57 protein-coding genes (1 of these 57 cut by a window edge) are annotated in these 56387 nt (G+C 65.7%); 31 read left to right on the top strand and 26 right to left on the bottom strand.

What is annotated here, in order from left to right; translation table 11 throughout:
- Window positions 1-208: 208 nt before the first annotated feature.
- From modA to MKK62_RS22320, 4 genes are all read left to right on the top strand, one after another.
- Window positions 209-988 (top strand): molybdate ABC transporter substrate-binding protein, encoded by a 780-nt coding sequence (gene modA / locus MKK62_RS22335; protein ID WP_434085111.1) that lies wholly within the window; start codon window positions 209-211, stop codon window positions 986-988.
- 189 nt (window positions 989-1177) lie between these two features.
- A complete protein-coding gene (locus tag MKK62_RS22330) occupies window positions 1178-2290 on the top strand; it encodes an alanine and proline-rich secreted protein Apa (RefSeq protein ID WP_240263661.1) in 1113 nt (370 codons plus the stop codon).
- A gap of 85 nt (window positions 2291-2375) precedes the next feature.
- Window positions 2376-2672, top strand: a complete 297-nt coding sequence (locus MKK62_RS22325) for a GlsB/YeaQ/YmgE family stress response membrane protein (RefSeq protein WP_240263662.1) — start codon at window positions 2376-2378, stop codon at window positions 2670-2672.
- A gap of 16 nt (window positions 2673-2688) precedes the next feature.
- A complete protein-coding gene (locus MKK62_RS22320) occupies window positions 2689-3690 on the top strand; it encodes a zinc-binding alcohol dehydrogenase family protein (RefSeq protein ID WP_240263663.1) in 1002 nt (333 codons plus the stop codon).
- A gap of 1 nt (window position 3691) precedes the next feature.
- Here the strand turns inward: MKK62_RS22320 and MKK62_RS22315 are convergent, their stop codons facing one another.
- Together MKK62_RS22315 and MKK62_RS22310 are read right to left on the bottom strand one after the other, a co-directional pair.
- Complete coding sequence (locus MKK62_RS22315) at window positions 3692-4456, bottom strand: CPBP family intramembrane glutamic endopeptidase (RefSeq protein ID WP_240263664.1); 765 nt, start codon at window positions 4454-4456, stop codon at window positions 3692-3694.
- A 202-nt stretch (window positions 4457-4658) separates the two neighbouring features.
- The gene (locus tag MKK62_RS22310; RefSeq protein ID WP_240263665.1) at window positions 4659-7022 is read right to left on the bottom strand and encodes a phosphoketolase family protein; all 2364 of its coding nucleotides are present in this window, start codon (window positions 7020-7022) and stop codon (window positions 4659-4661) included.
- Window positions 7023-7108: 86 nt separating this feature from the next.
- Between MKK62_RS22310 and MKK62_RS22305 the strand changes: the two genes are divergently transcribed.
- The 3 genes from MKK62_RS22305 (at window position 7109) to MKK62_RS22295 (ending at window position 13173) form a co-directional block, all read left to right on the top strand.
- Window positions 7109-9514 (top strand): CaiB/BaiF CoA-transferase family protein, encoded by a 2406-nt coding sequence (locus MKK62_RS22305; RefSeq protein ID WP_240263666.1) that lies wholly within the window; start codon window positions 7109-7111, stop codon window positions 9512-9514.
- Window positions 9514-10995, top strand: a complete 1482-nt coding sequence (locus MKK62_RS22300) for an acetyl-CoA acetyltransferase (protein WP_240263667.1) — start codon at window positions 9514-9516, stop codon at window positions 10993-10995. Before MKK62_RS22305 ends, MKK62_RS22300 begins: the two co-directional genes overlap by 1 nt.
- Window positions 10996-11082: 87 nt before the next feature.
- Window positions 11083-13173 (top strand): NAD-dependent epimerase/dehydratase family protein, encoded by a 2091-nt coding sequence (locus MKK62_RS22295; RefSeq protein ID WP_240263668.1) that lies wholly within the window; start codon window positions 11083-11085, stop codon window positions 13171-13173.
- On the opposite strand, the gene MKK62_RS22290 is transcribed toward MKK62_RS22295, so the two are convergent.
- From MKK62_RS22290 to MKK62_RS22275, 4 genes are read right to left on the bottom strand one after another with little or no spacing between them, the layout of a single operon-like run.
- Window positions 13166-14398 carry an NAD(P)/FAD-dependent oxidoreductase gene (locus MKK62_RS22290; protein WP_240263669.1) on the bottom strand — a complete coding sequence of 411 codons (1233 nt, stop codon included), beginning with the start codon at window positions 14396-14398 and terminating at the stop codon, window positions 13166-13168. The two genes, MKK62_RS22295 and MKK62_RS22290, sit on opposite strands and share 8 nt — an antisense overlap.
- The gene (locus tag MKK62_RS22285; protein ID WP_240263670.1) at window positions 14391-15164 is read right to left on the bottom strand and encodes a DUF72 domain-containing protein; all 774 of its coding nucleotides are present in this window, start codon (window positions 15162-15164) and stop codon (window positions 14391-14393) included. Before MKK62_RS22285 ends, MKK62_RS22290 begins: the two co-directional genes overlap by 8 nt.
- A gap of 8 nt (window positions 15165-15172) precedes the next feature.
- Window positions 15173-15808, bottom strand: a complete 636-nt coding sequence (locus MKK62_RS22280; protein WP_240263671.1) for an HhH-GDP family DNA glycosylase — start codon at window positions 15806-15808, stop codon at window positions 15173-15175.
- 42 nt (window positions 15809-15850) lie between these two features.
- Complete coding sequence (locus MKK62_RS22275) at window positions 15851-16183, bottom strand: TfoX/Sxy family protein (RefSeq protein WP_240263672.1); 333 nt, start codon at window positions 16181-16183, stop codon at window positions 15851-15853.
- A gap of 236 nt (window positions 16184-16419) precedes the next feature.
- Here MKK62_RS22275 and MKK62_RS22270 point away from each other — a divergent pair, with 236 nt between their 5' ends.
- A complete protein-coding gene (locus MKK62_RS22270; RefSeq protein WP_240263673.1) occupies window positions 16420-16731 on the top strand; it encodes a hypothetical protein in 312 nt (103 codons plus the stop codon).
- A 22-nt stretch (window positions 16732-16753) separates the two neighbouring features.
- On the opposite strand, the gene lon is transcribed toward MKK62_RS22270, so the two are convergent.
- The 6 genes from lon to MKK62_RS22240 are packed head-to-tail and all read right to left on the bottom strand — an operon-like array spanning window position 16754 to window position 24274.
- Window positions 16754-19087 carry an endopeptidase La gene (gene lon / locus MKK62_RS22265; RefSeq protein WP_240263992.1) on the bottom strand — a complete coding sequence of 778 codons (2334 nt, stop codon included), beginning with the start codon at window positions 19085-19087 and terminating at the stop codon, window positions 16754-16756.
- A gap of 49 nt (window positions 19088-19136) precedes the next feature.
- Window positions 19137-19916 (bottom strand): TauD/TfdA dioxygenase family protein, encoded by a 780-nt coding sequence (locus MKK62_RS22260; protein ID WP_240263674.1) that lies wholly within the window; start codon window positions 19914-19916, stop codon window positions 19137-19139.
- Window positions 19895-20959, bottom strand: coding sequence for a D-alanine--D-alanine ligase family protein (locus MKK62_RS22255; RefSeq protein WP_240263675.1), 1065 nt, complete (start codon window positions 20957-20959; stop codon window positions 19895-19897). Before MKK62_RS22255 ends, MKK62_RS22260 begins: the two co-directional genes overlap by 22 nt.
- On the bottom strand, window positions 20960-22339 hold the full coding sequence (locus MKK62_RS22250) for an ATP-grasp domain-containing protein (protein ID WP_240263676.1): 1380 nt from the start codon (window positions 22337-22339) through the stop codon (window positions 20960-20962). It abuts the gene before it with no gap.
- Window positions 22332-23558, bottom strand: a complete 1227-nt coding sequence (locus MKK62_RS22245; RefSeq protein WP_240263677.1) for a sedoheptulose 7-phosphate cyclase — start codon at window positions 23556-23558, stop codon at window positions 22332-22334. Before MKK62_RS22245 ends, MKK62_RS22250 begins: the two co-directional genes overlap by 8 nt.
- A 53-nt stretch (window positions 23559-23611) precedes the next feature.
- Window positions 23612-24274 carry an HAD family hydrolase gene (locus tag MKK62_RS22240; RefSeq protein ID WP_240263678.1) on the bottom strand — a complete coding sequence of 221 codons (663 nt, stop codon included), beginning with the start codon at window positions 24272-24274 and terminating at the stop codon, window positions 23612-23614.
- A 198-nt stretch (window positions 24275-24472) separates the two neighbouring features.
- Between MKK62_RS22240 and MKK62_RS22235 the strand changes: the two genes are divergently transcribed.
- Window positions 24473-25069 (top strand): TetR/AcrR family transcriptional regulator, encoded by a 597-nt coding sequence (locus MKK62_RS22235; protein WP_240263679.1) that lies wholly within the window; start codon window positions 24473-24475, stop codon window positions 25067-25069.
- A gap of 134 nt (window positions 25070-25203) precedes the next feature.
- Window positions 25204-25761 carry a hypothetical protein gene (locus MKK62_RS22230; protein ID WP_240263680.1) on the top strand — a complete coding sequence of 186 codons (558 nt, stop codon included), beginning with the start codon at window positions 25204-25206 and terminating at the stop codon, window positions 25759-25761.
- Here MKK62_RS22230 and MKK62_RS22225 read toward each other — a convergent pair.
- Entirely contained in the window at window positions 25742-26989 is a 1248-nt protein-coding gene (locus MKK62_RS22225) for an alpha-hydroxy acid oxidase (RefSeq protein ID WP_240263681.1), read from the bottom strand. The two genes, MKK62_RS22230 and MKK62_RS22225, sit on opposite strands and share 20 nt — an antisense overlap.
- Before the next feature lie 18 nt (window positions 26990-27007).
- On the opposite strand from MKK62_RS22225, the gene MKK62_RS22220 reads away from it, so the two are divergent.
- A complete protein-coding gene (locus MKK62_RS22220; RefSeq protein ID WP_240263682.1) occupies window positions 27008-27439 on the top strand; it encodes a DUF1810 domain-containing protein in 432 nt (143 codons plus the stop codon).
- Here MKK62_RS22220 and MKK62_RS22215 read toward each other — a convergent pair.
- The 4 genes from MKK62_RS22215 to MKK62_RS22200 are packed head-to-tail and all read right to left on the bottom strand — an operon-like array spanning window position 27436 to window position 30358.
- The gene (locus MKK62_RS22215) at window positions 27436-28734 is read right to left on the bottom strand and encodes an alpha-amylase family protein (RefSeq protein WP_240263683.1); all 1299 of its coding nucleotides are present in this window, start codon (window positions 28732-28734) and stop codon (window positions 27436-27438) included. The two genes, MKK62_RS22220 and MKK62_RS22215, sit on opposite strands and share 4 nt — an antisense overlap.
- Entirely contained in the window at window positions 28731-29210 is a 480-nt protein-coding gene (locus MKK62_RS22210; RefSeq protein WP_240263684.1) for a nucleoside deaminase, read from the bottom strand. Before MKK62_RS22210 ends, MKK62_RS22215 begins: the two co-directional genes overlap by 4 nt.
- 24 nt (window positions 29211-29234) lie before the next feature.
- On the bottom strand, window positions 29235-29771 hold the full coding sequence (locus tag MKK62_RS22205) for an alkyl hydroperoxide reductase (RefSeq protein WP_240263685.1): 537 nt from the start codon (window positions 29769-29771) through the stop codon (window positions 29235-29237).
- Window positions 29771-30358, bottom strand: a complete 588-nt coding sequence (locus MKK62_RS22200; RefSeq protein ID WP_240263686.1) for a peroxiredoxin — start codon at window positions 30356-30358, stop codon at window positions 29771-29773. Before MKK62_RS22200 ends, MKK62_RS22205 begins: the two co-directional genes overlap by 1 nt.
- A 106-nt stretch (window positions 30359-30464) precedes the next feature.
- Here MKK62_RS22200 and MKK62_RS22195 point away from each other — a divergent pair, with 106 nt between their 5' ends.
- The 4 genes from MKK62_RS22195 to MKK62_RS22180 are packed head-to-tail and all read left to right on the top strand — an operon-like array spanning window position 30465 to window position 33568.
- Entirely contained in the window at window positions 30465-31400 is a 936-nt protein-coding gene (locus MKK62_RS22195; protein ID WP_240263687.1) for a hydrogen peroxide-inducible genes activator, read from the top strand.
- A 52-nt stretch (window positions 31401-31452) separates the two neighbouring features.
- Window positions 31453-32085: a PaaI family thioesterase gene (locus MKK62_RS22190; RefSeq protein WP_240263688.1), complete on the top strand. Its 633-nt coding sequence runs from the start codon at window positions 31453-31455 to the stop codon at window positions 32083-32085.
- Between the two features lie 9 nt (window positions 32086-32094).
- Complete coding sequence (locus MKK62_RS22185; protein ID WP_240263689.1) at window positions 32095-32820, top strand: EthD domain-containing protein; 726 nt, start codon at window positions 32095-32097, stop codon at window positions 32818-32820.
- Window positions 32804-33568, top strand: a complete 765-nt coding sequence (locus MKK62_RS22180; protein ID WP_240263690.1) for an enoyl-CoA hydratase/isomerase family protein — start codon at window positions 32804-32806, stop codon at window positions 33566-33568. The genes MKK62_RS22185 and MKK62_RS22180 overlap by 17 nt, the downstream gene beginning before the upstream one ends.
- On the opposite strand, the gene MKK62_RS22175 is transcribed toward MKK62_RS22180, so the two are convergent.
- The gene (locus MKK62_RS22175) at window positions 33565-33747 is read right to left on the bottom strand and encodes a (2Fe-2S)-binding protein (RefSeq protein WP_240263691.1); all 183 of its coding nucleotides are present in this window, start codon (window positions 33745-33747) and stop codon (window positions 33565-33567) included. The genes MKK62_RS22180 and MKK62_RS22175 overlap by 4 nt on opposite strands.
- A gap of 354 nt (window positions 33748-34101) precedes the next feature.
- Here MKK62_RS22175 and bfr point away from each other — a divergent pair, with 354 nt between their 5' ends.
- From bfr to MKK62_RS22130, 9 genes are all read left to right on the top strand, one after another.
- Window positions 34102-34599 carry a bacterioferritin gene (gene bfr, locus MKK62_RS22170; RefSeq protein ID WP_240263993.1) on the top strand — a complete coding sequence of 166 codons (498 nt, stop codon included), beginning with the start codon at window positions 34102-34104 and terminating at the stop codon, window positions 34597-34599.
- A gap of 19 nt (window positions 34600-34618) precedes the next feature.
- Complete coding sequence (locus tag MKK62_RS22165) at window positions 34619-36760, top strand: MDR family MFS transporter (protein ID WP_240263692.1); 2142 nt, start codon at window positions 34619-34621, stop codon at window positions 36758-36760.
- A complete protein-coding gene (locus MKK62_RS22160; protein ID WP_240263693.1) occupies window positions 36732-37226 on the top strand; it encodes a carboxymuconolactone decarboxylase family protein in 495 nt (164 codons plus the stop codon). Before MKK62_RS22165 ends, MKK62_RS22160 begins: the two co-directional genes overlap by 29 nt.
- Before the next feature lie 46 nt (window positions 37227-37272).
- Window positions 37273-38625: a type I glutamate--ammonia ligase gene (locus MKK62_RS22155; RefSeq protein WP_240263694.1), complete on the top strand. Its 1353-nt coding sequence runs from the start codon at window positions 37273-37275 to the stop codon at window positions 38623-38625.
- Window positions 38622-39758: an amidohydrolase family protein gene (locus MKK62_RS22150; RefSeq protein ID WP_240263695.1), complete on the top strand. Its 1137-nt coding sequence runs from the start codon at window positions 38622-38624 to the stop codon at window positions 39756-39758. Before MKK62_RS22155 ends, MKK62_RS22150 begins: the two co-directional genes overlap by 4 nt.
- A 7-nt stretch (window positions 39759-39765) precedes the next feature.
- Entirely contained in the window at window positions 39766-40599 is an 834-nt protein-coding gene (locus MKK62_RS22145; RefSeq protein WP_240263696.1) for a lysophospholipid acyltransferase family protein, read from the top strand.
- Window positions 40599-41039 (top strand): SRPBCC family protein, encoded by a 441-nt coding sequence (locus MKK62_RS22140; RefSeq protein WP_240263697.1) that lies wholly within the window; start codon window positions 40599-40601, stop codon window positions 41037-41039. Before MKK62_RS22145 ends, MKK62_RS22140 begins: the two co-directional genes overlap by 1 nt.
- A gap of 125 nt (window positions 41040-41164) precedes the next feature.
- Entirely contained in the window at window positions 41165-42208 is a 1044-nt protein-coding gene (locus tag MKK62_RS22135; RefSeq protein ID WP_240263698.1) for a hypothetical protein, read from the top strand.
- Between the two features lie 47 nt (window positions 42209-42255).
- Window positions 42256-42486, top strand: a complete 231-nt coding sequence (locus tag MKK62_RS22130; RefSeq protein WP_240263699.1) for a hypothetical protein — start codon at window positions 42256-42258, stop codon at window positions 42484-42486.
- 35 nt (window positions 42487-42521) lie between these two features.
- Here the strand turns inward: MKK62_RS22130 and MKK62_RS22125 are convergent, their stop codons facing one another.
- Window positions 42522-42965 (bottom strand): nuclear transport factor 2 family protein, encoded by a 444-nt coding sequence (locus MKK62_RS22125; RefSeq protein WP_240263700.1) that lies wholly within the window; start codon window positions 42963-42965, stop codon window positions 42522-42524.
- Window positions 42966-43056: 91 nt separating this feature from the next.
- Between MKK62_RS22125 and MKK62_RS22120 the strand changes: the two genes are divergently transcribed.
- The 3 genes from MKK62_RS22120 to MKK62_RS22110 are packed head-to-tail and all read left to right on the top strand — an operon-like array spanning window position 43057 to window position 46780.
- Window positions 43057-44943 carry a CocE/NonD family hydrolase gene (locus MKK62_RS22120; protein ID WP_240263701.1) on the top strand — a complete coding sequence of 629 codons (1887 nt, stop codon included), beginning with the start codon at window positions 43057-43059 and terminating at the stop codon, window positions 44941-44943.
- A 58-nt stretch (window positions 44944-45001) separates the two neighbouring features.
- On the top strand, window positions 45002-45895 hold the full coding sequence (locus MKK62_RS22115) for a dienelactone hydrolase family protein (protein WP_240263702.1): 894 nt from the start codon (window positions 45002-45004) through the stop codon (window positions 45893-45895).
- A 15-nt stretch (window positions 45896-45910) separates the two neighbouring features.
- Complete coding sequence (locus MKK62_RS22110; protein ID WP_240263703.1) at window positions 45911-46780, top strand: acyl-CoA thioesterase; 870 nt, start codon at window positions 45911-45913, stop codon at window positions 46778-46780.
- On the opposite strand, the gene MKK62_RS22105 is transcribed toward MKK62_RS22110, so the two are convergent.
- From MKK62_RS22105 to MKK62_RS22095, 3 genes are all read right to left on the bottom strand, one after another.
- The gene (locus tag MKK62_RS22105) at window positions 46777-48093 is read right to left on the bottom strand and encodes a cytochrome P450 (protein ID WP_240263994.1); all 1317 of its coding nucleotides are present in this window, start codon (window positions 48091-48093) and stop codon (window positions 46777-46779) included. The two genes, MKK62_RS22110 and MKK62_RS22105, sit on opposite strands and share 4 nt — an antisense overlap.
- Window positions 48094-48229: 136 nt before the next feature.
- Complete coding sequence (locus MKK62_RS22100) at window positions 48230-48685, bottom strand: SRPBCC family protein (protein ID WP_240263704.1); 456 nt, start codon at window positions 48683-48685, stop codon at window positions 48230-48232.
- A 157-nt stretch (window positions 48686-48842) separates the two neighbouring features.
- A complete protein-coding gene (locus tag MKK62_RS22095; RefSeq protein ID WP_240263705.1) occupies window positions 48843-49823 on the bottom strand; it encodes an esterase family protein in 981 nt (326 codons plus the stop codon).
- 352 nt (window positions 49824-50175) lie between these two features.
- On the opposite strand from MKK62_RS22095, the gene MKK62_RS22090 reads away from it, so the two are divergent.
- On the top strand, window positions 50176-51357 hold the full coding sequence (locus tag MKK62_RS22090; protein ID WP_240264263.1) for a DUF7159 family protein: 1182 nt from the start codon (window positions 50176-50178) through the stop codon (window positions 51355-51357).
- Between the two features lie 21 nt (window positions 51358-51378).
- On the opposite strand, the gene MKK62_RS22085 is transcribed toward MKK62_RS22090, so the two are convergent.
- The 3 genes from MKK62_RS22085 to MKK62_RS22075 are packed head-to-tail and all read right to left on the bottom strand — an operon-like array spanning window position 51379 to window position 54215.
- Window positions 51379-51933: a YceI family protein gene (locus tag MKK62_RS22085; RefSeq protein ID WP_240263706.1), complete on the bottom strand. Its 555-nt coding sequence runs from the start codon at window positions 51931-51933 to the stop codon at window positions 51379-51381.
- Window positions 51930-52943, bottom strand: coding sequence for an alcohol dehydrogenase catalytic domain-containing protein (locus MKK62_RS22080; RefSeq protein ID WP_240263707.1), 1014 nt, complete (start codon window positions 52941-52943; stop codon window positions 51930-51932). The genes MKK62_RS22085 and MKK62_RS22080 overlap by 4 nt, the downstream gene beginning before the upstream one ends.
- A gap of 9 nt (window positions 52944-52952) precedes the next feature.
- On the bottom strand, window positions 52953-54215 hold the full coding sequence (locus MKK62_RS22075) for a cytochrome P450 (RefSeq protein ID WP_240263708.1): 1263 nt from the start codon (window positions 54213-54215) through the stop codon (window positions 52953-52955).
- Window positions 54216-54409: 194 nt separating this feature from the next.
- Here MKK62_RS22075 and MKK62_RS22070 point away from each other — a divergent pair, with 194 nt between their 5' ends.
- The 3 genes from MKK62_RS22070 (at window position 54410) to MKK62_RS22060 (ending at window position 55769) form a co-directional block, all read left to right on the top strand.
- A complete protein-coding gene (locus MKK62_RS22070; RefSeq protein WP_240263709.1) occupies window positions 54410-55003 on the top strand; it encodes a dihydrofolate reductase family protein in 594 nt (197 codons plus the stop codon).
- Window positions 55004-55095: 92 nt separating this feature from the next.
- Window positions 55096-55533 (top strand): hypothetical protein, encoded by a 438-nt coding sequence (locus tag MKK62_RS22065; protein WP_240263710.1) that lies wholly within the window; start codon window positions 55096-55098, stop codon window positions 55531-55533.
- Between the two features lie 20 nt (window positions 55534-55553).
- On the top strand, window positions 55554-55769 hold the full coding sequence (locus MKK62_RS22060) for an Rv1893 family protein (protein WP_240263711.1): 216 nt from the start codon (window positions 55554-55556) through the stop codon (window positions 55767-55769).
- On the opposite strand, the gene MKK62_RS22055 is transcribed toward MKK62_RS22060, so the two are convergent.
- Window positions 55770-56387: the 3' portion of a nitronate monooxygenase gene (locus MKK62_RS22055; protein WP_240263712.1), read on the bottom strand. It continues 513 nt past the right edge of the window; only the last 618 of its 1131 coding nucleotides appear in the window; its start codon lies off the right edge, out of view; it ends in the stop codon at window positions 55770-55772.

Raw genomic sequence — 56387 nt, 5'->3', positions numbered from 1 at the left:
CGGCATGTAGCCCGAGCAACGGTTCTGCGATGCGTCGATGGTGGCACACCGCAACGCCGGTCCCTGGGATTTCAAGGCGTGTATGGCATTAACGTTTCCTTATGTTACTGGACGGTAGCTAGATATGAAACTCCGATTCCGGCACGGCGTGGTCACCGTTTGGACAACGCTGAGCTACGTGGTTGCACGGCTCGGCAGTCGGCGGCCTATGGGCTTGGTGGTGGCGGCGGCGTTGACGCTGACGACGACTCTGGCCGGATGCAGCCGTGGGCCGACGGCGACGACAGGTGGATCGCCGTCCCCTCATCGGCAGGCCACCTCGATCATGGTATTCGCGGCTCTGCCGCTGAAGCCCGCCTTCACCTTGCTTGCCGGCAAGTTCCAGGCTGACAACCCAGGCGCCACGGTGGAATTCAATTTCGCTACTTCCGCCGAACTGGCCAACACGTTGAGCCAGGGCGCCAGCGCTGACGTGTTCGCCGCGGCTGACGCGGCCCAGATGGACACGGTGATCAAGGCGGACCTGGCCAGCGGAGAGCCGGTCAACTTCGCGTCCAACACCTTGGTGATCGTTACGGCGCCGGGCGACCCGAAACAGGTCCGGTCGTTCGCCGATCTGGCCAGGCCCGACGTGCGGGTCGCGGTTTGCCAGGCCTCGGCACCGTGTGGAGTGGCGGCGCAGCGCATCGAAGACACTGCGAATATGCACGTCAATGCGGTGAGTGAAGAACCGATCGGAGCCGGGGTGCTGGCAAAAGTCACTGGCGGAGAAGCCGACGCCGGCCTGGTCTACCTCAACGATGCGCACAAGGCCGCCGCGTTGGTAGACACCATTCGCTTCCCGGAGGCCGCCGGCGCGGTGAACGTCTACCCGATCGTGGTCCTCAAGAAGGCATCGCAATCGGAGCTGGCGGAAAAATTCGTCGACCTGGTGACGGGGCCGACCGGCCAACGGGTGCTCGGCCAAGCCGGCTTCGACGGTCCCTGAGCAGGGATTTTCGTCGCACTCGTGACGCGCCCGACCGCCGCGGTGTTAGCGAATTGTCATCTCGGCGGTTGAGGCCAGTCATGAGCTGCGCGGATGCGGCGTGGTCCGGGCGGAGGATCGACGAAAAATCGGCCGAAACGTTCGCAGTTCACACTCGCGTCACGGGTGTCACACGGTAGTTTTTGCGTCATGAACCAGGTGGACCGCTCTTCAATACGGCCCAGAAACCGCAGGATTACGCGCGTAATAGCGGCGGTAGGCGGTGCGGGGGCGATCACATTCGGCTGGCCGTCCGTCGCTGCTGCCGACCCGGTGCCGCCGCCCCCGGGCCCGGTCGCCCCTGTCCCCGGGGCGCCCGCTCCCGCGCCTGCGCCCGCCCCGGGCGTCCCCCCCGCCGCTCCGGATGCGGCGCCCAGCCCCGCCGGTCCGGCCGTGGTGCCGCCGCCCGCCGCTCCGCTCGGCGCGCCGCCGGCCGCCGACCCCAACGTTCCGCCCCCGCCCCCCGTCGACCCCAACGCCGGTCGGATCGACAACCCGGTCGGAGGCTTCAGCTACGTCCTGCCCGCCGGCTGGGTGGAGTCCGACGCGACCCACCTGGATTACGGTTCCGCCCTGCTCAGCAAGATCGCCGGTGCACCCACCCCCGGTCAGCCGCCACCCGTCGCCAACGACACCCGCGTGGTACTCGGCAAATTGGACCAAAAGCTGTATGCCAGCGCGGAAGCCGACAACGCCAAGGCCGCGGCGCGGCTGGCGTCCGACATGGGTGAATTCTTCATGCCGTATCCCGGCACCCGGCTGAACCAGGAGACGATCCCGCTGGGCGCCAATGGCGCGGCAGGGGGAGCGTCGTATTACGAGGTGAAATTCAGCGACGCCACCAAACCCAACGGTCAGATCTGGGCCGGGGTGGTCAGCCCGCCGGGCCCGGCGGGCGCGGCAAGTCAGCGCTGGTTCGTGGTGTGGCTCGGCACCAGCAACAACCCGGTAGACAAGGCCGGAGCAAAGGCTCTCGCGGAATCCGTGCGGCCGCTGGGCACCGTACCCGGTCCGGCGCCAGCGCCGGGTGCACCGGCTCCACCCGCCCCGGCCGCGCCGGGAGCGCCGCCTCCACCCGCCCCGGCCGCGCCGGGAGCGCCGCCTCCACCCGCCCCGGCCGCGCCGGCGCCCGCACCCGCCCCGGGCGCACCGGCGCCCGCGCCCGGCGCGCCCGCGCCCGCTGCTCCTGCTCCAGCCGCGCCGCCGGGACAGCCAGCCGGCGGCAACGGCGCAGCCCCCGCTCCTGGCGCTATCGCCACCTAGCGAGCGGCAACTCGAGGCGAATAGCAGCCACCGGATCGGGTAATGAATAGGCAAGCGGCCTTTGACCAGCGACAAGGAGTTTTCGATGGACGTCGTGGCAGCTACTGAATATCTCGCTCGCTCCACCACCACCACCGGCGTTGGCCTAATCGGATACATCATCATCGGCGGTCTAGCCGGTTGGATCGGCAGCAAGATCGTCAAAGGAGGCGGATCGGGCATCCTGCTCGACATCGTCATCGGAGTCGTCGGAGCATTGATCGGCGGTTTCATTCTCAGCTTCTTCGTGAACACCGCGGGCGGTGGTCTGATCTTCACCTTCTTCACCGCGTTGCTCGGGTCGGTGATCCTGCTCTGGCTCGTCGGGTTGGCGCGCCGCTAAACGCGACAACCCACGAATGCACGCATGGCGGGTGGCTCGGCCCGGCCCCATCAGCACCGGACCGCTCGAGTACGTGAGCAGCCAGGTCCCGCAGCCCGGGCCGGCCGAACTCCTGGTTGCGGTCCGCGCGTGCGGGGTCTGCCGCACCGACCTGCATGTCACCGAAGGCGATTTGCCGGTGCACCGGCAAGGCGTCACTCCGGGGCACGAAGTCGTCGGCGAGGTGATCGAGGTCGGCGCGGACGCCGGCGAGGAGTTTCGGGTCGGCGACCGGGTCGGCATCGCCTGGCTGCGCCACACCTGCGGGGTGTGTGCCTACTGTCTGCGTGGAGACGAGAACCTGTGCCCCTACTCGCGTTACACGGGATGGGACGCCGACGGGGGATACGCGGAGTTCGCCACGGTGCCAGCGGCGTTCGCGCACCGTCTGCCGGCCGGTTACAGCGACAGCGAACTCGCGCCGCTGCTGTGCGCCGGCATCATCGGTTACCGGTCGCTGCAGCGCGCCGCACTGCCGCCCGGCGGTCGGTTGGGGATATATGGATTCGGCGGCAGCGCACACCTGACCGCTCAGGTCGCGCTAGCACAAGGCGCCGAAGTCCACGTCATGACGCGGGGCGTAGCGGCTCAGGAATTGGCCATCGATCTGGGTGCGGCGTCGGCGCAAGGGGCGGCCGATCCGCCGCCGGTCAAGCTTGACGCCGCAATCCTGTTCGCACCCGTCGGCGACCTGGTATTGCCGGCGCTGGAGGCTTTAGACCGCGGGGGCACGTTGGCGATCGCGGGAATCCACCTCAGCGACATCCCGGCTTTGAACTACCAACGTCACCTGTTCCAGGAACGCCAGCTTCGGTCGGTGACCTCCAATACCCGAGCCGATGCGCGAGCATTCCTCGACTTCGTCGGCGAACATCACGTAGCGGTCACGACGCCGGAATATCCACTGGATCAAGCGGATCGGGCGCTGTCGGACCTCAGTGCTGGACGCATCTCCGGGGCCGCGGTGCTGCTCGTCTGAGTCAGCTCGACAGCTGCCACACCAGGGCGGCCGCCAGCGCGCCCAACCCATTGAGCGACCAGTGCAGCGCGATCGGGGCGAGCAGACTCCCGCTGCGCCGTCGCAGCCAGCTGAACACGAACCCGGCCGCCGCGGTCGCGAGCACCGCCATCAGCACGCCGGCCAGCAGGCCGGCCAATCCGCCGCCGAACAGCCGGGTGAAGCCGACGTTGCTGCTCGTCAACCCGAGCGAGGTGGCGATGTGCCACAGCCCGAAGGAAAGCGATCCGGCCAGCGCCACGCCGCGGAACCCCCATGCGCGATTCAGGGTGCCGTGCAGCACCCCGCGGAAGGCCAACTCCTCGGGGATGACGGTCTGCAGCGGGATGATGATCATCGAAGCCATCAACGCGCCGGACAAGGTCGCGTAGCGATGGTTCATGAACATCGGCCGCGTTACCGGCAACAGCGCGCCGACCGCGATGACCGCGAGCACCAATGCGACGGACCCGACGGCGTAGGCGGCACCGGATTTCCAGTGCTCGCGACCCAAGCCGAGTTCCGCCCAACCCAGCCCGCGGACGCGCAGCCACGCGACGAGCCCGACCGCCGCCGCAGGAACCGTGACGATGCCTGCCCATGCCGTGGTGAAGTGCGCGATCAGGTTGCTCAATGCCAGTACGACGACGACCACGGCGACGTCGACCCGAATACGGAAGTGGTGCAGCGCCGACAGTTGTGCCTGCAGCGGATGCGATTCCGCCGCGGCGATCTCGGAGCTGGGCATCTCACCAGGCTACCGGCGTGCGGAGCCCGTTAGCTTCCGCTCACTCGCCTCCCCATGTTTGATGGGTCGGCTCGTTCCCGTCGCTGCGCTCCGCTCACTCGCCTCGCTGTGTTTGATGGGTCGGCTCGTTCCCGTCGCTGCGCTCCGCTCACTCGCCTCGCTGTGTTTGATGGGTCGGCTCGTTCCCGTCGCTACGCTCCGCTCACTCGCCTCCCCATGTCCAACCCGAGATGTGGGGATCGTCCTCGCCGTGTTCGCGGGTGTACCGCCGTGCAGCCAGCCGGGCATCCGCCATCCGCTGACGCAGCACAGCTGCCCGGGCGCCCAGCCCTTCGACCCGGTCGATCACGTCCATGACCAGATGAAAGCGATCGAGGTCGTTGAGCATCACCATGTCGAACGGAGTGGTGGTAGTGCCGCGCTCCTTGAACCCACGGACGTGCAGCTCGTGGTGGTTGGCGCGGCTGTAGGCCAGCCGGTGGATCAACCAGGGATAGCCGTGGTAGGCGAAGATGATCGGCTTGTCGGTGGTGAAGATGGCATTGAATTCGTTGTCCGGCAAGCCATGTGGATGTTCGGAGTCGGGCAGTAGCCGCATGAGGTCGACGACGTTGACCACCCGCACGGCCAGGTCGGGCAGCTCACGACGCAGGATGTCGGCGGCGGCCAGCGTCTCCTGGGTCGGGATGTCGCCGGCGCAGCCCAGCACCACGTCGGGCTCGGCGGTCGCGGTGCTGGCCCACTGCCAGATGCCCAGTCCTCGGGCGCAGTGCGCGACCGCGGACTCCATGTCGAGGTAAGACAGTTGGGGCTGCTTGCCGGCGACGATGACGTTGATGTAGTCGCGGCTGCGCAAACAGTGGTCGGCCACCGACAACAACGTGTTTCCGTCCGGCGGCAAGTACACGCGGGTCATCTCCGGGCGCTTGTTGGCGACGAGGTCGATGAACCCCGGGTCCTGATGAGTGGCGCCGTTGTGGTCCTGACGCCACACGTGTGAGCTCAACAGGTAGTTGAGCGACGCGATCGGCTGACGCCAGGGCAACTCGCGGCTGGTGGCCAACCACTTGGCGTGCTGGTTGAGCATCGAGTCGACGATGTGCACGAACGCCTCGTAACAGTTGAACAACCCGTGGCGCCCGCTTAGCAGGTAGCCCTCCAACCAGCCCTGACACAGGTGCTCGGAGAGCACCTCCATCACCCGGCCCGCCGGTGCGAGGTTCTCGTCCACCGGCAATGTCGTCGACATCCATACCTTGTCGGTCGCCTCGTAGACCGCATCGAGGCGATTGGACGATGTCTCGTCTGGGCCCATCAGGCGGAAACGGTCGGGATTGCGCGCGATCACGTCACGCAGGAAGGTGCCCAGCACCCTGGTGGCCTCGTGCATCGTCGAGCCGGGCTGGGTGACGGGCACGGCGTAATCGCGGAAGTCCGGCAGATCCAAGTCCTGCAGTAGAAGGCCGCCGTTGGCGTGCGGATTGGCGCTCATCCGCCGGGTGCCCGTGGGGGTCAGCGCCCGCAACTCGGCCCGCAGCCGGCCGTCGTCGTCGAAGAGATCCTTGGGCCGATAGCTGTGCAGCCACTTCTCCAGCTGAGCACGGTGCTCGGGGTTGTCCCGGGTCTCCGACAACGGGACCTGATGGGCCCGCCAGGTGCCCTCGACCTGTCTCCCGTCGACCTTGTCCGGCCCGGTCCAGCCTTTCGGAGTGCGCAGCACCAGCATCGGCCACACCGGCCGTTCGGTGGCGCCGCGATCGCGGGCGTCGTGCTGGATCGCCGCGATCGCGTCGAAGGCTTCGTCCAGCGCGGCCGCGAGCTGTTGGTGGACGTCGGTTGGGTCGTCGCCGGCGACGGTGATCGGGCGATATCCGTAGCCGCGCAGCAGCGACTCCAGCTCTGCGTGTGGGATGCGCGCCAACACGGTCGGGTTGGCGATCTTGTAGCCGTTCAGGTGCAGTATCGGCAGCACAGCGCCGTCGGTGACGGGATCCAAGAACTTGTTGGAATGCCAGCTCGCCGCCAGCGGCCCGGTTTCGGCCTCGCCGTCGCCCACGACGCAGGCGACGACCAGATCCGGGTTGTCGAACGCCGCGCCGTAGGCGTGTACCAGGGCATAGCCGAGTTCTCCGCCCTCATGGATGGAGCCCGGTGTCTGGGCTGCCACGTGACTGGGGATTCCACCGGGAAAGGAGAACTGCCGGAAGAGTTTTCGCAGTCCCTCGGCGTCTTCTTCGATGCCGGTGTACACCTCGCTGTAAGTTCCCTCGAGGTAGGCGTTGGCTACCAGCCCGGGCCCGCCATGGCCGGGGCCGGTGATGAAGATGACGTTGGCGTCGCGATTGCGGATCACCCGGTTCAGGTGGGTGTAGATCAGATTCAGGCCTGGGGTGGTGCCCCAGTGCCCCAGCAGGCGTGGCTTGACGTGTTCGGCGCTGAGCGGCTCGCGCAGCAGCGGATTGTCCAGCAAGTAGATTTGTCCGACGGACAAGTAGTTTGCGGCCCGCCAGTAGGCGTGGATCCCGGCACATTCGTCCTTGGACAGCGTCGCCTTCGTGAAGACCATTCTTCCCACTATGCGCAGGTTGGGGGATTCGTGCAGAAGCCCATGGCAGATACGGGAACTTGACACCTGCCAACTACGCTGACGTGATGCCTGACGACCTGCTCGCGTCGCTGCGGGTGCTCGACCTGTGCGACGGCACCGGCGACGCGGTCACCCGCCTGCTCGCGGACCTGGGCGCCGATGTCCTGAAAGTAGAGCCGCCCGGTGGGAGTCCGGCCCGCTCTGATCGGCCGTCGCTGCGGGGGACCAGCATCCGCTTCGCCCTGCACAACGCGAACAAGCGCAGCGCCGTGCTCGACCCGTCCGACCATGGTGATCGCGAGCGGCTGGTCGAACTGGCCGGAAACGCCGACATCGTCGTCGACAGCGGTATGCCGGGCCAAGCCGCCGCGTACGGGACGTCGTGTGAAGAGCTGGCCGATCGATTCCCGCAACTGGTGACGTTGTCGGTCACCGACTTCGGCACGAACGGACCGCTCGCGTCGTGGCAGGCGACCGATCCCGTGCTCTACGCGCTGTCCGGAGCGCTGGCCCGCTCGGGGCCCACCAGTGGAACCCCGGTCTCGCCGCCGGACGGGATTGCATCGGCGACGGCTGCGGTCCAGGCCGCTTGGTCGGTGCTGGTCGCCTACTACAACAAATTGCGTTCTGGCACCGGCGATTACATCGACTTCTCGCGGTACGAGGCCGTGGTGATGGCGCTCGACCCGGCGTTCGGCGCCCATGGTCAAGCCGCCGCGGGTGTCCGGCATCCCGATCGGTGGCGGGGCCGCCCGAAGAATCAGGACGCTTACCCGATCTATGCCTGCCGGGACGGTTTCGTCCGGCTGTGCGTGATGTCACCGCGACAGTGGCACGGACTGCGCCGCTGGCTCGGCGAGCCGGAGGAGTTCCAGGACCCCAAATACGACGTCATCGCGGAGCGGTTCAAGGCGTGGCCGCAGATCGGCGAGCTGGTTCGGCAGCTGTTTGCCGATCAGACGATGAAAGCGCTTGTCGCCGAAGGGCAATCGCACGGCGTCGCGATATCGGCCGTGCTGGATCCCGCGCAGATACTCCGCTCGGAACACTTCGAGGCCGTCGACGCCGTCGTCGATGCCGAACTGGTCCCCGGTGTGCACAGCATCGTCCCGACTGGCTACTACTCGGTCAACGGACAGCACATCGGTTTTCGCGAGCCCGCGCCTGCGGCCGGCGCCGACAAAGCCTGCTGGCCCGCCGTGCCGGCGACCGTGGCGGCGCCCTCGAAGGCGGGCCCGCGTCCGTTCGATGGGCTGCGCATCGTCGACCTGGGCATCATCGTCGCCGGTGGTGAGCTCAGCCGGCTGTTCGGTGACATGGGCGCCGAAGTCATCAAAGTCGAAAGCGCCGCCTATCCGGATGGATTGCGCCAAGCGCGCGTTGGTGACCCGATGAGCGAGTCGTTTGCCTGGACGCACCGGAACAACTTGGCGATCGGGCTGGATCTGCGCAGCGAAGAGGGCAAGCAGGTGTTCAGCCGACTGGTGGCCGGCGCCGATGCGGTGTTCGCCAACTTCAAGCCCGGAACGCTTGCAGCGCTGGGCTTTCCGTACGACACCCTGCACTCGCTCAACCAGCGGCTGGTGCTGGCGGAGAGCAGCGCCTTCGGCGACCGTGGTCCCTGGAGCAACCGACTGGGGTATGGCCCGCTTGTGCGCGCCACCGCGGGTGTCAGCAAATTGTGGACCGATCCGCACCCGCGACCGGGCGACACTCATTCCCGGCACCGGTTCTACGACGCCACAACCGTTTTCCCCGACCATGTGGTCGGCCGGATCAGCGCAATCGGTGCCCTCGCGGCGCTCATCCATCGCGATCGGACCGGTAGCGGGGCACGCGTGCACGTCTCGCAGGCCGAAGCCGTGGTCAACCAACTCGACGTCCGCTACGTCACCGACGCGGCACGCGCCTGCAACGGGGATGTCCTCGACGACGATACCGGCATCCACGAAGTCTTTCCCTGCGCCGGCGACGACGAATGGTGCGTGATCTCTTTCCGCGTCGACGACGACTGGCGTTCAGCCACCGCGGTTTTCGGGTTACCGGTCCATGACGTTCGGTTCACGAACGCAGCGGCGAGGCTGGCACATCGCGGCGAACTCGTCGAGCTGGTCTCGGCCTGGACGCGGGAGCGCAGCCCGCAGCGGGTCGCCGCTGCGCTGCAGAAGGCGGGCGTTCCGGCCGCACCGATGCATCGGCCGCCCGACATCTTGGAAGATCCGCAATTGCGCGAACGCAAGCTGTACAGCGACATGACGCATCGGCTATTCGACCATCCGCTGCCCGCGGAGACCGGGCCGGCGCCGTTCCGGCACATCCCGCCCGCCCCGCAGCGCCCGGCGCCGCTGCCGGGGCAGGACACCCGCGAAATCTGCCTGAAAGTCCTCGGCATGAGCAGCGAGGAAACCGAACGACTCATCCACGATGGCGTGCTGTTTGCGTCCACAGACACCCCGGAAGGTCTTGCTTGATGCCGCTCAACCCCAAAACGCCGGTGCTGATCGCGCACGGTCAGGTGAACCATCGTGAGTCCGCAGATGGCAACACCCTGGAGCCGGTTGACCTGATGGCCGCGGCGGCACGCGACGCGGCCGATGCGCGGGTGCTCGAGGCGGTCGACTCGATCCGAGTGGTCAATCTGTTGTCGGTGTACTACCGCGATCCCGCCCTGCTGCTCGGCCAACGTCTCGGCCTCGACCGCTTCACCACCAAATACAGCGGCATCGGCGGCAACGTCCCGCAGACACTGGTCAACCGGGCATGCGTGGACATCCAGCAGGGTCGCGCCGACGTGGTCCTGGTGGCCGGCGCGGAGATGTGGCGCACGCGCACGCAGTTGCGCGCCGCGGGTCAGCGCCTGACCGCGACCCAGCAGGACAACACGATCCCCGAGCCCGACGGCAGCAACGAAAACGTGCCGATGGCGGGGGAGTCCGAGATCCGCATCAAGCTGGACCGTCCGGCGTTCATCTACCCGATGTTCGAGCAGGCGCTGCGCGTCGGCACCGGCGAATCGGTCGACGATCATCGACTTCGCATCGGTGAACTGTGGGCGCGTTTCAGCGAGGTTGCGAGCCGCAATCCACACGCGTGGATCCGCAAACCGGTTACTCCTCAAGAGATCTCGCAACCCGGACCGACCAACCGGATGATCAGCTGGCCCTACACCAAGCTGATGAACTCCAACAACATGGTCGATCAAGGTGCCGCGTTGATCCTGGCGTCCGTGGAGGCGGCCACCCGGATGGGCATCCCGTCCGATCGGTGGGTGTTCCCCTACGCCGGTACCGACGCGCATGACACGTACTCGATCAGCGAACGCGCCGAGCTGCACACATCGCCGTCGATTCGGATCGGCGGCGCGCGGGCGCTGGAGCTGGCCGGCTTCGGTATCGACGACATGGACTTCGTCGACCTCTACTCATGCTTCCCGTCGGCCGTGCAAGTAGCGGCGAACGAATTGGGACTGCCGACCGACGATGCCAGCCGGCCGCTGACCGTGACCGGCGGACTGACCTTCGCCGGTGGTCCGTGGAACAACTACGTCACGCACTCGATCGCGACGATGGCCCAGCTGCTCACCGAGAACCCCGGCCGGCGCGGGCTGGTCACCGCCAATGGCGGCTATTTGACCAAGCACAGCTTCGGGGTGTATGGCACCGAGCCGCCGACGACCGAATTCCGTTGGGAGGACGTACAACCCACGGTCGACCGCGAGCCGACCCGAACGGCTGCGGTCGAATGGGAGGGGGTGGGCACTGTCGAAGCCTGGACCACGCCGTTCGACCGGGACGGTCAGCCCGAAAAAGCCTTCCTGGCGGTTCGCACTCCCGACGAGCGTCGCACATTGGCGTTGATCACGGATCCGGCGGCGGCAGCGGCGACGGTGACCGAGGACATCGGTGGCGCCAAGGTCAACGTCCACGCCGACGGTTCCGCGATATTGCAATGAGTTAACAGGGTTACCTGAAAGCTTCCTGGGAGCGCCCGTAACGACTATTGTCTTTCAATCTACTAGACGCCGTGGAGGTGCTCGGGCGTGCGGATTCTGCTGACCGGCGTCACCGGTTTGCTGGGGCGCGCCGTGGCCCGGCAACTTGTCGCCGCCGGTCATGCGGTCACCGGCGTCGGGCCGCACCGGCCGGGCACGCTGCACCCTGACATCGAATTCGTCAGCGCCGCACTTGGCGACCCGGTCCTGCTGCAGCTCGCCGATTCGGCCGACGTGGTGCTGCACCTCGCCCCGGTCGAACCCGGCGTGCCGGGCAGCGCCGGCATCGACGGACTCGTCCGCGTCGCCCACGCGGCGGCGCGTGGTGGTGCACGGTTGATCTACGTGGCCGCCGCGGCGGGAGAGCCCGGGCTCCGTGAGCAGGCCGAGACGCTGGTCTCCAGTGGCTGGGCGCCGAACCTCATAGTGCGCATCGCACCGCTGCTGGGTCGGCAACTCGACTGGATGATCTGCCGCACGGTCGCCAGCCTGCGTCAGGTCAAGACGCCGGCGGAACCGCTGCGGGTATTACATTTCGACGATCTACTTCGCTTCCTGGTGCACGCCGTCACAACCAATCGCACGGGAGTGGTCGACCTGGCCAGTACTGACACCGTCGATGCGACGTCCGCGCGCGGTGCGCTGCGTTCGACCGGGCAACGCGGCCTGCGGGTGCGCCAGTCCGGCTGGGCTCAGCTCACGTCGCAGCTCGACAGTGCTGCATTGGCCGAAGCGTGGAAATTTGAATTCGGTTGGCTCGCAGAGGATGCCGTAGCAGACACCGCGCGCGGCCTGGCCGGCCGTAGGGTCACCGCCACCGGCGCGGCGGATGAGCCCGGACGATTGCCGCTGCCGGTCGAGCTCATCCCGCCCACCGAGCCCTGGGATGGGACGCCGCTACGCTCGGCGTCGGCGGACGAGCAGCAAGGCGAATTCGACGACCGGGTCGACCCGCGATTTCCGGTATTCAGTGCCACGCCACTGGCCCTTACGCTGCCCGGGCCGCTGACCCCGATGACGCTGGACGTCCAGTTGACAGGGTTGCGCGCCGCCACGCGAATGATCGGTGCGGTGACGGCGTCGGACACTGTCGTAACCGGCGAGTGGAACAGCAGAGGCATCGCTGTCTTCGGTCATCGTCCCTACGTCAACGTGTCGGTGAGCGCGATCATCGCGGAACAGTTACCAGGTTGGGACGTCGACGAACTCGTGCAGGCGTCACTGCGCGACTCGACGGCCGACCTGTTCCCGCACGGTCGGCCACCGCAGAGTGGACGGCTGGGGTCAGCCGCGGCCAAGGCGGTGGTGGTGAAACGCGCCCTCGCATTACTGCGGCACCTCAAGACGGATACCCAGGCATTCGTCGCTTCCGCGACGGCGGAGCATCTGTCTGCGGCACAACTGGATTCGTTGACGGATGCGCAGCTGCAGGCACGGGTCCGATTGCTCCGCGACCGAATTCATCAGGGCTGGGCACTGACCGGCATGTGGTTGGTCGACAGCGGCGTCACCGCGGCGACGGTGGAACGCCGCGGTGTCCATGTTCCCGTCAACGGTCTCGGTACCCTTCTCGACAGCGATGTGGTTGCGGCCGAGACCTCCGCGCTCGCGGCGTCGATCGGCGGCGATTTGTCGCTGTGTGCGTTGGCCATCGACGGAGAACTCGAAGCCATCACCGCGCAGTCGCCGACGATCGGTGCGGCTTTCAGCGCGGCGATCAGCCGGTTGGGGCACCGCGGCCCTGGAGAGATCGAACTGGCCAACCTGATGATCGGTGACGATCCGGCCATCCTGCTCGCTGCGGCGGGGCGTGCCGCCACCGAGCTTTCCCCCCGAACGCCGTCGACTGCATCCGATGCGAAGCTGCCCGAACGGCTGGCCGCCAGCGCCCGCGCCTCCCGTGAACTGGCTTACGACGCGACAATCCGATTCACGCATGAATTGCGAATGACGCTGCGCGAACTGGGATCCCGGATTGTCGATGCCGAACTCATCAGTGTGGCGGGGGAGATCTTCTATCTCACCTGTGACGAGGTGGTGACTGTGCCGTCGGATGCGCGGTTGCGCATCAAGCGTCGGCGCGCCGAGCGGGAGCGGTTCCAAGGTCAGCAACTGCCCGACGTCATCGTCGTCAGCTGAGCGCGTCGGGCAGCGGCACCTCAGGGTCGGCCAGTTTGTCCGGATCGACCGGAGCTTTCTTACGGATCAGATTCTTGATGTCGTCGAGGGCATCCCAAATGTTGACCTGCATGCCGGCCAGCAGATGGTTGTCGGTGTCGAGCCAGAACGCCACGAATTCCCTGGCGTCCTTGTCGCCGCGAAACACGACCCGCTGATAGTTCGGCGCGTGGCCGGCGTATTCCATGCCCAGGTCGTATTGGTCGGTGAAAAAGTAAGGCAGTTCTTGGTATTCACCAGGCTCGCCGAGCATGCCCGCCACCGCGACCTCGGGTTGCTTGAGCGCATTGGCCCAGTGTTCGGTGCGGATCCGCTCCTCGAACAACGGGTGCTCGGCCGCGGCGATGTCACCGACTGCATAGATGTCGGGGTTGGCCGAACGCAGCGATGCGTCGACCAGTACGCCGCCGCCGTCGGTCGGAAGGCCGGCGCGCTCGGCCAGTTCGATGTTGGGCTGGGCGCCGACGGCGACGAGCACGCGGTCGGCGGTGACGGTCGATCCGTCGCCGAGTTTCAGGCCGGTGGCTTTGCCGTCCTCGGTGGTGATCTCCTTGACCTCGGTCTCCAGCCGCAGGTCGACGCCGTGGTCGCGATGTAGTTGTGCGAAGACCTTGCCGACTTCCTCACCGACGGCTGTGCTCAGCGGAACTTTTGCGGTCTCGACGACGGTCACGTCCACTCCACGTTGGCGCGCGCTAGCCGCGATTTCCAGCCCAATCCAGCCGGCTCCGATGATGGCGAGTGACGAGCCTTCCTTGAGGGCGGTGTCCAGATTGGACGCGTCGTCGTACTTGCGCAGGTAGTGGACTCCGGTGGAGTCCGCGCCGGGGATGGTGAGCCATCGTGGGCGTGATCCAGTGGCCAGCAACAACTTGTCGTAGTGAACTTGGGAGTCGTCCGAAAGCGAAACGGTGTGCTCTGCGGGATCGATCGAGACCGCCTCGGCGTCGACGCGTAAGTCGATCTTGTGCTCGCGATACCAATCCGAATCGTGCACGGTGAAGTCGGCGAGTGACTTCTTGCCGGCCAGGAAGTCTTTGGACAGCGGGGGTCGCTCATAGGGGAGATACTCTTCGTCCGCGAGGAGCACGACCTTGCCGTCAAACCCCTTCTCCCGCAGCGCTTCGGCCGCCTTGGCCCCGCCCAGGCCACCGCCGATGATGACGAATGTTCTCGAGTCAGCCACGATCGCTCCATCCTGTCGAATTGCCGGTACCACTGACACCTGACGGCAGCATGTCCCGCAGGACACGGCCGTTCCGCACCGCGTTGCCGTGCAGGTCGTTGTTGAAGTAGAGCAACACGTCTCGGCTTTCGCTGTCCCACTTGGCAATCCGCGCTGCCCACTCCTCGAGAGCGTGCCTCGGATAGGAGCCGGTGTACAGATCGTCCGAGGCGGGTCCGTGCATTCGGACGTAGACCAGGTCGGAGGTGGCTATCGGGACACATCGCATCCCCGCGCCGCTCGTCACGACATAGGCCGCCCGGTGTTTCTCCAGCAGCGCATAGACGGCGGGATCGTCCCAGGAAGCATGCCGTAATTCCATGGCGATCCGGATGTGCGACGGCACGGCCGCCAGGAAAGCGTCGAGCCGGCCGTCGTCGCGGGCTTGCTCGGGATGAAGCTGCACCAGCACCGCGCCGCGCCGGCCGTCGAGCAATTGCCAGCAGCGTTCGAATCGTTCGATCCACGGTTCGGGTGCGTTCAGCCGGCGGTAGTGGCTTAGTCCACGGTGCGCTTTGACCGACATCGCGAAGCCATCCGGCAGCTCGGTTCGCCACTTCAGGAACGTCGAATCCTTGGGCCAGCGATAGAAACTCGCGTTGAGCTCGACGGTGTTGAACTCCTCGACGTAACGGCGCAGCCGTTGCGCGGGTGGCAGTTTCGGTGAATACAACACTCCGGCCCAATGATCGTACGACCACCCCGACATGCCGATTCGCACAGTCACCGGACGGCTCAACCCGCGACCTGTCGGCGGACATCGTCGTCGAGAGAGGCTCGTACCAGCGCGGCGGCCAGCCGGGCGTTGGCCTTCGGCGCTAAGGCGCCCAGCTTCTCGGGGTCGTCGGGCAGTCCCAGCGCCTTGGCGGTTCGGGTGGCGCGCTTGTCGAAATGGGGGCGAACCCAGGTCCAGACGTCCTGCACTTCGCGAAGGAAGATGTCAGCCCCGGTGTCCCCGATGCCCTTGAATTCTTTGAGCATTTGTTTGGCGGCGTCGACGTTCTCGGACGTTCGCCGTGGGATTTCCCGCAGGTCCCCTGCGTAGTCTTCCACGACGCGCTGCGCCATCTCGGTCAACCGGGTCGCCGAGCTCTCGTCGTAGCGCGCATAGTGGGCGCGACCGAACGCCTCGATCATGGTGTGGCGATCGGCGTTGAGCACTGCCTTGGGGGTCTTGAGCCCGGCGCGAAACAGTTCGTGCCCGGCACGCATGGCGATCGTCGCGTCGATCGGTTTGCTGGCAAGCATGCACAACACCAATAGCTGGAACAAGGGCATGGGTTTGTCGCTGATTCGGACGTCGGCCTCGGCAGCGTATGTCGTTCCGGCAACTTTCAGCAGTTGTCGCACGATCTGCTTGTGCTGGTCCATGGTTCCCGGCGTACCCGCCCGCGGTGTTCGCAAACGTCATGGTTACTTGGGTGGGAGGCCATGCGCATACTCGACGCCACGGGTCACCCAGCCCGCGAGTTGCCGTTTCGTTTTCACGCCCTCGGCGTCGACGCGAACCCAGCCGCGGGTCTCCCGGCCGGCCATCACCATCGGGTTGACGTGGGCTCGCGCCAGGAATCCCTCGGTCTTGTCCGGCGGCACCCGGACGATGAGTCCGCCCTGTTTGCTGACGGCTACCGACATGTGACCGTTGATCAGGAAAGCCAGGCCGCCGAACATCCGCTTCTCGTCGACGCCGCGGATCGGTCCGAGAAGTTCCCGGATGCGATCGGCAAGATCAGCGTCGTAGACCATGCGCAACGTTAACGCCCGGCACCGACAGCGGGTGTGACGAAATCCTCAACGAATCCTGGGTGGTTCGCCTTGACCGAGATTTCCGGCTGTACCTAATCTCTGTACCGCATCAGGTTGAGGACTCGCCACATTCGCGGCATTCGGGCCGATCCTCCCTAACAGAACTTCAGTGACTGAGGGAGCCAGGCATGTCGTACCGCGCGCAGGCGAAGGCCGTATCGCTAGGACACGCATCCGTGAACAGCGTTCCCCTCCGCGATGCCGTGCCGCCGCGCTCACCCGTCCATGAAGGCGACCCGCACCGGCGGTCCACGCCGGCCGAGGCCGCTCAGGCCCGCGTGTTCGAAGACATCCTGCGTCGAGAGCTCGCCGAGTTGTTGAATCTGCCGCCGCAGGCCAAGGCCGAGATGCGTTCTCGCATAGTCGAAGTCGACCGTCTGATCAGGGCGCTGCGCCATCGCTTTCCTCGCCCCTCGACGCCGGTCCCGCCGCAGGCTGCTGGCGTGCGCCAGACAGCAGACCGCGCCCCGCGAGCGCTGCTGAATTAGTCGCTCGGGGGCGCGGTCGTTGTCAGGCTGCGGCGGTCACCGCTTCGGCCACGGGCTCCAACGCCTGCGTGACGATGTCGGCGACGTCGGTCATCGGCTTGACGTCCAGCGCTGCAAGCACCTCGGCCGGCACGTCGTCCAGGTCGGGCTCATTGCGCTGCGGGATGAACACCGTGGTGAGTCCCGCGCGCTGAGCGGCCAGCAGCTTCTGCTTGACGCCGCCGATCGGCAGCACGCGGCCGTTCAGCGTCACCTCGCCGGTCATCCCGACGTCTGCGCGAACCTGTCGCCCGGTGGCCATCGACACCAGCGCGGTCACCATCGTGACGCCGGCCGACGGACCGTCCTTCGGGACGGCGCCCGCGGGCACGTGCACGTGGATCCGCCGATCCAGGGCCTTGGGATCGACACCGAGCGCGTCGGCGTGCGACCGCACGTAGGAGAGCGCGATCTGTGCGGATTCCTTCATCACGTCACCCAGTTGACCGGTCAGCTGGAGGGACCACTCGCCTGGCGGAGTCGATCCAGCGGCGCCCGCCTCGATGTAGAGCACGTCACCACCCAGCCCGGTCACCGCCAGTCCGGTAGCCACACCCGGCACCGCGGTGCGTTCGGCCGACTCCGGCGTGAATCGCGGACGGCCCAGGTAGTCCACCAAGTCCGGTTCGTCGATCGTCACCGGTTCGTCGACCCCGGCCAGCTTGGTCGTCACCTTGCGCAGCGCCTTGGCCAGCAGCCGTTCGAACTGCCGCATGCCCGGTTCGCGGGTGTAGTCCGCCGCGATCTTGCGCAGCGCGTCCTCGGTGACGCTGACCTCGTCATCGGTCAGCCCGGCACGGTCGCGCTGGCGGGGCAACAGGAAGTCACGAGCGATCGCGACCTTGTCGTCCTCGGTGTAACCGTCGATCTGAACCAACTCCATCCGGTCCAGCAACGCCGACGGAATGTTCTCGATCACGTTGGCGGTCGCCAGGAACACCACGTCGGACAGGTCCAGGTCCAGGTCCAGGTAGTGGTCGCGGAAGGTGTGGTTCTGCGCCGGGTCGAGGACCTCCAACAGCGCCGCGGCCGGGTCGCCCCGGAAGTCGGAACCGACCTTGTCGATTTCATCTAGCAGCACAACGGGATTCATCGACCCGGCTTCGCCGATGGCGCGGACGATCCGACCGGGCAGGGCGCCGACATAGGTGCGGCGGTGTCCGCGGATCTCGGCCTCGTCGCGCACACCACCCAGGGCGACGCGGACGAACTTGCGACCGAGCGCCCGGGCGACGCTTTCGCCCAGGGACGTCTTGCCGACCCCGGGCGGACCGGCCAGCACCATCACAGCACCCGAGCCACGGCCGCCGACGACCTGCAGACCACGCTGGGCACGTCGGGCCCGCACCGCCAGATACTCAACGATGCGGTCTTTGACGTCGTCGAGTCCGTGGTGGTCGGCGTCGAGGATCTCGCGGGCCGCCGTCAGGTCGGTGGAGTCCTCGGTGCGGGTGTTCCACGGCAGGTCGAGCACGGTATCCAGCCAGGTGCGGATCCAGCCGCCTTCCGGGCTCTGGTCGCTGGAGCGTTCCAGCTTGCCGACCTCGCGCAGCGCGGCCTCCCGCACTTTGTCCGGCAGGTCCGCGGCCTCGACGCGGGCCCGGTAGTCGTCGGACCCTTCCGGCTCGCCCTCACCGAGTTCCTTACGGATCGCATTGAGTTGCTGGCGCAGCAGGAACTCCTTCTGCTGCTTTTCCATGCCCTCGCGGACGTCCTGGGAGATCTTGTCGTTGACCTCGACTTCCGCCAGGTGGTCGCCGGTCCAGTCGATCAGCGCCCGCAGCCGTTCGCTGACGTTCTCGGTCTCGAGCAGCTGACGCTTCTGGACGTCGGTCAGGTACGAGGCATAGCCGGCCATGTCGGCCAGCGCTGACGGATCGGTCAGCTTGTTCACCACGTCGACGAGCTCCCACGCCTCGCGGCGTTGCAGCATTGCCAACAACAGCTTCTTGTATTCGCTTGCCAGCGCACGGGTTTCGTCGGTGGGATCGGGGTCGGTGACCTCGGTCACCTCGACCCACAGCGCTGCCCCCGGGCCGCTGGCGCCGGCGCCGATGTGAGCGCGACGCTCACCGCGGACCACCGCGGCGGTACCGCCACCCGGGATGCGGCCGACCTGGACGATCGTCGCGAGCACGCCGTAGGACGGGTAGCGGTCCTCGAGTCGGGGTGCGATCAGCAGCGTGCCTGATTCGGTGGCACGGGCGGCGTCCACGGCGGCGCGAGCGGCGTCGTCCAACGCGATCGGCACGACCATGCCGGGTAGAACCACCGGGTCGCTGACGAACAGCACCGGCACTGATTTGGCTTCAGCCATCATTCCTCCAAAGTTAAGCCTGATGCGCTCAACCTGGACTAGGTCCAATTCATTCCCGGAAGTCGTCGGCGACCATGCCGCGGTGCATCACCCGGTCCCCGACGACGCCGGTGTGGTCGGCTCGATGCAGCACGCACCGGTTGTCCCACATGACGACGTCGCCAGCGGCCCACGAGTGCCGGTAGACGTTGTCGTCACGGGTCGAGTGTGAGAACAGGTATGCGACGACGTCGGCTGCGCGCCGCGCCGACATGCCGCTCACCTCGGCACACCGCGTCGGGGTGGAGATGTAGAGGTATGTGCGGCCAGAGATCGGATGGACCCGAAAGATGGGATGAGCGGCCGACGTCTCTTCGCCGGGGCAGAGCCTCAGGCCCGTCACCACATGGGTGATGCTGCGGCCATCCAGCTGCTGACGTACCCGCGGTGGCAACGACTCGTACGCCGCGTACTGATTGCTGAACAGCGTCTGGCCGCCCCGCTTGGGCACCACGGCGGCCCGCAACGCGGTGTAGGCCGGCGGGGTGCGCACATAGCTGGTGTCGGTGTGGAACGTCGAGCGCGGCGGCCTCGTCCTGCCGACGTTGCTCACGAGGTTGAGGTCGCCGTATCCCGGCACCGGAGTCTCACCGACCGTGAACATCATCGGTCCAAAGCTGCGAAGGAAGCGCAGGAAGCTGTTGTCGTCGACGTGCTGACCGGGCAGCACGATGACGCCGTGCTCGCTGAGCACCCGCCGGACCGTCGCGACCGCGCCCTCGTCGAGGGTGTCGACCCGAATGCCGGTCAGGCGGGCACCGACCGGGGTCAGCGCTGCGACGCCAAGCACGGCAGCCCCTCGCGTTGCAGCTCCGCTAAACCGATGTCGAACAATCGGCGAACGTCGATGCCGACCGCCGCGGCCATTACGGCGATCACGCTGTTGGGCGCGTAGGAGCAATACAGTCCGGCTTCAAGAAACCACGGCCGCCCGTCTGGGTCGACGCGGAAGTCGAACAGGCTGTAGTGCCGGCAGCCCAGGGCGCGATGGCAGCGACGCGCGAGGTCCCAGACCCGTTCGGTGAGGACGTCATCGTCGGTGACGATCCATGCTCGTGTCGGGTCTTTGGCGACCAGATACAGCTCGTCGCTGTCGGTACGGGCCAGTTTGTCCGATGACAATCTGATCGGTTTGGCGTCGGGGTCCACGGCATATTCTTCGAGCGGCAGGCAGATCAGTTCGCCGTCGCGAACGACGATGCCGCACCGCACTTCTCGGCCAAGTTCGACGTAGGCCTCGACGAGGACGGTATCGCTGTGGGCGAGCGCCGACGCGGCGGCGGGGCCGTATTCCTCGAAGCTGCGCACCAGAGACACCGCAACCGAGTTGTCGGCGTCGACGGGCTTTACCACCACCGGAAACGTCAGTGTCGGCCGGTCGCCGGCTCGCAGCACTTCGGCGTCGGGGATCGCGACGCCCGCGCGGGCAACCGCCCTGCGGGTGGCGACCTTGTCGGCGGCCGTGGCCATCACCTCGGCCGAGTTGCCGAGGTAGGGAATGCCGAGTTCGTCGAACAGCGCCCGATAAGTCGTCATGCCGGGTCGGCAGAACATCTGCGGGACCATCACGTCTACTCCGAGCGCGCGGATATGGCCAACGGCGTCCGCAAGGCTGACGGCCGGAGCTCGCTGGATTGCCTCGTTGCTCAGTTCGGCTGGGAAGCGCCATGATCCGTCGGGTGAGACGTACGCGATCAGGGCTACGTAATCCACTGATTCAGCGACGGCGTTCAGGCATGCACCAGCGTATAGGCGGGATAGATCGGCGTGGAAGTCGTCAAACGCGGAGCCGATGAGGTGCAGGATGCGTAACGGCCTGGCAGGGGCCGGCATTCAGTCGCCCCCTTGCTCGACCAACTTGCCGATGTTGAAGTCGATCTTGACCCAGCTCCGCCGACGACGCAGATTGTCGATCAGTAGCGCAGGGATTTGAAGGTGGTGAACCATAAAGTACGGCAACGGATCCCACGCGGCGAAAATCGCATCTTTGCCGTGAACGATGCTCCTCAGCCGCGCGCGCCGATCCCGCTGTGTCAGCAGGCGCCACACCTCGTGGTAGATCCAATACGTGGGCCGCGCATCCGGCATGGGCGTAATGACGGGGCCGTCCGGCTCTAGATAGGCCGACGCCAGCTGCGGGTGGTTGTAGAACATGGTGACCGCCGTGTGGGTGCGCGGGTTGCACTCGATGGCGTATACCTGACCGTCGGCGGCCTCGATGAAGTCGAAGGAGAACTGGCCGGTGACACCGAGGCCGGTGACGAAAGATTCTACCCACGAACGAATCTCGGGCTTGTCAACCATCGCGTAGTTGAGTTGGGAGGCCGACGACTCACAGCAACCGTACACCTGGAGGCGTCCGTCGACTGCGGTGCCATGCGTGCAGTATTCGCGGCCTTCGATGAATTCCTGCATGATCCACGGGTCGTCCTCGGAGATGGACAGCCACTGCGCCAGCGCGGCGTTGCGCTGCGGCGTTCGCGCCGATAATCGGGGCAGTTCGAGCCGACCGACGGGGTTGTAGGCGATCCGCTTGAGCACGTAGTCGCGCCCGGCGGGGAAGTCGAAGTCGCGAACTTGCTTGGGGTCGGTGACCCGCTTCCAGTCCGGCACGCGTAGGCCCTGCGCGACAGCAACTTTCGAGAAGTCTGCTTTGTCGTCCAGCATGCGGACGACGTCTTCGGATGCATGTACCACTTCGCAGATTTCGTCCAGCAGGTAGCGAGCTTTCGCGTCCTGGACGCTGGACGCCGGACTGGACACCGGAACGACGGTGTCGACCGCTTCGTAGCGGGCGATCTCGAACAGCGCACGCTCGTAGCCCGGCGCGGTTGGCTCGGGGACGGAGTAGAACGCGTCGACCGCCCGGGAGAACCGGTGCCCGGTGAACCGGTACTTCTCGGACTCGACCAGGATCACTCGATGACCGGCGCAGTGGAAGGACCGGGCGAGCTGCAGCGCCTTGGTCATCTTGCCGCCGGTGATCATGACCGTCTGGGGGTATGTGGTGCTCGGCGCCGCCGCGGGCGGCCGCGCGCGCCGGGCCAGCGCGACGGCCACCACCAGTGCGTCGATCGGCAGCGTCACCATCAGCCCGGCCAGTGTCGCCAGCGTTCGGATCACGCCGAACCGCCGCGCCGACGACCGGTGACCGCCGTCCCCGGCCGACGGCGACTTGTTCGGCGGATGTCGCAGCGGCACAACGTCACTCACGAGGACCGCCGTAGGTCGTGGAGGTGAACATGTCGATCCCGTCACCGCCACGCGGATAGTCTTCGCACAGTTTCCGGTGCAACACCAACGTGTCGGCGAGTTCGTCGACCGTGACGTCGTTGAGGAAAAGGCAGTGCCCGATCGGTGCCGGCACCGCTGCCCGCAGCGTGCCGTCCCTCGTCTTGAGGATGGCGGCCGTTGCGTCGCTGAGCAGTTCCGGCGTCAGGTATTCGCTGTCCAGCGCCAGACCGAGGTCGCTCATCAATCCCAAAACCCGGTCTCGATCGTCGACCGACACGTGACCGCGCTGCTCGGCCAGGGTCGTCGACAACGCCATGTCGATGTTGATGGCATGTCCATGAAAGAACGGGTCGGGTGGGGTGAGTTCCAGGGTCGGGCTCCACGTGTGTCCGAAGGCGATCACCCGGTCGAGGTCGATCTCGTGCAGGTTGGGCGCCTCGAGTTCGAGCATGGTCGCGATTGCCTGATGGGTCAGACGTTCTCCGACAGCACGTAATTCGGGCGTGCCGTTCAGGTGGCCGAACCTGGTGTGCAGCAGGTCGACGCCGTGTTCTTCGAGCAGTTCGAAAATCTCGGTGTTGCCGACGACGGAGATCTTGATCAGCTCGGCCATTCCGTTGCGAACTTGATCTTCTGGCAACGTTTTCAGGAACGAGAAGTCAAGCAGCACTTTCTGCGAGGCGTGGTAGGCGCCGAGCCGGTTCTTGTGTTTTCCATGGTTCACCGCGACTTTGATCGACACGCTGGCGTCGATGAGTCCGATCAGTGTCGTCGGAATTCTGATGTATGGGGTGTTGCGCCGGTAGCTTGCGCAGGCGAATCCCGCCACGTCGGTGATCAAGCCGCCTCCCACCACGAGGACCGGCTCGGTGCGGACCAGGCCGAATTCGTTGAAACGCTCGACGATGCTTTCGAAGGTTTCCAGCGACTTCGCGGTCTCACGGATGTGCACTGGCAGCGCAGTCAGATCAATATCGTGCCGGTCGAAGTACGAACGAATCTGGTCGCCGTACAACCGGTAGACGACCTCGTCGACCACCATCAACACGCGACCGTATGCCCGGTAGGTGTCGGCCAATTCCGTGCTTTCCGCGCCGAATACGCCGTCGACGTAGATCAGGTCGTACTCGATTTTTTCGTAGCCTTCGACGTGAAACGCCCTGGGGCGGTTGATGACACGCGCTTGTAAATCACTCATGACTAAGTCCTTGCTGCTTAGGGTTTTTTCGAACTCGACAATGCGACGGGCGATCAGGCGACAAGGGCCACCAGTTGTTCCGCGTCGAGGGTCTCGACGGTTTCGGTGGCGTCGGCGAAGTCTCCGTCAGTGGTGTTCTCGTTGGGGAAAGCAATGCATTTCACGCCGGCGGCGGATGCCGAGGCAACTCCGCCGACGTTGTCCTCGATGGCGACGGTCGACGACGCATCTTCGCCGAGCTGCTCGAGGGCGAACCGGTACACGTCGGCGTTCGGTTTCGGATTAGGCACGGCGTCACGGTCGACGATCAGGTCGAAGGCGTCGGCGCCGAGTTCAGGACTCAACGTCGCCAGCAACGCAGAGACGTTCTCTGGAGTCGTCGTGGTGACGAAGCCGAGTTTGACGTCGCGACGCTTGGCCTCGTTGACCGTCTCGATGACGCCGGGGCGCGTCTTGAGCCCGGCGCTTGACAGCAATTCTTGGAAGATCTGTGACTTGGTGGCGTGCACCGCATCGGCGTCGACCTCTTCGCCGCGCGCTTCGGCGTAGTCGGCGATACGTTGTGCGCCGCCGTTGGAGTCGAGCATGGCGACGTAGTCCGGCTGCGACCAGTGCCAATCAAGGCCGTGAGCCTCGAACGCCTCGTTGAAGGCTCGACGCTGCAGTTCCGAGGTGTCGACGAGGGTGCTGATGGAACCAAACAGGATGGCGGGCATGGGCTTCTTTCTGCTGGGACGGGTAGGCAGGCCGAGCCGGCTATCTGACCAACTCGTACGGTACCCGTTTCCCAGTACACTAATGGTCTAAACGTCCAATAGTGACTAGATCATTCATTACCGAATCAGGTCTTCATCGGCTAATTTCTCTGAGGCGGTTCAACTTCAATACGGCCAGCGCAAAGGTGGAGTGCTCTGATGGCACCCGGTACGGGCGATAAGCCGCTCGCCGCGAGCGAAGACGCGCGGGTGGCTCGCACCCGAGCGGACGTCGCACGGGCTGCCCTGGAGGTGCTGACCGGCGAGGGCTCTGACGCGGTCACCCACGCGCGGGTGGCCGAGTTGGCCGGCTACTCCAAAACCACGCTGTACACCCACTGGCCGTCCCGGGTCGAGTTGATTGCGCTCGCGCTCGACGGTCTCGGCGAGTTGCCGCATCACGAACAAACCGGCGACCTTCGCAGCGACCTGATCGGCGAGCTCACGGCCTTTCGGGGCGGCATCACCGAGATGCGTCTGGACCGCATTCTGACCGGTATGGCCCAGTGGGCCTCGGTTGAGGAGATGCGGGAGATCCGCGACGCGATCAATAGTTCAGGACAGGGCCCATTGCGGGCGATGCTGGCCGCACTGCTCGACGGCGCCGAACTCGAAGCGGCGGTATCGATGCTCACCGGCGTCGTCGCGTGTCCGTCCATCATGTACGGCTCGTTGCCCGGCGACGACGTCATAGCCGCTGCCGTCGACATCGTGCTGCGTAGCGCGCAATCCGCGAACGCCGCGCAACGTTCCTAACCTTCGCGAACCGTTCCCGACCACGGTTGAGCTCCGCGTGCGCTTCGCCAAAGTGGCCAAAGTTGTCGGTGAGGCGCGTAAATTCATGTTTCATGTTTCGCGGACACGCGACGCTCATGCGGACAAGCCCTCGGGTGAAGTCAGTGATCGGGGGCTCGGTCGCCGCGTCGGTGTTGCTGGTCGCCGCCATCGCGGTGGTGCCGGGCCCGACCAAACTGCTTGCGGCCGCGGCGATCCTGGTCGGGTTCGTCGCCGTCTACCCGCGAGCGCTGTCGTGCGCGCTGGTACCACAACGGGCACCGGTCGATCTGTACGTCGATCAGAACGGTGTCTACGCCGACGACGCACCGCTCGCTCTACGCGGAGACATCGAGCACGCCTACATCAGGCCGGCGATGGATACCAGCCGCCACAGCCACCACGGCGGGCTGGTACCGGCCAACGACGAGGACGTGCCGTCCTACCCGCTGACCGTCGAGCTACTGGTCCGTCGACGAGGTCAGGTCAATATCGATCCCGGCGGCCAAGGCCCAGCCGCTGAAATCCTCACCACGCTCGGCTTTCCGGTCACGACCTGCACACCACACCATCGGGCCCAGACCAACAGCCAGCGGGCAACCTCAGTGGTGCTCGTGGCGCTGTTCGTGGTGGCCTACGTCAGCTACTACCTGTTCATGTCGACGCATCATTGACCACCGGCGCGAGCCGGCGTAGCTGAGTCACGTGTGTGGGGCGCAGCTCCTCCAGGCTGCTGACGCCCAGTAGCTTCATCGTCCGGATCAGCTGCGCGGACAGGATCTCGACGGCGCGGCGCACGCCTGCCTCGCCGCCGGCCATCAACCCGTAGAGATAGGCCCGGCCGATCAAGACGCTGCGCGCGCCGAGCGCGACCGCGGCGACGACGTCGGCCCCGGACATCACGCCGGTGTCGACCAGGATCTCGGTGCGTCCGGCGAGCTCGCGAGCCACCGTCGGCAACAAGTGGAACGGCACCGGCGCCCGATCCAGTTGTCGGCCACCATGATTGGACAACACGATGCCATCGACGCCGAGTTCCACCACGGCCCGTGCATCATCGAGAGTCTGGATGCCTTTGACGACGAGCTTGCCCGGCCACCGGGCCTTGATCCACGCGAGGTCGTCGAAGGTCAGGCTGGGGTCGAACATGGAATCCAGATAGTCGCCGACCGTGCCCGACCAGCGATCCAGTGACGCGAACGACAGCGGCTCGGTGGTCAGCAGGTCGAACCACCAGCGGGGCCGCCATGCGGCGTCGAGTGCGGTGCGCAGCGTCAGCGCCGGTGGAATCGACATCCCGTTGCGGACGTCGCGCAGTCGCGCACCGGCGACGGGCACGTCGACGGTGGCCAGCAGGGTGTCGAATCCCGCGTGGGCGGCGCGTTCGACCAGCGCCATCGACCGCTCGCGGTCACGCCACATGTAGAGCTGAAACCATTTACGGCCGTGCGGTGCAGCCGCCGCCACATCCTCGATCGACGCCGTGCCCAGCGTTGACAGCGAAAAGGGGATCCCGGCCGACGCGGCGACTCGGGCGCCGGCGATTTCGCCGTCGGTGTGCATCAGTCGGGTGAAGCCTGTCGGCGCGATGGCGAACGGGAGGGCGACCGAACCGCCGAGCACCTGCCAGTCCGTGCGGGCATGGCTGACGTCGCGCAGGATCGTCGGGTGAAATTCGATGTCGCGGAACGCTTGTCGTGCCCGCCCAATGGATATTTCGTCCTCGGCGGCGCCGTCGGTGTAGTCGAAGGCAGCTCTGGGCGTTCTGCGCTTGGCCAGGCGGCGCAGGTCGTCGATGGTCAGCGCATCGTCGAGACGACGCTGCACGCGGTCGAGCCGCGGCTTGCGGAAACGGATGAGTGGCGCCAGGTCGCGCGCTCTCGGCACTCGCCGTTTGACCACTGTGCCACCGTAGGTCATATGGAAACCGCAAGCGACCCCTTCAATCTCCAGCGGTTCGTCGATGCGCAGGCCCCGGTGTACGGGCAGGTGGTCGACGAGTTGCGGGCTGGGCGCAAACGCACCCACTGGATCTGGTTCGTGTTTCCGCAGATCGCCGGGCTAGGCAGCAGCGCGACCGCAGCTCACTACGCGATCACGTCGCTGGACGAAGCGCGGGCCTACCTGCGCCACGATCTGCTAGGGCCGCGGCTGCGCGAATGCACGCAACTGGTCAACGCCGTGCGCGGGCGCTCGATCGGCCAGATCTTCGGATCGCCCGACGACATGAAGGTGCGCTCCTCGATGACATTGTTCGCCCACGCCACATCCGACAATGAGGACTTCCTGACCCTGCTCAACCGCTTCTACGACGGCGAGGAGGACCCGCTGACGCTGCAGCGCCTGAATTAGACGGGCTGCAGAATCCGCCAGCCGTGCGGCTCGACCGTCAACTCCCGGATCACTTCCTGCGGGGGCGCGCCGCTGCCGGCGACGACTTCCGCCGAGCCGGAATCGAGCCGCACCTGTAAGGGCTTGTCGTCGATGTTGAGTGCGACGATCAACGCCCGGTCGCCGTTGCTTGCCCGATACACGAACTGCCGGTTGTCCAACTGCAGCGCCGAAGTCGACGCGGAGTGCAGCCACGGGTGTCGTCGACGCAGGCCGACCAGGTACTGATGCAGCGCCCAGGTGGCCACCCCGCGTTCGTCGAGTGGGATTGGGGGAGGGCCGAATTCGGGCCGAACCGCATCGTCGCCGCCGAACCGCTCCTCTTTGACCCCGCGATAGCCCAGTTCGTCACCAGCGTAGATGCTGGGCACGCCGCCCACGGTCATCAGGACCACAAGCGCGTGGGCGAGGTGTTCCGGGCGTTCGAGCTGACTGGCGATACGGGTGACGTCGTGGTTGCCGATGAAGGTCAGCGGCGCAAACGTCTGTCGAAAGTCGTTGTGGCGCTGCATCGCGTGACTCAGCTCGAAGAAGTTGCCGTCGTTGAGTCCGCTCCAGATCGCTTTCCACAACTCGTACTGGGTGGCCGAGTCGAATCCGGCGTCGCGCACCACCGCGGCATAGTCGCCGTGAATCAGCTCCCCGACGAACCAGGCCTTCGGATGTAACTGGCGCACCTTCGGCAGAACCGCCCTCCAGAAGGAGTGCGGCACAGCATAAGCGGCGTCGAGCCGCCAGCCGTCGGCTCCGCGTGCGAGCCAGTGCGCCATCGCGTCGGTGGTGTAGTCGACCACTTCGGGGTTGTCGTGGTTCAGCGTCAGCAGACCCTCGTGGCGCTCGAAGGTGTGAAACCGGCCAGGTGTGCCGCGGAACCAGCGCGCTGCCGTGTCGTCAGTGGATGCCTGTCGATAGCGCGGGAAGTCGGCGCCGACGTGGTTGAACACCCCGTCGAGTAGCACCCGCAATCCGCGCTGTCGCGCCTCGGCGATCAGGTGGTCGAAGTCGTCGTCGTCACCGAGGCGTGGGTCGATCCGGTAGTGGTCGGTGGTGTCGTAGCCGTGGGTGCGTGAGGCGAATATCGGTCCGAGCGCGATCCCGGAGGCGCCCAGCTCGATCGCGTGGTCGAACCACTCGACGATCCGGCGCAGCCGATGTTCCTGCGGGCCCGGAGCAGTGGCGGCGGGGAAGGCGCCGACGAATCCCAGGGGATAGACGTGCCACCAGATCACATGCTCGACCCAAGCCGGTTCGCTCATCGCCGGTACCTGGTCTCATACAGCGTTTTGATCTCCTCCTCGAGTTCGGGTGCCGGGCCATCCACCACGATTCGAGGCGCGACCGTGTGCACCGGCAGCATCGCGACCGGCGGTGCCGGTGCGCGCAGTTCGGTGAGCCACCTGATCAGTTGATCGTTCGAATTCACATAGACGATGCGCCCGAGGCCGGCCCACGCGTGCGTTGCCGCGCACATCGGGCAGTGTTCGCACGACGTATACACGGTGGCGCGAACGCGTTGCACTGGAGCCATATTCGCGACGGCCCAGCGGACGACGCCGAGCTCGGCATGCAGGGTCTGGTCGCGGTCGGTGACACGGTTGTGATCCTCGTACAGCGTGCGCCCGTCGGCGCCGACCAGCACCGCACCGAAAGGACCGTGTCCGGCTTCCAGTGCGGTGCGGGCAAGCTCGATGCAGCGTCGCAAATGCCGCACGTCGACGTCGTTGACGACCACAAGCCCGGAGTCTACGGGCGACGGCTATCCGGCTGGCGTGAGCGTTTGGGCGGTGGTGATCGCCTGGGCGACGCCGGCGACGATGGCCGCGGCCTTCAACGCTTCGAGAATGGCGTCGCGGTCGACGCCGGCCTCGCGCAGGGCGTGCTCATGAGCGGCCACACAATGCCCGCAGCCGTTGATCGACGAGACAGCGAACGACCACAACTCGAAGTTCGCCTTGTCTACCCCCGGATTGCCGATGATGTTCATCCGCAGCCCCGGGCGCAGGTCGTCGTACTTGCCGTCGAGGAATCCGCGGCCGCGGTAGAACACGTTGTTCATGCCCATGATCGAGGCGGCGCCCAGCGCTGCCTGGTACGCCTCTGCGGACAACTCGTCGGCGGCCTCGGCGCCAATCTCGGTCAGCACCTGTGTGTTTCTGGTCGCCGCGGCGCTGGCGAGCAACGTGCCCCAGAGCTGCTCACTGTTGAGCACGGTGCTTCGGCTGATCGAGCCGAGGTTGAGCTTGAGGTCCTTGGCGTACTCGGGCAGTGACTCTTTCAGGGTGTCAATACTCATCAGGCCGATGCCTTGAGCAACTCGCCGGCGTTCAGTGTCGGGTCACCTTTGCGCCAGTTGCACGCGCACAGCTCGTCGGACTGCAGCGCGTCGAGCACTCGGAGCACCTCGTCGACGTTGCGACCCACCGAACCGGCGGTCACCGAGACGAACTGGATCTCGTTGTTCGGGTCGACGATGTAGGTGACGCGGTCGGCAACGCCGTCCTTGTTCAGCGCACCGGTGGCCTCCACCAGCTCCCGCTTGATGTCCGAAAGCATCGGGAACGGAAGGCTTTTGAGGTCCTCGTGCTGGGCGCGCCACTGGAAGTGCACGAACTCGCTGTCCACCGAAACCCCAAGCACCTGGGTGTCGCGGTCGATGAACTCGTCGTTCAATTTGCCGAACGCCGCGATTTCGGTCGGGCAGACGAAAGTGAAGTCCTTTGGCCAGAAGAACACCACCCGCCACTTGCCCTCGAAGTCGCCGCTGGTGATCGTGGTGAAGTAGTCTTCGGGCCCTTGCGCGTCGATCTTGGACAGGTCGCCACCGATCAACGCCGTCAGCTCGTAGGTCGGGAACTGGTCGCCGATAGTCAGCAATGCCATGCGGCTCCTCCATCTCAAGTTTTGGATTTGGTCAAGATTCTGCTTCTCCAGCATGCCCGAACCACACTTTGAATGAAAGGTGATCTTTCCCACTAGACTGATAGGCATGACCGATAAGAGTTATCAACCGACCATCGCCGGTCTGCGAGCCTTCGTCGCGGTCGCCGAGAAGCAGCATTTCGGTAGCGCAGCAACAACTCTCGGTGTCAGCCAGTCGACGCTGTCACAGGCCCTGACGGCGCTGGAAACCGGCCTGGGCGTGCGATTGGTCGAGCGCTCCACCCGTCGAGTTTTCCTCACGCTCGAGGGCCGTGCGCTGCTGCCGCAGGCACAGGCCGTCATCGAGGCGGCGGCGGCATTCACGGCGGCGGCCGCGGGATCGGCCGACCCGCTGCAGGGCACCATCCGGCTCGGTCTGATCCCGACTGTGGCGCCCTACGTGCTGCCCACGCTGTTGGCCGGACTCGACGAGCGGTTGCCTGGCCTGGTGCTGCGCGTGATCGAAGACCAAACCGAACGGCTACTGACCGGCCTGCGCGACGGTTCTGTCGACGCCGCGCTGATCGCATTGCCGGCCAACGCCACCGGCATGACCGAAATCGCGATCTACGACGAAGATTTCGTGCTGGCCCTGCCGCCCGGCCATCCGCTGGCTGGCAAGAAGCGCGTGTCGCCGGCCGCGCTGGCCGAGCTGCCGCTGCTGTTGCTCGACGAAGGTCACTGCCTACGCGATCAGGCGCTCGACGTATGCCGCACAGCGGGCGTACAGGGGGAGTTGGCCAACACCAGGGCCGCCTCACTGGCCACCGCGGTGCAGTGCGTGGCCGGCGGGCTGGGCGTGACGTTGATACCGCAGAGCGCGGTGCCCGTCGAAACCGTACGGAGCCGTCTGGGCCTGGCCTACTTCGCCACCCCACGACCCGGCCGCCGGATCGGACTGGTGTTCCGCACGTCGAGTGGACGTGAAGGGCCGTATCGCCGACTCGCCGCGCTGATGAGCGAATTGCTCGCCGCCGACCAGTACGTACGCCCGGCTATGTAGCCATGACCACCCCGACCCTGGGGCCGAAGTGAACGTGTTCTAGTTTCGCTGGATGTTGGACTTCACCCTGGAGGACCTCAGCGCCGCGGATGTCGAACAGCTCCGGGCTGTCTATGAACCGTTGGCCGAGTCGGTGCGAGCGCTGATCGACGCAACGATCAGGACCGAAGTCGACGCCGACGCCGTGGCGGCCGCGAAAGCCGAAATCGACTCGGCCACTGCGCGCTTGCGCCGCCGGCAGACCGACGGCAGTTTCGGAGTGCGCTACCTCGCCACCGGCGAGCGGATGGCGTGGGGCAATGCCGTCATCGGGATCCGCAACCCCCTCGCGCCGCCGATACAGATCCGCCACGACGACTCGGGCGCGTCGGTCTGCGAATTCCACCTCGGCGCCGCATACGAGGGGCCGCCCGGACACGTCCATGGCGGAGTCGCCGCGCTCGTGCTGGATCACGTGTTGGGCGATGCCGCCAGCGACGGCATCAATCCCCGGCTGACCGGCACGATCAACTTCCGCTATGTGCGGGCCACCCGACTCGGGGACCTGCATGCCGAGGCCCGCATCATCCGTACCGAAGGGGTCAAGACCTACGCCGTCGGCCACCTGGCCGACGACCAGGGCGTCACCGTCGAGGCCGAAGGCGTATTCATCGAACCGCGCTGGGCGCGCGACCGCTCGGAATAGGTCCCGACCATGGAGAAAGTAGTGGCGCTACTGCGAGTCGCCGACCACGACGAGAACTGGTGCCAACGGCAGCGGGGGCCGGTCGCCGAGGCGATCCTGGCGCTCGGAGTCGCCGGCCTAGCCGTCAACGTCCGCGACGCCGCGGTGACTCACTCGATGATGACGCTGACGACGCTCGACCCGCCCGGTGCGGCCGTCGTCAGCATCTGGACGCAGCAGTGCTACGGAGAGCAGATCGGCGAGGCGCTGCGTCTGCTGGCCGCTGAGTGTGACCAACTTGCCGCCTATTTGGTCACCGAATCGAACCCGCTTCTTGCGCCGCTCGAATTAGGTCGGCGCACAACGGGTCTGGCGAACATCGCGTTGCTGCGCCGGCCGCCCGAGCTGGACTATGACAGTTGGCTGCGGCGCTGGCAACACGATCACACGCCGGTGGCTATCGAGACTCAGTCGACCTTCGGCTACACCCAAAATGCGGTCGTGCGCGCCCTGACCCCCGACGCGCCGCGGCTGGCCGGCATCGTCGAGGAGTTGTTCCCGATCGAGGCAATCGCTGATCTGAAGGCATTCTTCGGTGCGGCAGACGACGCCGACCTACAACAGCGCCTGTCCCGAATGGTCGCGAGCACAACAGCTTTCGGCGCCAACGCGAATATCGACACCATACCGACAAGCCGCTACGTGCTGACCACACCGTTCCACACCCGAGGAGATGCCGGTGATACTGCAAATTGACGATGACAATCGGGTTCGCACCCTCACCCTGAATCGGCCAGACGCACTCAACGCGTTCAACGAAGCGCTCTACGAAGCCACCGCCGCGGCGCTGCGCGAAGCCGCGGATGACCCGGGCGTCGCGGTCGTGCTCCTGACCGGGGCCGGTCGCGCGTTCAGTGCCGGCAATGACCTCAAGGAGATGCAGGCCCGGATCACCGACCCGGCGATGGCCAACCAGGGCTCACAGTTCACCGAGATGATCGACGCCCTGACCCGGTTTCCCAAGCCGCTCGTCTGCGCGGTCAACGGCGTCGGTGTAGGCATCGGCACGACCATCCTCGGCTACGCCGACCTGGTCTTCATGTCTTCGACGGCCCGGCTGAAGTGCCCGTTCACCAGCTTGGGCGTGGCGCCGGAGGCGGCGTCGTCGTATCTGCTGCCCAGGTTGATCGGCCGGCAGAACGCCGCCTGGCTGCTGATGTCGTCGGAATGGGTGAGCGCGCAGGAGGCGCTCGCCATGGGCATGGTGTGGAAAGTGTGCGAGCCCGAGCAGTTGCTGGTCGAGGCCCGCAGATACGCCGACATTTTGGCCGCCCGCTCGATTCCGAGTTTGATCGCGGTCAAGCAGTCCATCGTCGAGCCCACCCTGCCCGACATCGCGGCAGCGACGGAACGCGAAAACGCCCACTTTGCAAAGCTTTTGGGTGGCCAGGCGAACGCGGAGGCCCTCGCGGACTTCACCGCCAAGCGGCGAGCCGAGCGCTAGGTGCCGGTAGGCTGCAGTTGAGCGGCGGCCTCGATGATCGCGCGTACAGTGCGTCGGCAACGCCCGCAGTCCAGTCCCGCCCCGCATCGTGCCGCGACCTCTTTGGACGTCGACGCCCCACTGGCGACCGCCTCGGAGACGGTTTGGCTGGTGACACCCTCGCAGAGGCAGACGTACACGCGAACCTCCCGCCCTTGTCGCCGACGACCATCCGAACTACGTATTAGCCGAGTCTAACCTAACTAGGTTCGTAAAGGCTAACCTAACTTCTCGGGTTGGTCGGGCGGCGCACGGCGCCGAGCGCGGGGTTCCCACCGCGTCGGTCGCCCAGAAATCGGCTCGGCCTTGTAGAGACATTTGCGCCGGGCGCGTCGCGGCGGATTTGTGCGCGGCACCGTGAAATGTTGTTCCGCGTTAGCTCGAATTAGTTAGGGGATGCTGTCCGAAGTGAGTATTACCTTCGGTGACAAGGGTTTTGACCTGCGGTAGCGTAACCCCGACATGCGCTGCGGCAATCTAGACGAGGAGTAATGGTGCAAGGCGACCCGGACGTTCTACGTCTGCTCAATGAGCAATTGACCAGCGAGCTCACCGCGATCAATCAGTATTTTCTGCATTCGAAAATGCAAGAGAATTGGGGATTCACCGAACTGGCGGGCCACACCCGCGCCGAGTCGTTCGACGAGATGCGCCACGCCGAGGCGATCACCGACCGCATCCTGCTGCTGGACGGCTTGCCGAACTATCAGCGTCTCTTCTCCCTGCGCATCGGCCAGACGTTGCGCGAGCAGTTCGAGGCCGACTTGGCGATTGAGTACGAGGTGCTCAACCGTCTCAAGCCGGGCGTCATCATGTGCCGGGAAAAACAGGACTCGACCAGCGCATTCCTGCTCGAGGGCATCATTGCTGACGAGGAAAACCACGTCGACTACCTGGAGACTCAGCTGCAGCTGATGGACAAGCTCGGCGAAGAGCTGTACTCGGCTCAGTGCGTCTCCCGCCCGCCGTCGACAGGTCAAGCCGGCAACTGAGCGGGTATAGCTGCTGCGTATGACGAGAGCGCAGAGCACGACCCCACCTGAACCGGAGACCAGCGGTGCGCTGGTCAGCCCGCGGCAACGCAATTTCGTCTTCCTGGCAATTGTGCTGGGCATGTTGCTGGCGGCGCTCGACCAGACCATCGTCGCGACCGCATTGCCCACGATCGTCTCCGACCTCGGCGGGGCGGGACATCAGTCGTGGGTGGTCACCAGCTATCTACTGGCATCGACGATTGTCACCGCGCTGGTGGGCAGACTCGGAGACCTGTTCGGCCGCAAGCGGATATTCCAGGCGGCGGTGACGTTCTTCGTCACCGGCTCGGTGCTGTGCGGGCTCGCGCAGTCGATGACCATGCTGGTGGGCGCCCGCGCGCTGCAGGGCATCGGTGGCGGTGCCATCACCGTCACCGCGACCGCGCTGATCGGCGAGGTGATTCCGCTACGCGATCGCGGCCGCTATCAGGGCGCGCTGGGTGCGGTGTTCGGCGTGACGACCGTGATCGGCCCGCTGCTCGGCGGGTATTTCACCGACCACCTGACTTGGCGATGGGCATTCTGGGTCAACGTGCCGGTCTCGGTCGTGGTGTTTTTCGTTGCCGCGGCGGCGATTCCGGCGCTCGCTGCGCGGGCGAAACCGGTCATCGACTATGCCGGAATCCTCTTCGTGGGTTTGGGCGCGACCGGGTTGACGCTGGCGACCAGCTGGGGTGGGACCACCTATCCGTGGGGTTCGCCGACCATCATCGGGTTGTTCGTCGCCTCCGTGGTGGCGCTGGGCCTCTTCGTCTGGGTCGAAAGCCGAGCGTCCGGGCCGGAATCGGCCCCGATCCTGCCGATCCGGTTGTTCGCCAATCCGGTCTTCGCGGTGTGTTGCGTGCTGTCCTTCGTGGTTGGGTTCGCCATGCTGGGCGCACTGACCTTTCTTCCCACCTATATGCAGTTCGTCGACGGGGTGTCGGCGACCACGTCGGGTCTGCGCACGCTGCCGATGGTGGCGGGCATGCTGTCGACGTCGATGGGCAGCGGTGTCTTGGTCGGCCGCACCGGACGCTACAAGATCTTCCCGGTCGCCGGTACGGCGGTGATGGCGCTGGCCTTCTTCCTGATGTCGCGGATGGACCCGTCCACATCGGCGCTGGTCCAATCAATTTATCTGTTCATCCTCGGCGCCGGGATCGGGTCGTGCATGCAGGTACTGGTGCTGATCGTGCAGAACACCTCGAGGTTCGAGGATCTGGGCGTCGCGACGTCGGGGGTGACGTTCTTCCGGACCATCGGCAGCTCGTTTGGCGCGGCGATCTTCGGCTCGTTGTTCACCAACTTTCTGCATAGTCGCATCGGTCCGGCGCTGCTGGCGTCGCATGCGGCTCCGGCCGCGGCCAGTTCACCGGAGGCGCTGCACCGACTGCCGCACGCGCAAGCCGCGCCGATCGTCGCCGCCTACGCCGCGTCGCTGACCCAGGTGTTCCTGTGGGCGGTCCCGGTCGCAGTGGTCGGCTTCGCATTAGCGCTGTTCCTGCGTGAGGTGCCGCTGCGTGACATCGGCCAAAGCGCGGCCGATCTCGGCGACGGTTTCGCGATGCCGAGCACGCAGACCCCGGACGACATGCTGGAAACCGCGATTGGCCGCCTGATGCGGGTTGAGCCAGGTATGCGGCTGCGCAGCATCGCCATGCGACCCGACTGCAGGCTCGACGTCGCCGAGTTGTGGGCGCTGTTGCGGATCAACCGGTATCAACGAGCCCTGGGAATCGCCCGAATCACCGACATCGCCGACCAATTCGGGATCCCCTACGAGGTGCTCGAGCCGACGTTCGACCGGTTGGTTCACGGCGGTTACGCACAGCGCGACATCGACCGACTCTGGCTCACCCCGTCCGGGGTCCGCGAGGTCGATTTCGTCTCGTCGCTGCTGCAGGGGTGGGTCATCGACAAGCTCAGCCGCTCGCCGAGATACGAAGGCCGACCCGACCGGGCTCAGGTCGAGGCCGCGCTCAACCGGATCACCCACCGCATCGTCGGCCAACCCGGGTGGGACGACGACGAGCCCCGAGTCTCGGAGCTTGCCACCCAGAAACTTCGGGTCGGCCTTCCACCAGCCGGTCCGGGCGTAGCATCCAGCCATGAGCCGAATCGGAACCTTCGCAGATGACGACCTCGCAGGCTGGATTTCGAAGTCGCCAGAGTTGGGCGGCGCAATCGGAGCGTTCAGCGACGCGGTGTACAACCGCAGCCGGTTGCCGATGCGAACGCGCGAGCTGGCGCGAATGGTTATCGCGCATAGCAACGAGTGCGAGGTGTGCGTCAATACCCGCGATGGGGACGGGATCGCCAACGGCGTCGACGAAGACCTCTACACCCACGCTGACCAGTGGCGCACCTGGCCCGGATACAGCGACCAGGAACGTCTCGCGGCCGAGTTCGCCTACCGGTTCGCCACCGAGCACACGGTGCTGCGTGACGACGAGGATTTCTGGGCCCGCTGCAGCGAGCACTTCTCCGAGGAACTGCTTGCCGACCTCGCGTTGTCGTGTGCACTATGGGTCGGCATGGGACGCGTTCTGCGTACCCTGGACATCGCCCAGTCGTGCACGCTCACCCTTCCCAGCCGGGTTTGAGGAGCCGAGTTCAGTAGTCCGGGGCCAACTTTCGTCTTCCCGGTAGATGACAACCACACCGCTCGCCGCCGCGGCCATCGCCCAACTCGAGGCCGAGGGAGTCGACGCGGTCATCGGCACGGTGACCAATCCGGCCGGTCTCACCCAGGCCAAGACCGTTCCCATCCGCCGCTCCAATGCGTTCGCCGATCCGGGGCTCGGCGCCAGCCCGGTATGGCACGCGTTCGCTATCGACCACACCGGTATCGCTTTTACCGACCACATCGGCGTCATAGGCGATCAACGGGTTCGAATTGATTTGTCGGCGTTGCGGATTCTCGGCGACGGGCTCGCCTGGGCGCCCGCTTCGTTTTTCGAACAGGACGGCGCGCCGGTCGCGGAATGCAGTCGCACGGCGCTCGGACGTATCGAGTCGGCGCTCGCCGACGCGGGCCTCGAGGCGTTGGTCGGTCACGAACTCGAATTCCTTCTCGTTCAGGCGGACGGGCACCCGCTGCCGTCAACCGTGTGGGCGCAGTACGGCTTGGCCGGTGTGCTGGAGCACGAGGCCTTCGTCCGGGACGTCATCGCGGCGACGTCGCTGTCTGGCATCGGAATCGAGCAACTGCATCCGGAGTACGGAACCAATCAATTCGAGATTTCCTTGACACCGCAGTCACCCGTTGCGTCGGTCGACCAGCTGGTGCTCACCCGAATCATCGTCAGCCGAATCGCCCGCCGGCACGGCATGCGGGTGAGCCTCTCACCGACACCATTCGTCGGCGACGCCGGATGTGGTGCCCATCAACACTTCTCGCTCCGCAACGCGGCCGGCCCGTTGTTCTCCGACGGGGTTGGGGCACACGGGATGACCAGCAGCGGCGAGAGCGCCATCGCGGGACTGCTACGCGGACTGCCCGAGGCTCAAGGGCTGCTCTGCGGCTCGATCGTCTCGGGGTTGCGACTGCATCCGGGTAACTGGGCGGGAACCTACGTCTGCTGGGGCACCGAGAACCGCGAAGCCGCAGTACGATTCGTCGCCGGTGGGCCTGGCAGCCCCTACGGCGGCAACGTCGAAGTCAAAGCGGTCGACCCGTCGGCCAACCCCTACTTCGCGGCCGCCGTGATCCTCGGCCTGGCGTTGGACGGCATCGAGCACAATGCGGTGTTGCCGCAGGAGGTCAAGGTCGACCCGGCGACACTCAGCGACACCGACCGGGACAAAGCGGGCATCGAGCTGCTGTCCACGTCGCAGCCGCAGGTGATTGCGGCGCTGGACAAGTCGCAGCTAGTACGCGCCATCCTGGGCGATGCCGCGGTCGACGCCACGGTGGCGGTCCGGCGCTTCGAGCACGACAACTACGCCCACCTCAATCGCGAACAGCTCGCCGACAAGTTTCGGATGGCCTGGAGCGTATGACGGCCGCAGCGCTGGCCGAGCACATCGCCGGCGTGCGACTGATCGACCAGCACATGCATGGGTGCTGGTCGGCGGCGGGGGACAGGGCTCGGTTCGAGAATGCCCTCAACGAGGCCAACACCGAACCCCTCGCCGATTTCGACTCGGGCTTCGACACCCAACTTGGCTTCGCCATCCGCGCCCACTGCGCGCCGCTCTTGGGCCTGTCCAAACATGCCGAGCCGCGGGACTATTGGCATCGCCGCAACCAGTTCTCCGAGGCTGAACTCGCGCAGATTTTCCTACCCGCTGCCGGCGTGAGCGACTGGCTGGTCGACACCGGATACGCCGAGGGCGTCGCCGACATCGGCCACGTGGCCGACTGGTCACTCGGACGGGCGCACGAGGTGGTTCGGCTCGAACAGGTGGCCGAACAAGCGGCGGTTTCGCCAGGTGACTACGCATCGGAGTTCGAACGCATCCTGAGTGAGCGAGCCGCCGGCGCTGCCGGCACCAAGTCGATCCTGGCCTACCGTGGCGGATTCGACGGTGACCTGACCGAGCCGTCGGCGACCGAAGTCACCGTGGCCGCCGCCAGGTGGCGTGATACTGGCGGCGTTCGACTCACCGATCGAGTGCTGCTTCGCTACGGCCTGCATCAGGCGCTACGGGTAGGAAAACCGCTGCAGTTCCATGTCGGCTTCGGCGACCGGGAATGCGACCTGCGCAAAGCCAACCCGCTGTATCTGCGGGACTTTCTACGCGAAGCTGGCGAAACTCCGGTCGTGCTGCTGCACTGCTACCCCTACGAACGGGAGGCCGGTTACCTGGCTCAGGCATTCAACAACGTGTATCTCGACGGCGGCCTGAGCATCAACCACCTAGGTGCCCGAGCCCCCGCATTCATCGCCCGGCTGCTCGAACTGGCGCCGTTTCGCAAGATCGTCTACTCGTCGGACGGGTTCGGCCCGGCTGAGCTGCATTACCTCGGAGCAGCGTTGTGGCGCAACGGAATCCATCGAGCGCTGAGTGGCTTCGTCGACAACGGCGACTGGAGCCTTGCCGACGCGATGCGGGTGGTCGACCTGATTGCTTACCAGAATGCGGCCCGGCTTTACCGGCTGGCGATTAAGGACGAGGGCACCAGGGTATAGAGGCAAAATGGCCGGTCTAGCAGAGGCGCTGGAGTGGGCCCGCGAGCAAGTGACATCGCGGGTCCCTAAAGCTGACCTTGACCAGCGCGATCCCGATTACATTCGCGAACAGTTGCCCATGACGTGGTTGTTCGCTTCCCTGTATTTCCGTGCCGACGTGCAACATCTCGATCGTATTCCCGCAGAGGGCCCGGTGTTATTGGTCGGCAACCACAGCGGCGGCAACGTGCCTCCTGACACTTTCGTATTCACGCTCGCGTTCTGCTCATACTTCGGCGTGGAACGGCCGTTCTATCAACTGGCCCACAATCTCGTCGTCTCCGCGCCGCCTCTGGGATGGTTGCGGAAGTTCGGAACCGTGGCGGCCAACCACGACAACGCCCGCCTCGCTTTGGAGTCCGGGGCGGCACTGCTGGTCTATCCGGGCGGCGACTACGAGGTCTTTCGGCCGTCGTGGGAGCGGCACAAGGTCGACTTCGACGGACGAATGGGCTACGTGAAGCTGGCGCGCGAGGCCGGGGTGCCGATCGTGCCGGTGGCCAGCGTGGGAGGTCAGGAAGCCGCGTTGTTCTTGTCTCGCGGGCAGTGGCTGGCCAAGCTGCTGCGGGCCGACAAAGTGCTGCGGCTCAAGAGCATTCCGATCTCGTTGGCGCTGCCGTGGGGTCTCAATGTCAGTGACCTGGCGGGCCACATCCCGCTGCCCACCAAGATCTCGATCGAAGTTCAGCATCCCATCGAGGTCGACGGCGACGATCAGGCCGTTCACGACAAAGTGATGGCCAGCCTGCAAGGCGGGGTAGACCGCCTTGCCGCGCGGCGGCGTTTCCCGGTGATCGGCTGATGCGCGTCGAACGCCGCTGTGTCATCGACACCGATCGCGACACGGTGTGGAAGATCGTTAGTGACCCGGAGAATTATCCGTCGTTCATGACGCGACTGGAGCGTTGGGACAGCGCCAACGATCAGCCGCCGGGCGTCGGCGCTCGTTACCTTGTCCATTGGAAGATCGGCTCGGTTCCGGTCGGCGGGCTGATCGAGTTCGTCGAGTTCGACGACCCGCGCGATCTGGCCTGGGTGGGCATTACCGGGGTGAACATGAGGGGCCGTATCCGGTTGCGCGACGCGGGGGACGGCAAGACGAAAGTGACGTTCCGGTTGTCGTATCAGGCGCCGGGCGGCTTCTGGGGCTACATCGCCGACCGGGTCGCGGTGGGCCAGGTGGGTCGCATCGCATCCGACACCCTCAAGAGGCTCAAGGTGCTCGCCGAACTCGGCGGCTGATTTCGCTCGATCGCTGTGAACTTGCTGGAATTTGGCTTGCGCCAGCCTGTTTGAGCGTGAGCTTAACTTACGCTGAGCGTGTCTCAGTGTCGCTCGGCCCGAGCGCCAAGAGTGTGGGAGTCCCGATGGTGGATGGTGGTCGGCGCTGGGTTGCCGGTGTGGGTGTTGCCGGTGGAGCGGCCGTCGTCGCGGCGCTGATGGGGACGTCGGTTGCCCGGGCTGACACCATCGACCTTTTCCTGTCGCAGGCGCAGGACGACATGGCGCAGGTATCGACGCTGTTTTCCGGGCTCGATTCCTCGTCGCTGCCGTCAGCTGCGGGACTGCTCTCGAGTTTCGAGGGACAGGAAGAACTGATCGCCCAGATCCAGACCCAGCAGGACACCTTCTCAGAGGCATTGCAGACCAGCTCGCAACTGGTCAACGCCGATCAGCAGCTGTCGAGCGCATCGGGAGAGCTGGTGGCGGCAAGCCAGCAGTTCGTGAACGCCGTCAACACAGGCGACCTACCCCTGAGCACCACCGAGTCGCTGTCCGACAAGCTGACCGGACTCGAGGCCGGCTTCGGCTTCCTTAACGCCGAGATCTTCCAGGTTCTACCCGCCGAGCTCAACGCCGGCCTCTCCACCATCTTCGACGGCGGCACTATTGACTTCAACGTGATCGACCCGGGTATAGCCGCCAGCGCGGCGGCCCCCGCCGCCACCGACCCAGCCACGTTGCTGAGCGAAGCAACTGCTGACCTCACTGAGGCCAACTCGGTGTTGGGCGGAATCGACGTGTCCGGCCAACCCTCTGACCTCGCGTCGCTGGTCTCCACCTCGACGGAAATCGTCGGGTCTCAGGAGCAGATTCAAGCGGTGATTCTGAACCTTCAGAATGTGGTTGTCGACGCTCAAGCGCAGGGTACGTCGCTGCCGGGGTACGAATTGGTGACCGAGGCGACCAATGCGTTGTTCACCAATGCCGACCAGACTCTGCTCAATGCCGACGCGGCCCTGCTTGCCTCGGATCAAGTGCTCGCCAACGCGATCAGCGGCGGGACAGGATTGACAGACCTTCAGGCGTTCGAAAGCGTGGCATCGATACTGGGCTCGCTCGGTGCCGACTTCGGTGCCTTCGGAACGACTTTCGACGCCGCGTTCACGCCGATCCTGGGGCGGTTTTAACCGTTCCGATGGGCGGTCGACTCCAAAGTCTGTTCTAGGGTAGCGAGATGGGCGAGACTGACGAGCTGCAATGGGAATACACGTGGTTCCTGGCGACGGGCGACGATGCTCTCAATGACATGATGCGCAAGGCGAATGCGCTGGGGGAGCAACGTTGGGAGATGGTCAACTTCGCAATGGACCAGGCCAAACCCTTTACCGCTACCTGCTTTTTCAAACGGCCGCGAGTTCTTGGCGACAAGCCTGAAGCACCTGAGCCACCTCGACGTTTTCTCTGAAACGGACGTGGCGGTGTGTCGCCGATTCGGTTATTTCAGATGAGCCCCGTCGCGTCGAAGACCCACGAGGTGTCCGCCGTCGCGAGATCCTCCATCCACGTGGACGGAGCGTGGTTGGTCAGCCCGCCCATGTCCCAATAATCCTTCCACAGCGTCACTTTGCCGTCTTCGACGCGGTGCACCGAAACAAATTGCAGCACAGCGGTTTCCCCGCTCGACCAGTTCCACGTCTCGGAATGCTCGTACATGGCGTCGGCCCCGTTCGACACGAGCACCCCGTCGTGGTTCCGGTAGCCCGCCAGTGGTTCGAGGCCGACCTTGAGTCGCTTGACGATGTCGTCGGGACCTCGAGCGGCCAGCGTCGGTCCGACGGGCATATCGACGTAGATGCAGTCCGCGGACAGGAAGGTCTTCACGGCTTCCCAGTCACGCCCTGACAGCGCCTTCCACAAACCCAACACCGCATCGTCAACTGACATGGATCAAGGCTCGCAGACAACCCCCCGTGCTGGGCGAAGATCGGCGCATCCATAAAGTCAGCGCAGGCAACGACGCTCCCAGGAGGTGTGGATGCCAACGCTGCGATCACGACGCAAGCGCACCCGAGTAACCAGCCCGTCGCCGTTGTCGCCGCCGTGGACGCCCAGAGCGGCGCAGTACGGGGTAGGCATTCACCACAACGTCGCGGTACCGATGAGCGACGGCGTCAACCTTCGGGTCGACATTCATCACCCGACCGACCTCGTCACCGGGGAGCCCGCGCCCGGACCGTTCCCGGTACTGATGTCGCTGACGCCCTACGGCAAGAAGGCCCCGCCACCCGCCGCGCAGATCGGCGGCGGCGCCACCCCATTTCTGATCAAACGCGGCTATATCGAGGTGATGGTCGACGTCCGGGGCTGCGGCGTCTCCGAGGGTGAGTTCCAGATGTTCGGCGAGCGGCAGGCCCAAGACGGCGTCGAGCTGGTCGAGTGGGCGTCGACACTGCCACACGCCAACGGTCGGGTCGGCATGTTCGGAGTGTCGTATCTGGCGATCAACCAACTCTTCACCGCCGCGGCGGTCGGGCCGAATTCACCGCTCAAGGCGATCTTTCCGGTGATGGCGGCCCGCGACTTCTATCGCGATGCGGCGGCAATGGGCGGAGCACCGCACCTGCGCACGATCCGCGCCTATGGCGGGGTCTACAACCTCCTCAACGTCGTGAACCCGATGCTGGAGGTGATCAATCGCGGCAAGCATCCCCGGCCGCGGGCCGGCGGCATCGCCGGTGTGCGCAAGCGCGGACGCGCGCAGCGGGGCTACTTCGGCCCGTTGATCGCCGACGCGGTGGCCGGCGGGGAGACAGCGTTCGACGAGGAGTTCTGGAAGGACCTACGGCCGGCAACGGTGATCCCACAGATCGTCGCCAACAAGGTGGCAGTTTTCCTGGTCGGCGGCTGGCACGACGCTTTCCAGCGGGGAGTGCCGTTGAATTACGCCGCGCTACAGAACGCGTTCGCCGGGCGCCCCGACGAGCAGCCCATGCGGCCCGGCCAGCCGGTCTCCGAGGACCTGCGGCTGATGATGGGTCCCTGGTATCACGTCACGATGTACGGCAACCTGCACCTGCAGGCGGTACAACTGCGCTGGTTCGACTACTGGCTCAACGACGACGCCGAAGCCCAGATCTCGGGGCCACCGCTGACCTTCCAGCCGATCGGCAGTCCGCGCTGGTTCCATGTCCGGGGGTATCCGCTCGAGCGAGCGACGCCCACCCGGTTCTACCTGTCGGACGGCGGTCGGCTCACCGCGGACCCTGCGCCTGAGACATCAACGGCCACAGTCAAATACGTAGGCCGAGGCCCGGTGGCCGGCCGCAGCGTCGAACAGTGGACGCTTGGCATGACCAGCTTTATCCGCAGCCAGCGCGGTGGGCAGACCCGCTACGACCAAGACAACCGCCGCGTGCAGCGTGGCGCGCTGACCTACACCACCGAGGTGTTCACTGCGCCGACCCTGATCGCGGGACCGGTCACACTGACGTTGAACGCCACCGCCGATACCACCGAGTCACTGTTTGTCGCGCACATCGACGACGTGGGACCCGACGGCTCGTCGCGTCCCCTGACCCAGGGCGCGCTGCTTGGTTCGCACCGCGAGTTGGATCCCGAGCGCACCTGGTACCTCGACGACGGCACGGTTCTCAAGCCCCACCACATCAGCACCAGGGCGGCGGTCAAGCCCGTTGTGCCCGGCGAATTGACACGCTATGACATCGAGATCTTCCCGACCGCTGCACTGCTCGCACCCGGCCATCGGCTGCGGTTGACAGTGACCACGTTCGACTTCCCGCACCTTGTGCCGACGGCGCCAGCGCGAAAAGCGCTCGCGGGCGGCACATATCGAGTGCACCAGGGCGGCGCCACGCCGTCGCATCTGCTGATCCCGGTCGCCGACCCGAACGCTCTCGACTGACGCAGTGGGGCACCGTCATCCGGGCAGAGCGCCCGGTTGTGGGGGATACTCAATCTTGATGACTTCTTTACAGCAATACATCGCCGAAGAGATTGCCACCGACCACGTCGAAGGATTGCTGAGCAGACGAGAAGCCATGCGCCGGTTGGCACTAATGGGTTTGACCAGCGGTGCGGCGGCCGCGTTGATCGCGGCGTGCGGCAACGACGAGGCCCGGCCGCTGCATTCGAGTTCGGGCGAGGGAGTCGAGGCACCTGGCGCCAAGCGTGCGCTGCCTACCGAGCCGATCACCTGGGCGGGCCCACGCGGAGAATTGCAAGGCGCGTGGGCGCAGGCGCACAATGCCCGCCGCGGGGTGTTGGTGATCCACGAGAACAAGGGACTGACCGACTGGGTCCATTCGGTGGCCGAGCGATTCGCCGGGGCCGGTTACTCCGCCCTGGCGATCGACTTGCTGTCCGAAGAGGGTGGGACGGGCCAGTTCTCCGATCCCGCCAAAGCCACCGCCGCGCTGGCCGCGGCGCCCCAGGATCGGTTTCTCGCCGACTTGAACTCCGGCATCACCGAATTGCAGAACCGGGTACCCGGCGGCAAGCTCGCGGTGGTCGGCTTTTGCTTCGGCGGCGGGCTGGTGTGGCAACTGTTGGCGTCGCATAACGCGCGACTGTCCGCCGCGGTGCCTTTCTACGGCCCACTGCCCGACAACCCCGATTTCAGCGGCGACAGAGCCACCGCCGTGCTGGCGTTCTACGGCGCCCTGGACAAGCGCGTCACGAATTCCGAGCCGGCGGCCAGAGCGGCGCTCGAGCGTGCCGGGCTGATCCACGACCTCGTGATCGAACCCGACGCCGATCATGCCTTTTTCAACGACGGCGGACCGCGCTACAACGCGGCGGCTTCCGCCGACGCCTGGCGGCGGACCCTGGAATGGTTTGGCCGTTACCTGTCTTAGCGGCATGATGCGTGCGTGACTTCTGCGCCCGTCATCACCCTCGATCAACTCCTCGACAGCCTCGAGCTCGAACAGGTCAACGCCGAGTTCTTCGTCGGAAACCAACTCGACGAAATCGCGCACCACATCTCCGGCGGACACATCGCCGCGCAGGCCTTGATGGCGGCGAGCCGGACGGTTGTCGACCGCTTGCCGCACAGCATGCACATGTACTTCTTGCGTGCCGGCGACGCCCGCCAACCCGTGGATTTCGAGGTCACGACGCTGCATGACGGGGGCACCTTTTCGGCTCGCCGGGTCGCCGCCCGCCAGTTCGGGTCGGTACTACTCGAGGGCGTCGCCTCGTTCAGCAAGGACGTCGAAAATATTGTCTATCAACAACTTCCGCCGGATTTGCCCGACCCCGACACCGTCCCGACCTTCGCTGAACAGCACCGGGAACTGGCCGACGAACGGGATGGCTGGTGGGTACGCGAACAACCCATCGATTACCGCTACGTCGATCCGTCGGCCCGGCTCGCCGCCGACCTCGTCGAGCAGCCATCGGCCGGCATCCGAATGTGGTGGCGGCCCAGCGGCATCGCTCCGTCCGACCCGATCGTCGCCGATTGCCTGACGGCATTCGTCGCCGGCCGCACACTGCTGGAGTCGGCGATGATCGCTCGCCGCACCACTCCACTTGGTCCCGGGTTCTCGGCGCTGATGGACCTGGCGATGTGGTTCCACCACCCGCCTGACCTATCGGATTGGATTCTCTACCAACAGCACTCACCCAGCGGCATCGGTGGGCGGGGTCTGGCGCAGGGCACGATGTTCAACCGCACCGGCCAATTGGTGTGCACCACGACGCTCGAGTGCTATTTCGGCGGGAAGCCCCGAGGCTAGCGGGTCGCCATCGACCTGGCCGGGCCCAAGGCCACCGGCAGCGTCGACCACCCGTGCAGAACCCGGGTATCACGCCGACTGCCCGCGCCCGCGGACCTTACCTCGGGGAAGCGGTCGAAGAATGCCCGCAGACCCACTTCGCCTTCGGCGCGCGCGAGCGCCGCTCCCAGGCAGAAATGCCTACCGCCGGAGAACGCCAGGTGTTTGCCCGCGTTGTCGCGCTCGATGTCGAACGTGTTGGGGTCGGGGAATACGGCCGGATCACGGTTGGCCGCAGCGACGTAAACCACCACCAGCTCGCCTCGACCGATCGTCCGGCCCGCGATCTCGGTGTCTCGCAGTGCAAATCGTGCAGTCAGCTGGACGGGTGACTCCAGTCGGAGGATCTCCTCCACGGCGGTGGGCCACAGCTCGGGACGCTGGCGAAGAGTGATCAGGTGCTCGGGCTGGTCCAGCAACATGCGAATTCCGTTGCCTAGCAGGTTCACCGTGGTCTCGAACCCGGCGGCCAATACCAAACCGGCGACCGCCCGAAGCTCGTCGTTGTCCAGATAAGTGTCCGGCGAGCCGCTCTCGGCTTTACGAATCAACTGGCTCATCAGGTCGTCGCCGGGAGCGCGGCGCAGCTTGTCCAGATGGGAGTCTAGCCAGACGTTGAATCCAATCAGGCCGCGCTGTACACGCTGGTACTGCGGCCAGGGCAGACCGAAATCCAAACTGGGCGCGGCGAGTTCGCCGAACTCGAGAATGCGTTGCCGGTCGCCGTCGGGCACTCCCAGGATGTCGCTGATGATCGCCACCGGGAGTTGCGAGCAGTAGCGGTCGACGATGTCGACGACGCCCGGTTCGCGAGACAGCTCGTCCAACAACGACTCCGCGGTCCGTTCGACTCCGTCCCGCAGCGCGGCCACGGCACGATGGGTGAACACCGACGACACCGTCTTGCGATAGCGGGTGTGATCCGGCGGCTCGACGGCCAGCAGCGAGGGCGGGCGCAGTGGATGCAGCAGGTCGTCGCGAGTGCGCAGTTCCAGCCACCGCAGAGGGGCAGGCAGATTGGATCCGATCGACAGTACCCGGAAGTCTTCGGATCGCAGCAATTCGTGCCCGATCGCGTGATCCGCAGTGATGTAACCGATACGGGATCGCACCAGCGGTCCACGGGCCCGCACATCCTCGTAGAACGGCACCGGGTTCGCCTTGATGGCTGGGTCGGAGATCAGTCGGGCCTGGAGATCGCCCCGGCGGGCGGCGATCGAGGAACCTCCGCGGACAAAGCCGTGCAGCGCCAGCCAGTGCAGTCTTTGCTTCAGTGCGATAGCCACAGGTCAAGCCTCCACTTCGTCGCGCAGTGCTGCCCAAAGCTTACGGACTGCACGACGATGGATGTCATTCCAGTTTTCAGGAATTCGGGGGCGTCGTCTATTTCGGCGCGCGTCCCCCGTCCGTTTATCCCTCGGCCACGTCCTTGATTCGAGTCAACGTCTTGGTCATGTCGCGCACATTGCGACGGGTCCTCAACCAGCCGCCGAACACCCAGTAATAGATGCCAACGAATGGTGACGACGTCATCCGGAACGACTCCGTGACGTCGGTGCCGTCACCGGCGGGCGTCAATTGGTAGTGCCAGTTGTTCACCGCGCGGTCGCCGACGAGCACCTCGAAACCGAATTCGCGGCCGGGCTCGCAGGCCGTGATGCGGCAGACCGTCCAATAGACCGGGCCCAGCTCATTGCGTTTGACGTGGCCGCGGAATCGCCCGCCCAGGGAGGGTCCGGTGGCGCCGTCCAGCCATTCGGCTTCGAACACTTCGGGGGAGTACCGGCCGATGCTGTGAACGTCGGTGATCAGGTTCCAGATTCGGTCGGCAGGAGCGGCCATATGGACGGTCGCTGAACCCTGCATAGCCTGATCCAAGCATGTTGGAGGGTGGCTGGTGGACGGAAACGGCGATGTTCACGTTGACGCGGCCACACGAAATACGTGTCTCCGCCTGCGGGCTGACAGGACAAAACTGCGCCTGACGGGAAGCCGTCAGGCGCAGTTTCTTGTACGAAACGACTCAGGCCGCGTGAGCACCCAGCGACTGCTGCAGGTCGGGCTTCATCGCGTTGAGCTGCTGGCCCCAGTACTCCCAGCTGTGAGTACCTGACGGCGGGAAGTTGAACACGGCGTTGTGGCCGCCCGCGGCGTTGTAGGCCTCTTCAAATTTCTTGTTGCCGCCGATCATGAAGTTGCTCTCCAGGAACTTGGCCGGCAGGTTGTCGCCACCCAGCTGGTTGGCGGTTCCGTTGCCGCAGTACACCCAGAGTCGCGTGTTGTGGGCAACAAGCTGCCCGACGTTGACGGTGGGGTCGTTCCGCACCCAGGCCGGATCGCTGTCCGGGCCCCACATGTCTTCCTTCTTGTAGCCACCGGCGTCGCCCATGGCCAGGCCGATCCAGCTCTGCCCCGTCGAGGGGCTGAGGTATCCCGACAGCGAGCCTGCGTAAGTGAACTGGGCCGGGTGGTAAATGGCCAGGTTCATCGCCGACGATCCCGCCATCGAGATGCCGACCGCGGCGCTGCCCGTCGACTTGACGCTCTTCTCCGATGCCAGGTAGTTCGGCAGCTCGCTGGTCAGGAAGGTCTCCCACTTGTAAGTGGAGCAACCGGCCTTGCCGCAGGCCGGGTTGTACCAGTCCGTGTAAAAGCTGGACTGCCCACCCACCGGCATGACGATCGATAGACCGGACTGGTAGTACCACTCGAAGGCGGGGGTGTTGATGTCCCAACCGTTGTAGTCGTCCTGGGCGCGAAGGCCGTCGAGGAGGTAGACCGCCGGCGAGCCGTTGCCGCCGCTCTGGAATTGCACCTTGATGCTGCGGCCCATCGATGCCGACGGCACCTGCAGGTATTCAACGGGAAGTCCCGGCCGGGAGAAGGCCGCAGCTGTCGGTGCCTCACCGACCAGCGTGACCAGCCCCGGGAGGGCGGCGGCTGCAAATGCGGCGACGGAAAGCCGCCTCATCCAGCCGCGCATCTTCTCGCTTACATTTGCCATAGCAGGCCCCTTGTCGACGCTGTCTCAAACTCCCGGAGAAACTTACCGTGCAGCCGTTGATATGTCGATTAAGACGCAAAGATGTGTCGAGTCGGCGCTGACCGCTGCCACCTGCAAGTACCCAGAGTCATGGCCGCTAAACGAAGGTTTTCGGCAACGCTCTCGGCGCATTCGCAATTGCACAAGTGTTGATACCGGGTCGCCATTTGCTGCCGAGGACGCGTAGGGTGACCCGGGATAGACCGACGAGACCACGCTGTCCCGGTCCTTCCGCCGCCCGCGAAGCAACGCGTCCATTGTCATGTTCGCCGGGTGCGGCGCACGGGCTTTGGGCTGCGATTGAGGTGCTGAATTGGACACGGTTCTTGGGCTGTCGCTGACGTCGGCGTCAGTTGGATGGGTCCTAGTAGAGGGTCGCGACGCCGATGGTGCCATCCTCGATCACGATGACTTCGATGTGAGGCCTGCCGCCGGGATGCAGGCGGTGTACACCTCCGAACAGGCAACCGCGGCGGTGCTGGAGGCCCAGGCGGCCGCCGGCGGGCTTGATCAGCGCCTACATGTCGTCGGCGTCACCTGGAGCGATGAAGTGTCCGCGGAAGCGGCGCTGCTTCTCGAGTCGCTGACGGACGCCGGTTTCGACAACATCGTTCCGGTCCGTCAACACGACGCCTGCGAGATGCTGGCTCGCGCCGTCGCTCCGGTCGTCGGATACGACCAGGCCGCGGTATGTGTGCGCGACGGCGACTCGACAATCGTGGTGATGGTCGACGCCGAGGACGGCGAACCGCAGACCGCGATCAAGCAGCTGTCAGGTGGCCCCGGCCATTTGGTGCACTGGCTGACCAGACTGTTCGAGCGCAGCTCGTGGCAACCCGGCGGCATCGTCGTGGTAGGCGCACAAGACGAGCTGGACACGCTGTCGGAGCGACTGTCGACGCTGCCGGTGCCGATCATCACCCAAGCGGGCGCAGAGTTGGCGCTGGCTCGTGGTGCTGCGCTGGTGTCGGCGCGCAGCACCGAATTCACCGACGCCGAGATGCTCGAGACGGTGAACAGCTGGCGACGTGAGCACGAGACCACCCGGGAGCGGTCATTGGTCGGCGCCACGACGATGCTGACCGCCGGAGCGGTCACGTTTGTCGCCTCGCTGTCGCTGGCGCTGGGCCCGCATCTGGTGCCCAACCACGCACCAGACCCGGTCCGGCCGTTCGCTCATCGGGCCGCCCAGGCCGCCCTCGCCGAGGCCGCGCCGCCGGCTGTTATCCCGCCGCCGGCCCGCCCGGCGCCCAAGCCCGTCCCGGTGCAGCAGCCAAAGGTCGAGCAACCGCTCGTCGTCGCGCCGGCGCCGGTCGAGGTTCCCGTGGTCGCGCCGGTTGCGCCACCCCCGCCGCCACCGCCTGCGGCTCCTCCGCCGCCTCCCGAGCAGCCGCCCAATCCTCACCCGTTACTGACCAAGCTGCTGCAACGCCTGCACGGGCAAGACCCGGACCAGCAGCCGCCGCCTCCGCCGCCCGGGCCGCCGACCCCCTAGCGGGAAAGCATTCTGTCGGGACTATTTGGCGCGCTTCGCGGCGAAGGCCACCACGACGTCGTCGGCGACCCTGAGCGAGCCGAGCAGTTGCGAGTAGGGCTTGATGCCGAAATCGGATTGTCGAATCGTGGTCTCGCTGGACAACCACCAATTGGCGCCCTGCTCGTCGGTGCTTAGATCGACGACTTGCGGGCGCGAGGTGCCGTGGATGGTCAGAGTTCCGGTCAGCCGGTATCCGTCGCCGGTTGCCGCAATGTCGTTGCAGGCGAACATGATTCGGGGATACCGCTTCGCGTCAAGTGATCGCAGCGCGTTGCTGCGAACCAACATCTTCTCCGGTGCGGTCAGCGGCGTCACGCCGCCCTCGCCGCGCACGACTTCCAGCGAGCCGGTCTCTACGGTGAGTTCCGCGGCAACCGGTTCGTCGCCGTCCCACCGCGTGGTCGCACGCCATGCACGCATGGCAAGGGTCAGCCGATGTCCCATGGCCGCCGCCGGACCGGCGACGCCGGTACGGATCAGCAGGTCACCGTCAGAGTTCTCGAGACTCCAGTCGGCTGCGACGCGGTCGTTCACACCGTCAGGACGGTCCGATAGTGCGCGCGGCCTTCTTCGAGCGCGGCGTAGCCATCCGCTGCCTGCGCCAACGGCAGTTCCTCGATCCAAGCCCGCACCCCGGTCTGCACCGCGAACTGCATGGTGTCCTCGATTTCGCTGGCCGTGCCGGACGGGTGGCCAATGACGCTGAGGCCCGGGGTGATCAGCTGCAGCGGGCTGATTGGAAGCGGCTCGGGGGTGACACCGATGGTCAGCAGTTCGCCTCGTGGCAGCAGGCCGCCCACCGTCGCGGCCATCGCCTTGGACGCCCCGGCCGTCCCCAACACCACGGCAACGCCGCCGAGGTCGTTCAGCGCCTCGGCGACGTCGCCGTCGCTCGCGTCGATGTAATGGTGCGCGCCCAACGCGAGCGCATCGTCCTTTTTGGCGGTGCCGCGATTGATCGCCACCGTCTCAAAACCCATGGCTCGGGAGAACTGGATTCCTAAGTGCCCCAACCCGCCGACCCCCAGGATCGCCACTCGGTCACCGGGCAGGGCCTTGGTGTGCCGCAGCGCGTTGTAGGTGGTGACTCCCGCGCAACCCATCGGGGCGGCTTCGGCGTCGGACAGTTCGGCCGGGATGCGGGCCAACGCGGTAGCCGGAACGGTCGCGGACTCGGCGTAGCCGCCGGGATAGTGCCAGCTGGGCACCTTGCCATTGAGACAATGGATGAACTGGCCCTTGCGACATTGCGCGCAGTGATTGCAGTTGCCCCCGAACCAGCCGACGGCGACGCGATCACCTACCGCGAATTCGTCGACGCCCGGCCCGGTTTCGGCGATCGTTCCGGCGATTTCGTGGCCCAGTGTCAGCGGCCAGGACAGGCCGGGAAAGTTGCCGGCGACGAAGTGGGCGTCGGTGCCGCAAATGCCACAAGCCCCGACGTTGATCCGCACCTCACCTCGTTCGGGTGATCGGGTCTCGACCTCGGCGAGCTCGAGCGGCGCGCCCGCGGACTTCACGTGAACTGCTTTGTGTGACGGCATAGCCGTAGCTTAATGCGCGACAGGATATTTCGCGGAGGCATCGCTGTGATAGTCGACCTGCCAGTGCTTGATGCCGTTGAGCCAGCCGGATCGCAGCCGTTCGGGGGTTCCCACCGATTGCAGGTCGGGCATCACATCGGCGATCGCATTGAACATCAGGTCGATCGTCATGCGCGCCAGGTTGGCGCCGATGCAGTAATGAGCGCCGGTGCCGCCGAACCCGACGTGCGGGTTGGGGTCGCGCAGAATGTTGAAGGTGAACGGGTCTTCGAACACGTCCTCGTCGAAATTGGCTGAGCGATAGACCATTACGACTCGCTGGCCCTTTTTGATCTGCACGCCGGACAGTTCGTAGTCCTGTAGCGCGGTCCGCTGGAACGACGTGACCGGGGTGGCCCAACGGACGATCTCGTCGGCGGCCGTGGCGGGACGCTCTCTTTTGTACAGCTCCCATTGGTCGGGGAAGTCGGTAAAGGCCATCATGCCCTGGGTGATCGAGTTGCGCGTGGTCTCATTGCCCGCGACCGAGAGCAGGATGACGAAAAACCCGAACTCGTCGTCGGAGAGCTTGTGGCCGTCGACATCCGCCTCGATCAACTTGGTGACGATGTCGTCGCCTGGGTTGGCGGCCCGGTCCGCGGCCATCTGCATGGCGTACATGATCAGCTGGATCGACGCGTCGATCGCATCGTTGCCGGCGAACTCCGGGTCTTGGTCTCCCACCATCTGATTGGACCAGTGGAACAACTTCATCCGGTCTTCCTGCGGAACACCGAGCAGGCCCGCAATGGCCTGCAGCGGTAGTTCACACGAGACCTGTTCGACGAAGTCACCGGACCCGTGCGCCGCCGCGTTCTCCACGATATGGCGGGCCCGCTCGCGCAGATCGTCGCGAAGCCGCTCCACGGCGCGGGGCGTGAATCCCCGGGAGATGATCTTGCGAAGATGAGTGTGTTGTGGCGCGTCCATATTGAGCAGGACGAACTTGCCTCGCTCGATCTGTTCTCCGACCGTTCCGTCTTTGTAGCGCGGCAGCGCGGTCTTCTCCAGGCTGGAAAAAACGTCGCTGCGTCGCGAAATCTCTTTGACGTCTTTGTGTTTGGACACCACCCAGAAACCGCCGTCGTCGAACCCGCCGGCGCCGGCAGGTTGCTCGTTCCACCAGATCGGCGCGGTGCGTCGCAGCTCGGCGAGTTCCTCCACCGGCAGCCGCTCGGCGTGGACGTCGGGATCGGTGAAGTCGAATCCAGCGGGAAGATTCGGAGTCGGCATCGGTGGCACTCCTAGAAACGGCTTGGATATGACGCGTTCTGGCCCAGTAAAGCACCGGGACACCGGCGATGGAGCGGGTCTGAGGGGATTGCCCAAGGCAAAATTGGAACGTGTTCTCGTCGGCCATCGATGAGTTTCCGGCCGGCTGATGGTCTGGTTCTAGTGCCAGAGAAAGAAGCCGTGAAGGGAACACTATGCGCATCGTTGTCAGCGATTTCATCAGTCTCGACGGAGTGGTGCAGGCGCCGGGCGGCCCGGACGAGGACACTGACGGCGCGTTTCGCCACGGCGGGTGGTCAATGCCGTACTTCGACCCTGACACGATGGGCCACGCGTTCGGCGAGGCAATGGCGACCACCGAGGCGCTGCTGTTCGGACGCCGCACCTGGCAAGCGATGGCGAAGGCCTGGCCCGGGCGGGCGGGCGATCCGTTCGCCGACCGGATGAACGAGCTACCCAAATACGTGGCCTCGCGGACGCTGACCGAGCACGACCTCGAGTGGTCCGGCTCGGCGCTGCTGCCGTCCGACGACGCGATTCCGGCCATTCGAGAACTGCGGGCGCGGTCCGGTGAGGCGATTCAGGTCATGGGCAGCCCATCGCTGGCCGCCCAGTTGATCACGCACGGATTGGTCGACGAATACCGGCTGATGATCGAGCCGATTCTGTTGGGTGGCGGCAAGCGAGTGTTTCCCGACGACGGTGATGCGCGCGCACTGGAGTTGGTGTCGATTACGACCTCCGCCACCGGTGTGTTGATCTGCACCTACCGGCCCGCCGATCGGTGAGCGAAACCAGCGTGCGGCACCGAGGGCACTGACTATGCTTGGCTCACCGGGCCAAGTCGAATGTCCTGGTCATGCAACATCGAAGGTGGGTCATGATTCGCGAACTGCTCGTCGCCGCTGCGATCACTGGTGCCGCGTCAGGGATGAGCCCGGTAGCACTTGCCGATCCGGGGCACTACGACGGCGACGTACCGGGGATGAACTACGACGCCTCGCTTGGGGCGCCCTGCGACAACTACGAGCGGTTCATCTTCGGACGCGGCCCGGGCGGTCAGGCCGAAGCCTGCCACTTCATCATCAACCAGTTCCCGGCAGCGACGACGGGCTATTGGGTGATCACCTATCCGCTGCGCGGAGTGCAGCAGGTGGGCGCCAAGTGCGACAACCCACGTGGATTGTCGGCCCAGTCGCCCGACGGGCAGCCGATGCTATGCACCGAACACGGTTGGCAGATTGGACAATTGACCGGGGGTGGCTTCCCGAACGCTACGGGCGGCGGCTTCCCGTCGGACACCGGCCAAACCGGCTAACCCCTACAGAGGAGACAGATATGGCTTTTAATCCGAGGGACGCGGTCGACGCCGCTCGAGACATCGTCGCCAACGCCGTCGAGCGGTCAGCGGACATCGTCGAGAACGCCGGCCACATCATCAAAGGCGATATTGCCGGCGGCACCGGCGACATCGTGCACAACTCGATCGAGATCGCGACCTACGCCGTCGAGCGGACCAAGGAAGTCTTCACGGGCGAACCCGCCGACGAGTAATCAGACGGACGCGGCCTCGTTCAGTTCGTCGAGTCTGCTGGTCGCTTCCAGGTACTCCTGCACCCAGCGCTCGATCACCGTCGAGGTCTTCTCGACCTTCGCGAACTGTCCGACGACCTGGCCGACAGGATTGAACGCCACGTCCACAGACTCGTTCGGGTAGCGGTTCGTGGCCCGCACGGCCATTCCGGAAACCATGTACTGCAACGGCATTCCGAGCGGCTTCGGGTTGTCCGGCGCCTCCCATGCCTCGGTCCAGTCGTTGCGCAACATCCGTGCCGGCTTACCGGTGAACGAACGGCTGCGCACGGTGTCGCGGCTGCCGGCTTTGATGTAGGCGGCCTGCTGAACGGGGGTGTTCGAGGACTCCTCGACCATCAGCCACTGCGATCCGCTCCAGGCGCCCTGGCAGCCCAACGCCAGGGCCGCGGCGATCTGCTGGCCGCTGCCGATGCCGCCCGCGCCCAGCACGGGTACTGGGGCAACTTCCTTGACCACCTGCGGCCACAGCACGATCGAGCCCACCTCGCCGCAGTGGCCGCCGGCCTCGCCGCCCTGGGCGATGATGATGTCCACGCCGGCGTCGGCATGCTTGCGGGCCTGTGATGGTGATCCGCA

Origin of the sequence: Mycobacterium paraterrae (assembly GCF_022430545.2) — a bacterium.
In the GTDB taxonomy this organism is placed as follows: domain Bacteria; phylum Actinomycetota; class Actinomycetes; order Mycobacteriales; family Mycobacteriaceae; genus Mycobacterium; species Mycobacterium paraterrae.
This window is presented reverse-complemented; position numbering and strand designations above follow the sequence as displayed.

Coding starts and splice junctions, on each gene's coding strand:
- MKK62_RS22255 (WP_240263675.1), bottom strand. CDS start 20,959: ATGCCGGCCCCTGCCAGGCCGTTACGCATCCTGCACCTCATCGGCTCC.
- modA (WP_434085111.1), top strand. CDS start 209: ATGGGCTTGGTGGTGGCGGCGGCGTTGACGCTGACGACGACTCTGGCC.
- MKK62_RS22075 (WP_240263708.1), bottom strand. CDS start 54,215: ATGCCGACTCCGAATCTTCCCGCTGGATTCGACTTCACCGATCCCGAC.
- MKK62_RS22070 (WP_240263709.1), top strand. CDS start 54,410: ATGCGCATCGTTGTCAGCGATTTCATCAGTCTCGACGGAGTGGTGCAG.
- MKK62_RS22330 (WP_240263661.1), top strand. CDS start 1,178: ATGAACCAGGTGGACCGCTCTTCAATACGGCCCAGAAACCGCAGGATT.
- MKK62_RS22115 (WP_240263702.1), top strand. CDS start 45,002: ATGACTTCTTTACAGCAATACATCGCCGAAGAGATTGCCACCGACCAC.
- MKK62_RS22135 (WP_240263698.1), top strand. CDS start 41,165: ATGGTGGATGGTGGTCGGCGCTGGGTTGCCGGTGTGGGTGTTGCCGGT.
- MKK62_RS22205 (WP_240263685.1), bottom strand. CDS start 29,771: ATGAGTATTGACACCCTGAAAGAGTCACTGCCCGAGTACGCCAAGGAC.
- MKK62_RS22320 (WP_240263663.1), top strand. CDS start 2,689: ATGCACGCATGGCGGGTGGCTCGGCCCGGCCCCATCAGCACCGGACCG.
- lon (WP_240263992.1), bottom strand. CDS start 19,087: ATGGCTGAAGCCAAATCAGTGCCGGTGCTGTTCGTCAGCGACCCGGTG.
- MKK62_RS22215 (WP_240263683.1), bottom strand. CDS start 28,734: ATGAGCGAACCGGCTTGGGTCGAGCATGTGATCTGGTGGCACGTCTAT.
- MKK62_RS22160 (WP_240263693.1), top strand. CDS start 36,732: ATGAGCCGAATCGGAACCTTCGCAGATGACGACCTCGCAGGCTGGATT.
- MKK62_RS22305 (WP_240263666.1), top strand. CDS start 7,109: ATGCCTGACGACCTGCTCGCGTCGCTGCGGGTGCTCGACCTGTGCGAC.
- MKK62_RS22065 (WP_240263710.1), top strand. CDS start 55,096: ATGATTCGCGAACTGCTCGTCGCCGCTGCGATCACTGGTGCCGCGTCA.
- MKK62_RS22165 (WP_240263692.1), top strand. CDS start 34,619: ATGACGAGAGCGCAGAGCACGACCCCACCTGAACCGGAGACCAGCGGT.
- MKK62_RS22200 (WP_240263686.1), bottom strand. CDS start 30,358: ATGGCATTGCTGACTATCGGCGACCAGTTCCCGACCTACGAGCTGACG.
- MKK62_RS22100 (WP_240263704.1), bottom strand. CDS start 48,685: ATGCAGGGTTCAGCGACCGTCCATATGGCCGCTCCTGCCGACCGAATC.
- MKK62_RS22155 (WP_240263694.1), top strand. CDS start 37,273: ATGACAACCACACCGCTCGCCGCCGCGGCCATCGCCCAACTCGAGGCC.
- MKK62_RS22080 (WP_240263707.1), bottom strand. CDS start 52,943: ATGCCGTCACACAAAGCAGTTCACGTGAAGTCCGCGGGCGCGCCGCTC.
- MKK62_RS22245 (WP_240263677.1), bottom strand. CDS start 23,558: ATGAGTGATTTACAAGCGCGTGTCATCAACCGCCCCAGGGCGTTTCAC.
- MKK62_RS22140 (WP_240263697.1), top strand. CDS start 40,599: ATGCGCGTCGAACGCCGCTGTGTCATCGACACCGATCGCGACACGGTG.
- MKK62_RS22235 (WP_240263679.1), top strand. CDS start 24,473: ATGGCACCCGGTACGGGCGATAAGCCGCTCGCCGCGAGCGAAGACGCG.
- MKK62_RS22275 (WP_240263672.1), bottom strand. CDS start 16,183: ATGGTCTACGACGCTGATCTTGCCGATCGCATCCGGGAACTTCTCGGA.
- MKK62_RS22220 (WP_240263682.1), top strand. CDS start 27,008: ATGGAAACCGCAAGCGACCCCTTCAATCTCCAGCGGTTCGTCGATGCG.
- MKK62_RS22150 (WP_240263695.1), top strand. CDS start 38,622: ATGACGGCCGCAGCGCTGGCCGAGCACATCGCCGGCGTGCGACTGATC.
- MKK62_RS22145 (WP_240263696.1), top strand. CDS start 39,766: ATGGCCGGTCTAGCAGAGGCGCTGGAGTGGGCCCGCGAGCAAGTGACA.
- MKK62_RS22300 (WP_240263667.1), top strand. CDS start 9,514: ATGCCGCTCAACCCCAAAACGCCGGTGCTGATCGCGCACGGTCAGGTG.
- MKK62_RS22310 (WP_240263665.1), bottom strand. CDS start 7,022: ATGGTCTTCACGAAGGCGACGCTGTCCAAGGACGAATGTGCCGGGATC.
- MKK62_RS22130 (WP_240263699.1), top strand. CDS start 42,256: ATGGGCGAGACTGACGAGCTGCAATGGGAATACACGTGGTTCCTGGCG.
- MKK62_RS22240 (WP_240263678.1), bottom strand. CDS start 24,274: ATGCCCGCCATCCTGTTTGGTTCCATCAGCACCCTCGTCGACACCTCG.
- MKK62_RS22325 (WP_240263662.1), top strand. CDS start 2,376: ATGGACGTCGTGGCAGCTACTGAATATCTCGCTCGCTCCACCACCACC.
- MKK62_RS22315 (WP_240263664.1), bottom strand. CDS start 4,456: ATGCCCAGCTCCGAGATCGCCGCGGCGGAATCGCATCCGCTGCAGGCA.
- MKK62_RS22195 (WP_240263687.1), top strand. CDS start 30,465: ATGACCGATAAGAGTTATCAACCGACCATCGCCGGTCTGCGAGCCTTC.
- MKK62_RS22095 (WP_240263705.1), bottom strand. CDS start 49,823: ATGGCAAATGTAAGCGAGAAGATGCGCGGCTGGATGAGGCGGCTTTCC.
- MKK62_RS22120 (WP_240263701.1), top strand. CDS start 43,057: ATGCCAACGCTGCGATCACGACGCAAGCGCACCCGAGTAACCAGCCCG.
- MKK62_RS22280 (WP_240263671.1), bottom strand. CDS start 15,808: ATGGACCAGCACAAGCAGATCGTGCGACAACTGCTGAAAGTTGCCGGA.
- MKK62_RS22125 (WP_240263700.1), bottom strand. CDS start 42,965: ATGTCAGTTGACGATGCGGTGTTGGGTTTGTGGAAGGCGCTGTCAGGG.
- MKK62_RS22190 (WP_240263688.1), top strand. CDS start 31,453: ATGTTGGACTTCACCCTGGAGGACCTCAGCGCCGCGGATGTCGAACAG.
- MKK62_RS22185 (WP_240263689.1), top strand. CDS start 32,095: ATGGAGAAAGTAGTGGCGCTACTGCGAGTCGCCGACCACGACGAGAAC.
- MKK62_RS22060 (WP_240263711.1), top strand. CDS start 55,554: ATGGCTTTTAATCCGAGGGACGCGGTCGACGCCGCTCGAGACATCGTC.